Raw genomic sequence first — 41,087 nt, 5'->3', positions numbered from 1 at the left:
CCCCGCCCACCCACAGCCGACCCGCACGGACCGACGCGGTCGGACCGCCGTCACCCGTCCCCCCGCCCGAACAACGGCGCCAGCAGCAACTGAGCCGCCCCTTCCGCAACCCCGCCGGAGGCAACCCGCACCGGCACCGGCAGCGAACCCCGGGCGCGGGCGTCGAGAACGATGGCGACCCCTCGTACGAAGGCATCCGGCGTCGCGGTGATCGTACGACCGCCGAGCAGCACGAGGTCGATGTCCAGCAGCCCGACGAGGTTCGCGACGCCCTCGCCCAGTACCCGCGCCGCCTCCCCGATCTCGCCGCGGGCCACCGCGCCCAGGCACAGAGTCTCGATGCAGCCCCGGTTCCCGCATTCGCAGCGCGGCCCGTCCAGCTGGATGACCTGGTGTCCGAACTCCCCCGCGCCGGTCCGCGTGCCCCGGTGCACGACCCCGCCGATCACGAGTCCGGCGCCGAGCCCCGTACTGAGGTGGAGATAAGCGAAGGATCCGCCCCCGCCGCCCTGTCCCGCCACGGCCAGTCCGAGCGCCGCCGCGTTGGTGTCCTTGTCGACGACGACGGGCACCCCGAGCCGCCGCATCAGCGTGGACCGCAGTGGGAAACCGTCCCACTCGGGGAACCCGGTGACCCGGTGCAGCATGCCCCGGGCGTGGTCGAGGGGACCGGGGAGAGCGACGCCGATGCCGAGGAGGGAGGCGACCTGGGCGAGCGCCACGCCAGAGGGTTCGAGTCCCTCGGCCACCAAGCCGTCCGCCTCCCGTGACACCGCCCCCACCAGGGCCTCCGCACCCGCGCCCAGGTCCAGCGGGGCCCGGCGTTCGCCGACCACGGTCCCGTTCAGGTCGACAAGGACCGCGCGCAACTCGTCCCGGTCCAGATGGATCCCGATCGCGTGTCCGGCCCCCGGTACCAGCCGCAGGACCGTGCGCGGCTTGCCGCCCGTAGAGGCACGCTGCCCGGCCTCCGTCGCCAGCCCCTCCTCCCGGATCCGGGCGGTGATCTTGCTGACGGCCTGGGGGGTCAGGCCGGTCCGCTCGGCGAGTTCGAGGCGGCTGATGCCGTCCGGGCCCGCGGTGCGCAGCAGGTCGAGCACCAGCGCGGTGTTGTGGCTGCGCAGCGCGAGCAGATTCGCGCCCCCGGGCCCGCTGCCGTACGCCCTGCCGTTCGTCCTGTTCACACCCCCATTCTTCCCCGCGCTTGCACTTTGGCAACAGCGTTGTGAAAGTGGAGGCCATGACTGGACGCAAGACTCCTGGTACCCCTCTCCGCGTGGGCCTCGTCGGCTACGGCCTCGCCGGTTCCGTCTTCCACGCCCCGCTGATCGCCGCGACCGAGGGCCTCGCCCTGGACACGGTCGTCACCTCGAACCCCGAGCGGCAGGAGCAGGCCCGCGCCGAGTTCCCGGACGTGCGTCCGGTCGCCTCGCCGGACGAGCTGTTCGACCGGGCCGACGAGCTGGACCTGGTCGTCCTCGCGTCCCCGAACAAGACGCACGTCCCGCTCGCCACCACCGCCCTGAAGGCCGGCCTGCCCGTCGTCGTGGACAAGCCCGTCGCGGGCACGGCCGCCGAGGCACGCGAGCTGGCGGCCCTCGCCGAGGAGCGCGGCCTGCTCCTGTCCGTCTTCCAGAACCGCCGCTGGGACAACGACTTCCTGACCCTGCGGAAGCTCCTGGCGGACGGCGAGCTGGGCGACGTGTACCGCTTCGAGTCCCGCTTCGAGCGCTGGCGGCCCCAACTGAAGGGCGGCTGGCGCGAGTCCGGCGACCCGGCAGAGATCGGAGGTCTGCTCTACGACCTCGGCAGCCACCTCGTCGACCAGGCGCTGGTCCTCTTTGGTCCGGCCGCCTCCGTGTACGCCGAGTCGGACGTCCGCCGCCCGGGCGCGGAGACGGACGACGACACGTTCATCGCGATCACGCACACCAGCGGGGTCCGCACCCACCTGTACGCCTCCGCGACCACCGCCCAACTCGGCCCCCGCTTCCGGGTGCTGGGCTCGAAGGCGGGCTATGTGAAGTACGGCCTCGACCCGCAGGAGGCGGACCTGCGCGAGGGCAGGCGCCCCGGCCGGACCGCCGACTGGGGCTGGGAGCCCGAGTCGCTGTGGGGCCTGGTCGGGGCCGGAGAGTCCCCGCTGACCGGCGGCGGCCGCGCCGAACCGACCCTTCCCGGCGACTACCCGGCCTACTATGCGGCCGTGGCCAGGGCCCTCGCCGACGGCGGTCCCAACCCGGTGACCGCGCTGGAGGCGGCCGCCGCCCTCGACGTACTGGAGGCGGCGCGCCGTTCGGCCCGTGACGGAGTGGCGGTGTCGCTGTGACGCAGAACCAGTCGCACAATCAGTCGCGCAACCAGACGCACAACCAGGAGATCACCCCGAAGTTCCACCCGGAGCTCACCCCGCCCCTGGAGGAGCTGGAGGCGCAGGAACGCCGTCTGGTCTTCCGCCAGTTCACGTACGACGACGCATGGGCGCTGGGCTCCCTCATCGTCGACCTGGCCCGCGAACGCCAGGCCCCCGTCACCATCGACATCCACCGCGCCGGCCAGCAGCTGTTCCACGCGGCACTGCCCGGCTCCGCCCCCGACAACGACGCCTGGATCACCCGCAAGCGCCGGGTCGTGGAGCGCTACAACTCCGCCTCCTACCTGGTGGGCGCCCGCTGCCGCGCCAAGGGCACGACGTTCGAGGAGTCCTCCCGCCTGGACCCGGACGAGTTCGCGGCCCACGGCGGCTCCTTCCCGATCACCGTGGAGGGCGTCGGCGTGATCGGCGCGGTCACGGTCTCGGGGCTGCCGCAGTTGCAGGACCACCGGTTCGTCGTGGAGGCACTGGAGCAGTTCCTGGGCCTGTGAGCGGCCAACCAGTGACTGGTCAGACCGTTCAACCAGTAACCGGTCAGACCGTCAAAGCAGTGACCCGTCACTGAGGGGATGATCTCGGGGCACCCTCCGGTTGGCACCGCTGTACAGCACACCGACCGGAGGGAACGGCCCATGAGTGACGCCCTGAAGGAATCCATCGGACGGTACGGCGTCTGGAGCGTCGGTCTGCGCTCGGAGGACCCCGCCCGGCGCGGCGAACTCGCCGAGGCCGCGGCCGAATTGGAAGACCTGGGGTACGGCGCCGTCTGGCTGGGCGGCAACAGCTCCGCCGCCAACGCCGCACCGCTGGTCGAGGCGACCTCGACGCTCACGGTCGGCACCAGCATCCAGAGCATCTGGCAGCACGAGGCCGCCGACAGCGCCGCGCGCTTCGCCGAGTTGGAGGCCGCCCACCCCGGCCGCTTCGTCCTGGGCCTCGGCGTCAGCCACGCCAAGGTCGCGGAACAGTACCGACGCCCCTACTCGGCCCTGGTCGCCCACCTCGACGCGCTGGACGCGGCGGGCGTTCCGGCGGACCGCAGGCTCCTGGCGGCCCTCGGTCCGAAGACGCTGGAACTGTCCCGCGACCGGTCCGCCGGCTCGATCCCGTACCTGGTGACCCCCGAGCACACCGCGTACGCCCGCAAGATCCTCGGCGACGCCCCGCTCCTGGCCCCCGAACTGGCGGTCGTCCTGGAGACGGACCCGACCCGCGCCCGCACGCTGGCCCGCGAGTTCCTCGCCCCGTACCTCGGCCTCCCGAACTACACGAACAACTTCCTGCGCCACGGCTTCACCGAGGACGACCTCGCGAACGGCGGCAGCGACCGTCTGGTCGACGCGCTGTTCGCATGGGGCGACGAGACGGCGGTCCGCGCCCGCATCGACGCGTTCTACGAAGCGGGCGCGGACCATGTGGCGTTGCAGCTGGTGGACGACGAGCCGAGGAACGCGCTGCCGAGGGCAGCTTGGCGTCGGCTCGGAGACCTGCTGGCCTGAAGGGGCGCGGGGAACTGCGCGACCAGCCACCGGCAACGCGCAGCCGACAACGCACCCGCAGTTCCCCGGCGCCCCCGCGGAGCGCTAGGCGTCCTTGAACTCCTGCCGCTGCCGGCCGAGCCCTTCGATCTCCAGCTCCACCACATCACCGGCCCGAAGGAACGGCTTCGGCTCGGGTGCCCCGAGCGCCACGCCCGCCGGCGTCCCGGTATTGATCACGTCACCGGGATACAGGGTCATGAACTGGCTGACGTACCGCACCACTTCCCCGACGGGGAAGATCTGCTCGGCCGTCGTGCCGTCCTGCTTCAGCTCGCCGTTGACCCACAGCTTCAGCGACAGATCCTGCGGATCGGCCACCTCGTCCGCCGTCACGAGCCACGGTCCCAGCGGGTTGAACGTCTCGCAGTTCTTCCCCTTGTCCCAGGTCCCGCCCCGCTCGATCTGGAACTCCCGCTCGGACACGTCGTGCGCCACGGCGTACCCGGCGACGCATCCCAGCGCCTCCTCCGTGGACTGCGCGTACCGAGCCGTACGCCCGATGACGACCGCCAGCTCGACCTCCCAGTCGGTCTTCACGGACCCGCGAGGGACCAGCACCGTGTCGTAGGGCCCGACCACCGTGTCCGCGGCCTTGAAGAAGATCACGGGCTCGGCGGGCGGCTCGGCCCCGGTCTCCCGCGCGTGGTCGTGGTAGTTCAGCCCGATGCACACGATCTTGCCGATCCGTGCGAGCGGCGGTCCGACCCGCAGCCCGGTGGCGTCCAGCACGGGCAGCGAACCCGCCTCGGCGGCGGCGCGGATCCGGCCGAGCGCGTCCTCGTCGGCGAGCAGCGGTCCGTCGATGTCCGGCACGACGCCGGACAGATCCCGCAGGGTCCCGTCGGCGTCGAGCAGCGCGGGCCGCTCCGATCCCGCCGTACCGACTCGCAGCAGCTTCATGGTCACCATCTCCCTCGATCGCGGGCACGTCGACCGACGGGTGCAGCCATCGGATGACTGGTAGATCGTCCAAGGTCGGCGTCCAGTCCGCAATACCCGGTTCACGGACTGGACCGGGACCCGGGCCCGGGCGCTGGGGGACTCAGCGGTACAGCGCCGCCCGCTCCACCGCACTCCACGTCGTGCTCGTCACCACGTACAGCGCGGCCGCCAGCGGCACCACCGCCACGGTGAACAGCGTGAAGAAGGACATGAACGGCATGACCTTGGTCATCGCACCCATCCCGGGCACCGGCCCCGCGCCTTGCGCCGGCACCGCCACATTCGCGGCCATCATCCGCTTCGTACGGCGGAAGTTGAACACGGCCACCACGGCGACGAACGCGAACAGCCCGACGTACACCAGCCCGGCGGCCCCGAACGCCCCGCCGTCGCCGAGCGCGTCCGTCCAGCGGTCGCCGAGGGGCGCGGCGAGCAGCTGGTGCGAGAGGAGTTCGTTGGCCTGTCCGCCGATCCGCGTGTTGGAGAACAGGTGGTAGAGGAGGAAGAACGCGGGCAGCTGGAACAGGCTCGGCATGCAGCCCGACAGCGGCGACACCTTCTCCTCGGCGTGCAGCTCCATCACGGCCTTCTGGAGCTTCGCTGGATCCTTCTCGTGCTTCTTCCTGAGCTCCGCCACCTTCGGCTGGAGCGCGGCCCGGGCCTTCTGTCCCCGCGCGGCGGCCCGGGACAGGGGATGCACGAGGAGTCGTACGAACGCGGTGAACAGGACGATCGCGGCGGCTGCCGCGGTCGCGCCGAACAGCGGCTGGAGCAGGTCGGCGAGGTGCCGGACCAGATCGGCGAAAACGGACATGGGTGAGCCCTCCGGGGGTCTCGTCGTGCCGGGTGATGAACGACGGCATGACGACCCGCGCGGGGCGGCGGTGGAGTGCGGCTGATGCCCTACGCGACGGTCGTCGGGAGGGCGTGCCCCGGCGCTCGGGGCCGGGTGCGTCCCCTCGCGTCGGGGTCGCGTTGCGGCAGGAACGCCGTACGGCGGGCGCGGTCGCGGATGGCCGTACGCACCCGGGTGGGCGGCACGGCGAGCGCGGAGCGGGAGGCGAGGAGCGAGCAGGCGGCGAACGCGGAACCGGCCGCGGCGGTCGCGGCGAGCGCGACGGTGGCGGAGAGGCTGCCGGCGTCGAGCAGCACGACGTCCAGGAAGAGGATCAGCAGGAGGGCTGCGGGACGCAGATGCGCCAGGCTGCGGATCATGGGGCGGGCCCTCCTCTCGTGAGTCTGCTTGTACGTCTGCTTGTACGTCTGCTTGTCCTGCCCTTGGTTATACCTGATCGGGCTCGGCGTGGGGTGGCCTGTCCGGGCCGCACGGAGACGAGCGGATCGCAGACCGCCGACAGCAGGCTGCCGGCCGGAGCCCCGCGTTCGGTACCTCGCACACCTTCCTCCACAGGTTGAGAAAAGGGCTGTCACAACCCTCGACAACCCCACACACCACACCCGATGCTTCGTCGAGGCACGAACGGGGACAGGCCACGACTCCGGTTCAGGGACCGGTCGTCGATGAATCGGAGATGCCATGATCCGACGTAGAACACTGCTCACAGCCGCGGGCGGGACGCTCCTCGGCAGCGCCCTGGCGACCGGCACCGCACGCGCGGACGCCACCATCGCCGTCAACCCCGGCACCTCGTACGGAACGTGGGAGGGCTGGGGTACCTCCCTCGCCTGGTGGGCCAACGTGTTCGGCGCGCGGGACGACTTCGCCGACGCCTTCTTCACCACCAAGTCGGTGTCGTACAACGGGACGACGCTCCCCGGCCTCGGCATGAACATCGCCCGCTACAACCTGGGCGCGTGCAGCTGGAACAGCGTCGGCGGCGAGACGATGGTGGAGTCGCCCAACATCCCCGCCTTCAAGCAGATCGAGGGCTTCTGGCAGGACTGGAACAACGAGGACCCGGCGTCCTCGGCGTGGAACTGGTCGGCGGACGCGAACCAGCGGGCGATGCTGGTGAAGGCGACGCAGCGAGGCGCCGTGTCCGAGCTCTTCGCGAACTCCCCGATGTGGTGGATGTGCTCCAACCACAACCCGTCGGGCGCGTCGGGCGGCGGCAACAACCTCCAGACCTGGAACTACCGCCAGCACGCCTCCCACCTGGCGGCCGTGGCCCAGCGCGCGAAGTCGAACTGGGGCGTGAACTTCGCGACCGTGGACCCCTTCAACGAGCCGGCCGCGTCCTGGTGGACCGCCACCGGCACCCAGGAGGGCTGCCACATGGACCCCGCGGTCCAGGCCGCCGTACTCCCCTACATGCGCAGCGAACTCGACAAGCGCGGCCTCAACGGCATGCGCATCACCGCGTCCGACGAGACGAACTACGACACCGCCCGCTCCACCTGGGCCGCCTTCAACTCCTCCACCAAGGCCCTGGTCAGCCAGGTCAACGTGCACGGCTACCAGGGCTCGGGCGGCCGCCGGGACCTGCTGTACACGGACGTGGTCACGACGTCCGGCAAGAAGCTGTGGAACTCGGAAACGGGCGACAGCGACGGCACGGGCCTCACCATGGCGTCGAACCTCTGCCTCGACTTCCGCTGGCTGCACCCGACGGCGTGGGTCTACTGGCAGGTGATGGACCCGACGGCGGGCTGGGCGATGATCGCGTACGACCAGAACACGCTCCAGCCGACGACGGTCCAGACGAAGTACTACGTCATGGCGCAGTTCAGCCGCCACATCCGTCCCGGGATGCGGATCATCGACACGGGCGTGGGTTACGCGGCGGCCGCCTACGACGCGGCCGCGAAGCGCCTGGTGATCGTGGCGGTGAACACCTCCACCTCCGCCCAGACCCTCACCTTCGACCTCTCCCGCTTCACCACGGTGACGGGCGGCTCGGGCGGCCTGGTCCCGCGCTGGAACACGGTCACGACGGGCGGCGACAAGTACCGGGCGTACTCGGACACGCGGCTGAGCGGGAAGTCGGTGGCGGTGCCGTTCGCGGCGAAGGCGGTGCAGACGCTGCAGATCGACGGCGTGACGATCTAGAGGGGACGTTCACACCTCCGGGGCTCCGGGACCACGGAGCCCCGGAGCCCCGGGAGGGAACGTGCGAGACGTAGCCGGTACGAGCCGGTACGAGCGGGACGTGCCGTTACGTGCCGGACGTGCCGGAACCCACTCCGCCGATCCACGAGCCGCCGATCCGCCTGCTGGCCTGGGGATACCTCTCCCTTTGCCAGGGCCCGGCAGTACGGTGTCATGCATGCGCCCCGACACGCCTGCCGAGAACGTCGACCACACCGCTGAAGCGGCCCGCCTGGAGCGGACCGCCGGCCTGTATCCCGAGGACGCCGAGGCCCTGCTGCTGCAGGCAGCGGCCCACCTGGAACTCGCCGGCGACCGCCCCGCCGCCAGCACCCTCTACGACCGCCTGCTGTCGTCACCGGAGGGCTTGGAGGACCCCTTTCTCGTACGAGCCCTGAAAGCCTCGAACCTCTGGGAGTACGGCCACGAGGCCGAGGCCAGGGCGATCATCGAGGGCGTCCGGGCGGCGTTCCCGCGCGAGGCCGCCCCATGGGTGATCGTGGCGGAGGCACTGGAAGCGCACGACGAGCTGGAGGCGGCGCACGAGACGTTCACGGAGGCGGTGGAGCTGCTCCTCACGGAGGACGCGCAGCCCCCGTACTCGACGCATCCCCTCCTGTTCGGCCGCCACCGGGTCCGCCGCATGCTGGGCGTCGGCCACGACGACTGGGACGTCCTGGCGGACACCCTCCACACCTCCCCCGTCTCCCTGGACGAACTCCACGACCCCAAGCGCGTCTGGTCCCTGGGCTCGGACAACCCGGCGGAGCTGGCCGCGGAGATCTCCAGGCTGCGAGCAGAACTCGGCACCCACCGCGAGGCCCTGTCCCGCCCCTTCCCGGTGGCGGTACTGCACTGGCCGGCGGGCGAACTGGCAGAACTGGTGTCGGCGTACCCGTCCCTGGCAACGGAGTACCCCTCCCACGAGGAACACCTCGCGACCATAGAGGCGTCCCTGCGTGAACTCGCCTCTTCGGGGACCCCGAACCTGGGCATCGTGACGGGGACCGTCCCGTCGTACGAGGCGTTCGCGGCCTCGGAGGGCGCGTCCCCGGAAGACGCGGCGCTGCTACCCCAGTACGCGACGACGCTGGCGGCGCGGGGGCGGGCTGTGGTTTGGCCGCCGCAGCGGGGGGCGGCTTGTTGGTGTGGTTCGGGGCGGAGCTATGGGGAGTGCCACGCAGTCGGTGCGTAGCCGCGTTTGGTTCCAGGGTCGTCGACTGGGGAGGGTGCGATGTCCCAGCCTTGGCTGACGTTCGCCCTTCTCTTCGCGACCGGGTGGCTCGCCTATGGGATCCGTGTCGTCCGGCGCGGCCTCCGCGAGCGGAGGGGCGTACGGCTCCTCGGCGTCCGAGGTACGCGCACGAAGGGAGAGGTCGTCCGCGGACCGCGCCGCGAGGGAGCCACATTCCATCCCGCCCAGATCCGGTACCAGGCCGGCCCAACGAGTCAGACGTATCGCCGGTCCCCGCTCAACGCGGATCAGCACTCTCTGTGGGTGGGCTTCGAGGTGGTGGCGCTTTACGACCCGGACGATCCTCGGCGGGTCGTGGTGCTGCGCACTCAGAAGACGTTCAATCCGGGGACCTACGTGGTGAACGGTGTGGCGCTGTGTTTGTTCGGGGTGGCGCTGGCTGTGTGGGCGTTCCTGTGATCTGGCGAGCGCCTCTTCCCGCGGCTTCCCACCGAGGCCACCGCAACGGCATCGAAGCTGGCCGATTCAAGGGGCGGGTTGATGGAGAGTGCCACGCGGCGTGACATCCCCACCTCCATTCCCGGCCGCAAGCCGCTGAGCCGACCCGGCGTGCTGGCGAGGCGCGACCGCGCTCCTTCTCGCCGGGCGAACCGGACACCAACGTCAGGGCACTCCACCTGCGGGCCCCGTCCTTCCGGGCCGCCCGCTCGCTTCAAACCCGTGCTGGAGCGGCCCGGGTCAAGGGTGGCCCGAAGGGCCATCGCCGCAGGCGACGCAAAGCGCCCTTGAAGCGGGCCCTGGAAGCACGACACTGCAAGGAAGCGGGCGGCCCAACGGCACCTTGACGGCATGCGATGCTCATTCGCCGCACTGGTCAGGGCACCTTCGTGACGGGCAACCGCCCGAAAAACGATCACCTTTCGGTACAGACCCTTCGAATGTCAGTGGCTGCTGTTAAAACAGATCCACATCCGCACGAGTCGGCGCGAGTGCCCGTGCGCAAGAACCAAGAGGGATCAGGGGAGCAGCCGTGGCAGAAGCAGAGGGCCGGTCGAAGCCGATTGCGGGTGTCTACGAGAAGCTGATCACCCACGACGTACACGCCGAGCTCGAGCGCTTCGAAGCCGCCGGATGGAAGTCCATCGACGCCGAGGTCAGCGCCGAGTCCTCCCCTCATGTCCTGGCGCGCCACATCGGCGAAGCCGTCGGACGCAGGCTGAGTCAGCTACCACATGGCAAGCAGGTCGCGGCCGCCAACCACATCCTGCAGTCCCTGGCCGCCGCAACGCCTGATGAGCACGATGGCGAGGCGACAAGCACCATCATTGATGGCCCTCGGCAGCTCCTTGCCCTCGCTGAGCAGGAGGCGCCCGGTGTCTATGCGATACGCCCGCTCACTCCTCTTTCCGAGACCTCGCTGATCACGAACTCTCCGGAAGATCCCAGCCTGGGCGCCGAATTGCGGGCCGAGCTGGCCACTGCCGACCGCATCGATCTACTTTGCGCCTTCGTGAAGTGGTACGGCATCCGGGTCTTGGAGGATTCCCTACGCGCCGCAAAGGAGCGGGGCGTACCGATCCGCGTCATCACGACGACGTATATCGGTGCCACGGATCGCCATGCTCTCGACCGGCTCGTCCGCGATTTCGGCGCCGAGGTCAAGGTCAACTACGAGCTGCGCTCGACGCGTCTGCATGCGAAGGCGTGGCTGTTTCGCCGGAAGAGCGGCTTCGACACGGCGTACGTCGGCAGCTCTAACTTGTCGAAGGCGGCGCTACTCGATGGCCTGGAGTGGAACGTACGTCTGTCGTCGATCGCCACACCCGCAGTGCTCAATAAGTTCGAGGCGACCTTCGACGCGTACTGGAACGACATCGCCTTCGAGTCGTACGACCCCGACCACCACGGCGAACGCCTCGATCAGGCCCTGGCACAGGCAAGCGGCAGCACCTCCCCAACTGACCTGAAGATCAATCTCTCCGGCCTCGAAGTTCGCCCCTTCCCGCACCAGCGGGACATGCTCGAGCGCCTCCGCGTCGAGCGAGAGATCCGCGACCGAAACCGCAACCTCCTCGTCGCCGCCACCGGTACTGGCAAGACCGTAATGGCGGCCTTGGACTATCGGAGCCTCTCGAAGAAGCACGACACCGAGAACCCGCGATTGCTATTCGTGGCCCACCGCAAGGAGATTCTCCAGCAGTCACTCCGTATGTACCGGGAGGTCCTCGACAACGCCTCCTTCGGAGAACCGCTCCACAGCGGCCAAGAACCGCAGGCTTGGGATCACGTCTTCGCAAGCGTCCAGTCCCTCAACGTCCGGCACTTGGAACGACTGGCCCCTGATCACTTCGACATCATCGTCATCGACGAGTTTCATCACGCCACCGCGGCCACGTACCGCCGGGTCATCGACCACTTCAAACCGAAGCAGTTGCTGGGCCTCACCGCCACACCCGAGCGGATGGACGGGCTCAACGTCCAAGACGAGTTCTTCGACGGTCGCATTGCCGCTGAGATGCGTCTGTGGGAAGCCCTCGAGAACGATCTCCTGTGTCCCTTCCACTACTTCGGTATCCCAGACGGCACAGACCTGACGAACCTTGGTTGGAGCAAGGGAACCTACGCCGAGACCGACCTCGGGAACCTCTACACGGGCAACCATGCCCGCGCCCGCATCGTGGTCAAGCAGATCCGGGACAAGGTTTCCAACCCTGGAGCCATGCGAGCCCTGGGCTTCTGCGTGACTAAGTCCCATGCTCACTTCATGGCCGGCTTCTTCCGTGAAGTCGGCTTCCAAGCGGTGGCCCTGGACAGCGACTCGCCGGCCGGCGTGCGCGCCCAGGCACTTGCCGACCTGCGCGACGGCAAGCTCCAAGTCATCTTTTCCGTCGACCTGTTCAACGAGGGCCTCGACATCCCTGACGTCGACACGCTGCTACTCCTGCGTCCCACCAACAGCGCGACCGTCTTCCTCCAGCAGCTTGGCCGTGGACTGCGCCGCACCGAGTCCAAGCCAGTGCTCACCGTCCTTGACTTCATCGGCCAGCACAGGGCGGAGTTCCGCTTCGAGGAGCAGTTCCGGGCCCTGACGAACTTGTCTCGCAACCGGCTCGTCGATCACATCAAGCATGACTTCCCGCAGCTTCCCTCCGGATGCCAGATCATCCTGGAAGGCAAGTCCAAGGACCTCGTACTCGACAACATCCGCGCCCAACTTGGTGCCACGGTCAAGACGTTGGTCAACGAGGTGAAGGCGTACGACACGCAGCAGCTGGCTGACTATCTCCGCGAGAGTCGGCGTGAGATCAAGGAGCTGTACAAGAGCGACAACTCGTGGACGACCGTGCTTCGGAGGGCGGGCTCCGTCAAGGACCCCGCGCCTTCCGGAGAAGCCGCTCTCCTCAAGCGCGTCCACGCCTTCCTCCATATTGACGACCCGGATCGGGCCGAGGCATATCTCAGCCTCCTCGCCGACGACGCTCCGTCCTACGAAACGCTGAGCCCGACCGGTCAGGTATACGCCCGCATGCTCTTCTTCAATCTGTGGGACAACGCGGGCGGCTTCACGAGCTACGGGCAAGGCCTCGAGTCGCTACGCGACCAACGGGTGTTCCGCGACGAACTCCGCCAGGTGCTGTCGCACGTCATGGAACAGGCCGAGCACTTCCCTATCACCCTGCCGGATAGCCACCGCCGCATCCCGCTGAAGGTCCACAGCTCCTACAACCGCTCAGAGATCCTGGCCGCTCTCGGCGTAGCGCGCTTCGGCGGTCAGATGCCGCGCTCCTTCGCGCAGGGCGTCCAGTGGGTTGAGGAGATCAAGACCGATGCCCTCCTCATCACCTTGGAGAAGAACGAGAGGGACTTCTCCCCCACGGTTCGCTACAAGGACTACGCCCTGAGTCCCACGCTCTTCCACTGGGAATCCCAGAACGCGACCGCAGAAAACTCTCGGACGGGGCTGCGCTACCAGCAGCACGCAGAGCAGGGCAGCCACGTCCTCCTGTTCATGCGCCGCTTTAAGAACACCGACATCGGCAAGTCTCAGCCGTGGATGCTCCTGGGACCCGCGACCTACAAGGAGCACAAGGGCAGCAAGCCGATGGGGATCACGTGGCAACTGGAGCACGAACTGCCGGCCGATGTATGGACGTATGCGACGATCACAGCAAGTTAGCCAACTCCTAGAACTTGATTGATTGGAGGACTTGGGCCAGCGAAGCCAGGTGCGACCAGGCATTTCCCTGACTTCCGATGGCCCAAATCCACCAATTCCAATCACTTAATGATGCATACTTCGACTTCCGAGGCCTCTGCCTCGAAGTGGGTCTGCGCACGATCGAGAGCCTCGTCGGCGTCGCATCCATGAGCTCTCAGCCAGTGAAGGACGTCGGCGATGACGTCGATCGCCCTTTCCTCCGCCACCGCCACGCTCAGCGGGCCAACTGCTTGTAGCCGCGGTTGCGCCCGCTCACGCCCGTACAGGCTCAGTAGAGCCTCGACTCGATTCACGCGAAGCCCTCCAGAGTGACCGTCAGCTGAACGTAGCCCCGTCTCCAGCTCGCACCACGTCACTTTTTGATCGGCCTGGAGCTGGACGCCCCAACGGCTAGTGACAGCACTAACCAACGCCATCCCCCTACCGGACTCGGCCTCCAGCGCACCGTCAACGAGGGTCGGCAGGGCGCGGGTGTCTGGATCGTGGACCTCGATCCGTACTCGCGTTCCCCTCATCGAGACGGCAAGAGTAGTGGGGGTGCCGGCGCCTACATGATTGATGACATTGGACACGAGCTCGCTGACGCAGAGTTGAGCGGTGTCGACGACGTGATGCAGTCCCCACAGTCCCAAGTGAAGCCTCATGATGCGCCGCAGCGCTGCCACCTCTTCCGGTGCTGCCGCGAAGGGGAGGCTCCAAGGCTTCCTTGAGATGCCCGCGATGCAGTCCATCCCTCAACTCCTCTACCGGTGTCCTGAGTTGCGATCTGCGGTCACCCGCACACATAGGGTTGCATTGGAACTCTCAAAATGGAACTCTCATATCGCGCCTCTGGTGGTGCGACTACACCACGAGCGCCCCCGGCGCGCGCCACCTTGCCGTCTCCCCGGGGCAACCAGGACGATCTGCTGGATCGACACGAAGGGTTGCAGTAATGGCAGTTGGACCCACAACGCGAAGGCGCCAACTAGGCGCCGACCTTCGCCGTCTCCGCGAACGTAAGGGATTGACCCTGGAGGAGGCAGGCTCACGCGTCGGCATCTCGAAGGCGACCCTTAGCCGCTATGAGACCAAGGAGGGCACAGTCAAGTGGCCGGCTGTCGACGCCCTTTGCCGCGAGTACAGCGCTTCTGAGGACGAGCGCCTCGCCCTCGTAGAGCTCGCAAAGGCCGCCAGGATCCAGGGCTGGTGGCGATCACTCGCCGACCCCATCCCCGAGTCGATGAACCTCATGCTCACGCTTGAGGACGAGGTCGTTCGCGAAGACCACTACGCATGCATGTACATCCCTGGCCTCCTCCAGACCCGCGCCTACGCTGAGGCCATTCACCGAGCCTCCGAGGTGCACTGCCCGGAGCGGGAAGTACAGCACATGGTCGACATCCGCATGAAGCGGCAGGAACTCCTCGATCGAGATGAGCCGCCGCACATCTGGTGCGTGATCGACGAGGCGGCGCTCCGACGCCGAGTCGGGGGCAGCGAGGTGATGCGTGAGCAGCTCCGCCACCTACTTGCCCTCGCGCAGCGCCCGCACGTGACTGTACAAGTGCTTCCCTTCTCGACGGGAGCGCATGCGGCGGCAGTTGGCAGCTTCGTCATGCTCCGAGGGCCGGTTTCGGATCTAGACGTCGTATACGTCGACCTGCTCAGCGGCGGCCTCTTCATGGAGAAGCAGCCAGAACTGGAGCGTTATAGATTGGCGTTCGAGTACCTCAGCGCGCAGGCACTCGATCTCGAGAGCTCAGCGGAGATTGTCGACCGTATAAGCAAGGAGTCCTGATGACGTCGCCCTCGACACACCTGTGGTTCAAGTCCTCCTACAGCGGGGGCAGCGGAACAGAGTGTGTCGAGTGTGCACGGACGAGGAACGGAACTCTCATACGCGACTCGAAGATCGTCAGTGGTCCCGTGATCCTTGTTCGGGAGCAGGCCTGGCATGCCTTCACGCATGCCTTGCAGATCGGGCGAACGTCGGATTTCGAGACCGAAACTCAGAGTTGAAGCCGCCCCTGACCCGGCAACTCACACCGAGAGTTTCTGTGACATCCAACGCACCGACGGTAACGTTGGATATCACACCCTCGCGAATCTCCGAACTCGCTACTTACTATCCATCTGGATATCGAGATCCCGAAATCCATCTAGAACCACATTGACTATTTTTAGCTCATTTTGCGGATCGGGCTTAACCTGCATCTTTGCTCCCTTATGAGCAGCATCACCTCGAGCCGTCGCCCAAGTCTCAGTCGCACTGAGCCATCCCGAGTCGATATCTGCCTCCCGCAGACCAATCGGTAGGAGCAGTCGGAGAAGGTTCTTCTCTTTTATGCCGTGGTTTTGTTTTCTGGCGTAGCGATGCATATCGGCTCGGGCAGCCTCTATCCGGGCCTCCAACGCAGGATATTTTGCCGGTCTGGCGGCGGCCTCACTTAGAGACTCAGGGATAGCTGGAGCCGATTCCCTGTACGCCACAACCGCCAGCAGGCTAATCGCTATCGACCCACTGAACTTCCAGCCGGCGACTGCCTGGTCTATAACCTCGATGACACGATCCTCTATAAAAGACTCGAACTCTGCGTGCGCCAGGACTCTGAAAGCGCGCGTCTGCTCGTAGACGAGATCTTCATAGTCCCCCGTAGGATCAAAGTCCTGCGGCAGGAAATTCTGCCGCAGTTCCCTGATCCGCTTCTCCAGTTCCTCAAATCGCGCGGAAGCCATCCGAACCCCTAGGGAACGAGACGGTTGTCGCGCAGTTCAGGTACACGCAGTTGCATGTCGATCGCTTCGCCAAGAGCCTCACCCCAAAGGGAAAGACGTCGATGGGTCGCGAGCGGAGTTTTCGTCGTAGTCTGGATCGACTCGACAAAACGTTGATTGGTATCGCAGAGCTCGCGGAAGGCCGATTCAACGACCAATGCGCGAGAGGAGGCCTTGGCTCGTACAGCCTCATCGGAGAAGTAGTAGGTCATTACATCGAACACGGCCCGATTGAAGCGCCCTTCATACTTCCCACCGGCCCAGCGATAGAACGCATTATCCCCGAAAACCTTGAACGTTGCCTCGATGGAATCGTTGCAGTTATCCCCAACCTGCTTGATCCGACCCTCTTCTTTTTCCCACTGAGCATTGAGAAGATTGACTGTATCGTCAAGGAATTTCTTGAGATTCCCTGTATAGTCATCCAGAGTGAAGTGGAACCCGAAGTATCGAAGCAGCACCTCCACATCACGCATTCGGAAGTCCGGCTTATCAATACGCAGAGCAGCTCGAAGCCACTCACTCTCAGACGCGCAATCGTCCAGGAAGTCGGTAAACGGGCCGGGGTGAAGAGCCTGTCGAAGCTCCTGAGGAGACAGCTTTACACTGCCTGTATTAAGTCGGAGGAAAATGAGGTTCAGAAAATCCTCGTTAGGCCAACGGCGGACAACCACAGTTCGAATAGTCTCATTAAGGAGGGAGTTTAGATCGTCGACATAACTGTCATCCTCCTCCATCTTTCGAAGTGTAGCAAGCCGCAGATCTTCACGAACCTCAAGACCCGTGAGTGAAAATCCCTTGAAGTCCTCTTCTTCTGCCGATGCCGCAAAAGACGAGCCCGCCGCGAACTGCCGGAGAGCTAGCAGTCGCTGCTTTCCATCCAGCACGATGAATTTTCCGCGCCGATTTTTATCTTCAGCTAGGACGATCTGGGGGATTGGCAGGCCAAGGACAAGAGACTCGATGAAACGACTCTTCCTAGGCTTGTTCCAGGCATCTCGACGCTGGAAACGTGGATTGAGTTGAATGTTTCCTCGACGCAACTGACTGAGAATCGTTTCGGCGGTCCAGTCCGTGTCCGTAACAACGGCCCGCGTGACCTCTTCAGATGTCACTGATGCGGTCGTGTCCTCTTCTTCGCCGTCTACGTCATCCCACTCGGGCATGTCATCATTCGCCACGCTACTCCGCACCTCTCACATGGTGGTCCAAGGGCCTAACGAGCCTCGCCAACTACCCTAGTTTCGCAGACTAGTTCGTTCCCTGGTACGGCTCCCTTGATCTGTACTCGGTCTAAGCAAACTGTAGTTGGCAAGGGTGAAGCCAATGCCAAGGAACCTCCCGCGAGGTCTTCGATGTGAAGGGACCTGAGCCATGACTGCTTGCTCGCAATCCCAGCTGACCTCACAGAAGGCGCAATCCGCTGCAATCCTGAGACACAGGCCGGTCCCGGACCCGCATCCTGGACGTCCAGCGGGCACACACGGAGGGCTACATGACTCTCAGGTTCATCGGTACCACCAGCGACGACGGTGACTGCCCCACGCTGTACGACATCGAAGGAACGGACGAGATCCTCGTCCAGGGCGAACGGGAGACGGACCCGGAGCATCTCGTGCAGCTGCGGGACGTCAAGGAGTCCGAGACCTTCGTCCGGGTGCCGCGGAGCCTGTTGACCCGCTACGCGCCCAGGAGCGATGCGCCCGAGCTTCAGCCGTTCTCTTCGATCGCCCCTCTCTTCCGCGACTTCAAGCACACCGCCTGGCGCCTTGAGTCCCGCCGCGAATACGCCTCTGATCGCAACAGCCCAAAGTGGTCCCGATTCCTCGCGGGCCAGGACATCGCTCGAGACCCGGACAACGCCTGGCGTGAGAACGTCCGTGCTCAGACGGCGCAAGGCAAGCGGTTCGAGCGCGTGCGCCTGGTCGACGAACCGCTGACCCAGGGACAGAAGTTCCTCCTTGCGAGCGCGCCAAGCAACGTTGCCGCGGGAGAGGACATCCGCAACCTGAGCCGCGCCCAGGCGCAGGGATTGCGACTGCCGGACTATGACTTCTGGCTCTTCGACTCCGAAATCCTCGCCCGCTTCGCCTTCGATGACGACGACACCACGATGGGCGTGTACGTCACTGAGGACCCCGCCGAAGTCCTCGCCGCATGCCAGGCGCGGGACGCAGCCTGGCACCATTCCGTCCGTACCGAAGAGTTTGCCAGGCGGGTACGTTCCACCGTGTGAGCACGGACTACCAGACCGCCAGAGAAGCCCTCGGCGCGCGGCTGCGCGAGCTGCGCACCGAGTCCGGCCTGGAAGGCAAAGATCTCGCCGCCAAGCTCGGTTGCCAGCCCTCGAAGGTCTCCCGGCTTCAGAACGGCAAGCAGACTCCGGCCTCTGCTGACCTGACCGCGTGGGCGCAGGCCTGCGGCCGACCCGACTGTGAAGCTGAGCTCCAAGGGCTGCGGGCCGGGCTGGAGATGAAGCAGCGCCACCGCTCTTGGCGGCGTCAGCTGGCCGGCGGACACCGCGGTCGCCAGGAGATCGCCGTCCGTCAGACCGATGCCACGAAGGCGATCCGAGGGCTTGAGGTATCGCGTGTTCCAGGGCTGTTCCAGACCCCGGAGTACGCCCGCTTCATCTTCGACGCCAATGCCGAGTTCCGGGGCATCCCCGCGACCACCGAGGCCGCCGTCGAGGCCCGGATGCGTCGCCAGGAGTCGCTGTACGACCCTGCGAAGACGTTCCGTTTCCTGGTGTGCGAGGCGGCCCTGTACCACCGCTCATGCCCTGCGGACGTGATGGCGGAGCAGCTGGACCGGCTGTACAACCTGGTGGGCCAGCGCCGAATTGAGCTCGGCATCCTCCCGTTCGGCGCACAACTGCGCCGTACGGCTCCGCATGCTTTCTGGATCTACGACCGCAGGCTAGTCATCATCGAGACGATCAGCGAAGAGCTGTGGCTCACTGGCGAGGACGACATACAGCTGTACGAGCGTGCGTGGGACTGGCTCGCTGATTCCGCCGAGTACGGGGCGCCCGCACGCCGTCTGATCGGCCGGGCGAGGGCGTCTCTGGACCTGCCGTAGACAATCAACAGCAAGCGCCGGACCCGAATGCGCAATCGCGCGCAATCGCGACACAGGCGCGCAATCGTGCCATCTAACGTCCTTGCCATGGTCACGAAGCCCACCCAGTCAACCTGGCAGGCAGGCCAGGACTGGCTCCTGTCCTGCACTCGAAATCCCACTGCCGCGCGCCGCGCGTGGGATGCCCATGGATTCGCTCTCATCCCGAGTGGCGAGCATTGGCGCGTAGCCGAGGGCCCTTTGCTCAGGTCTGTCAGGGCAATGAAAGACGTGAGCAGCCAGCGACTCGGCCCCGTCCTGGTGGACGTTGCGACTGACCAGGCCTGGTGGCTCCTGTCCCCAAGCCTCGGCGGCGAACTGGACAACGTCCGACAGCTGACAGTGCACCCGACCGGCTGGATCCTCGCTTGCCCGCCGGTTCTGCACACAATCGACGAGCGCGCATGGCTGGAACGCCCGAGCGGATCAGGCCGCCTCACCGACCCCACAGCGCTCGGCGCCGCATTCGGTTTGGGCGGACGAGTTCTTGCGGAGACGCTCTGATGACGACTACCTCCGCCTGGTCAGGCGCAGAGGCCGACGAACCCGATGCCCCGACGCTCGGTGAGCTCCTCGTACAGTCAGCGACCGGCGTCCGCGACCGGAGCGCAGTACAGGCCCTCGTCGAAGAGGCGAAGCTCCTCAACCGCGACAACGTCCGTGCAGCGCTCGTGACCAAGCGGGGTGGCGTTATGACCTGCCGGTGGGAGGGCATGGCCGGACGCCTCTACACGCTGGGGCTTGACGACGAAGAGCGTGCGTTTCTCGGGCTTGTGCTGTCGATCGTGGGTGTGCGGCAGAGCCATCTCGCCGCTGTTGAGTACCTCGACGAGCGCCGCTTGAAGATCGTTTTGCAGGCGATGCTGCGGCTGGCCGGCAAAGACCGGATCGCGATCGGCACGCGGTTGTGAGCCGCTTGCGGTAGGCCCTCCTCCTCTCCGCCTGCGAGGAATACCCGGCCACTCCAACGCTCCGACCAGGTGGCAGTTGGCCAGTCGTCGAATGTTTCCCGCTGCGTACGGGACTGCGTCACGTTGCGCGGCGGTGTGTAAGCCCTCTCCCTAAGCACGCGGCAGGCCTGCGGCACTCAGGAGAGGTCCACCACCCGAGGGTTCTCCAAAGACGAGGTGAATCTGTGTTGCAAACAACGCCGTCAGGGCCCGAGATGCCTCCTGGGCCAACCCCACCCAGGAGCAGCGCGAGTGCGAGGGGGGCCACGCAGTGACCACTGCCGCCGTCACCGGAGTCCGCACCGGCCGATCCCTCGTCACAGACGCCGAGTTCGACATGCTCGCCGCGTTCTGCGCCGAGGAGTACGGCCTGGAGCGCTGCGTCGCCGACCGAGTCGTCGACCAGGCGCTCGCCATGGTCTTCGTCATGGGCTCGTCCGGTGAAGGCGCGGCCATGGCGCCGTCCCAGCAGGTCGATCCGGGCTGGCACACGCTCATCCTGCACACCGGTTGGTACGCCGACTGGTGCGAGAGGAGCTTCGGCTACTTCCTGCATCACCAGCCAAACTCGAAGGTCCGCACGCGAGGGCTGATGGTCGACGTCGTGGACAGGATCCGTTCCGCCGGATTCGAGGTCGACGAACGGCTGTGGGGCACGGCCGCGGACTGCAACCCGCCTGCCTGCTGCGGCGACGGCCCCTGCTGCTGACCCCCTCCCACGGAATGGGCGGGCCGGCCTCCCCGGTCAGTCCGCCCTCCCCTGTGCCAGAACGGACCCCGTCCCCTTGTCCCTCACCGAGCTGACCGCGACCAGCCGCGTGACCGTCTTCCCGCTCGAAGGTCTCCGCGTCGCCTACACCACCCAGTCCAGCGACGAGCGTGGCCTCGGTGACATCGGACTCGTCACCGTCGTCGACGCGGGCGGCGATGGTGAAGAACTGTGGCGCCTTGCCTGCGATCTCGGCGGCCATCAGCAACGCCATGCCCAGGCCCAGTGGATTCTCACGCAGGCGAGCCGCGCGCGAACGGTCAATGCGTACACCGATCTGTTGGGCGCGAGCTGGACGGCGTACATCTGTCGGAGGTTCGTACTCGACTCGCTCTTCGCCAACCACGATGTGTTGATGACCGGTCGGATGGTGCTGCCGGGGCTCCAAGCGTGAGCCAGGAACCGTACTCACTTAGTAACGGCGCACCGAGCGCCTTCGCGTCTGGCGCACTGACGAGAGGTTCCTCAGCGGCCCCTTCCGCCGTAGGACACTCCTCTTGGGACAGCAGACAGCAAGGAGCTGACGATCGTGAGCGCACAGTACGTGGAGACGCCCGGGCCTGCGACGCTGTCGTTGAAGACCATCGGTGACATTCGAGCTGCTCTTCGGTCCGGGCATGGCTTTCCGGGTGACCGGGAGTCCTTTGAAGCAGATCTTCAGCGTGCGTTGGAGGCATCGTCCGACACGGATCTCAACGCTGTTGCCACGGTGATCGTCGACTACGGGGGCAGGATCCGCCTCTACCAGGATCCCGACTTTGACACTGCCGTGCAGGAGGGCATTGACCTCACGGCTCGGTCGAAGCAGGAGGAACAGGGCCGGTGAGCGGCGTGATCGCGGCCGTAACAGCTCGGGTGGCCGATCGGGCGAAGGCTCTCGGAGCCGAGCAGGCACTGGAGACGCTCCGGCAGGAGCTGAAGAATTTCGCGGCCCCAGCGCACCGGCGCGTTCCACGCCTTCAGCAGCGCTGCCTCCTACGGAGACGCCGCCCGGGATCTGATCGCCAAGGCTCTCGCCTACTGCCTCAAAGGCGTTGCCTTCCCCAGTGTCGAACCCGGCACCGCCCACACACGGGTCGCCGTCGCCTGGCGCAAGAAACGACCCGAACCCTCTGTGCACCAACCTTCTGGCGGCCGTGAGACGAGATTCGCCGGACAGGCGCCACTAAACCAGCCGCACCCTCGGCTCAGACCGGCCTAGGCAAACCCGCCCACCGACGCGGCCAGGCTGTTGCTGATCAGAGCCCTGCTCGACCAGGTCGAACTTCAGGCATCTCCGGCGAGGTCCCGCTCAGTGCACGGAAAACCCCCCATCCACAAAGATCGACTGCCCCGTGACATACCCCGACCCCCGCCCCGCCAGGAACACCGCCGCCCCCGCGAAGTCCTCGGCCAGGCCGTTGCGGCCGATCATCGTGCGGGCGGCCAGCGCCGCCACCTTTTCCGGGTCGGAGGAGAGGCGGGTGTTGAGGGGGGTCATGACGAAGCCCGGGACCAGTGTGTTGGCGGTGACGCCGTGGGGGGACCAGGCCTCGGCCTGGGAGCGGGCCAGGGATTCCAGTGCGCCCTTGGAGACTCCGTAGGCGCCGCTGTGGACGAAGGCGCGGTGGGCCTGCTGGGAGGTGATGTGGATGATCCGTCCGAAGCCCCGTTCGGCCATGCCGGGCCCGAAGCGCCGGCCCAGCAGGAAGGGTGCCTCCAGGTTCACGGCCATCGTGGTGTCCCAGACCTCGTCACCCAGTTCGTCCATCGGCGGCCGCAGGTTGATCCCGGCGCTGTTGACGAGGATGTCGGGCTCGCCGAACACGTCGGCTGCCTGGTCCGCCGCCACGCGCACCCCGTCGCGGGTGCTCAGGTCGGCGCTCACCCAGGCCGCCCGGCAGCCGGCCGCGGTCATCTCGTCGACCGTGGCGGCCAGTTCCGGCTCCCTGCGCGCCACGATCACCACGCTCGCCCCGGCCCGTGCGAGGGCGCCGGCGATGGCGCGGCCGATACCGGAGCTGCCGCCTGTCACCACGGCGACCCGGCCGTCCAGTGAGAACAGTTCGGAGAGGTAGGTCTGCGAGGTCGTCATCTCCGCACCCTAGACGGCGCCTGCACGACGACCGGTGCCCGGTGCGCGGTGCCCGGTCCACCGAGCGGTTACGGCAGTTGGAACGCGACGGGCTCGTCGTGCGCACGTACCACCCCGAGGTTCCGCCGCGGGTGGAGTACGAGATCAGCGAACTGGGACGGAGCCTGGGACCGATGTTCGCCGCACTCTCCGACTGGTCGGTCAACCTGGACACGGTCGAGGAGGCCCGGCGGGAGTACGACACCAGGGACCGGCCCCATAGCCGTCGAAGCTGATTCGAAGGCTCACCGACAACCGGCGCCGCGAGGCCCGTCGGGCGTGGGCCGGCTGGCGAGCCGGTAACGGTGGGCGGCGGGAGAACAGCGCGAAGCGCCCGTCCCACCCGATGGTGCCGGGGGAACGGGCGCTTGCGTAGAGGGCGTAGAGGGCTCAGCCCTGGAGCTTCATGCCCTCGGGTGAGGTGAGGCCCTTGTCGGGGTGGGCGCGGAACGTCGCCGTCCAGGTGGTGGGCGGGCAGGACGTGCCGTTGGGGTGCTGCTCCGTCAGTTTGGCCCGGGTGCTGTCCTCGACGACCGTGTCACCGCTCTTCACGGACGTCACGGTGAGCCGTACCGGCACGGTGGACGCACCGATGTCGTCGGGGAGTCGGACCGACAGCGAGGCGAACGGGTCGTCCGGGCTGCCCGATGTCCGCTCCTCGCAGGTGTCGTCCACGCACAGCCGGACCTTCGCCTCGTTCGGGCCGCCGCCGAAGTCGGCGGGCTTCCAAACAGCGGAGACCTGCGAGTCCGCGTCGGCTTCGGTGCACGGTGTGCCCTGGCCGAGGAGCGAGCATCCGGTCAGGGATACCGCCAACAACGGTGTGAGGAGTACGCGGCGCATGTCAGTACCTCGCTACCGTGCCGGGGAAGGCGCTGTTGGCCAACCCGATGTCGGTGAAGAATAGCCAGCACGGGTCGAACAGCCCGCCGCTGTTGTCGCCTCCGCCGCCACCGCCGCCGGAGATGATGCCCTTCGCGAAGGCGCGTCCGCTGCTGTCGACGGTGTACACCGGACCGCCGGAGTCGCCGTTGACCGTGCAGGATCCGGACGTCTTCTTCGCGACGACCATGTTCTTGGCCCTCGTACCGCCGGAGTAGGTGAAGCTCACCTGGGTGTCGGTCACCTTCCAGCCGCACCTCTCGCCGGTCATCATGCCGCCCGTGCAGACCTTGTCGCCCTCTTGCGCCCAGCGCCGCCAGTAGTCGTGGACGGGCCGGGACGAGCTGGACGTCTTGCCGCCCTTGTAGATCCGGGCCGACGCGGAGCTGTCGCTGTTGATCCGGTACAACGCGAGGTCACCGGAGTAGTAGCTCTGCCCGGCGAGTCTCACCGAGCCGTACCCGTTCTTCCAGTTGTCCCGGACGACGGGGCCGATGTAGTCGCTCTGGCTGGGATTCAGGATGGCCCCGTTGCCGGTGGTGCAGTGGCCCGCGGTCACCATGTACCACTTGCCGCTGTACTTCCAGGGGAATCCCGCCGTGCACCACGTCGCCGAGTTGGTGGTCAGTTGCGAGTAGATGCGCGCCCCGCCGTAGTAGGGCGAGGTGTCGTTGTAGCGGGTCGCCTGGGGTCCCAGCGCGTCGACCCCGGGCATGACCTGCACGGCCACGGTGTCGGTGCCGTACCGCTCGCCCAGGGCCGTGACCAGCGCCGGGGCGGCGGTCTCGGTCGCGACGACGACACGGTTCCCCGCGGCGTCCACGGACGCGACGCGCAGTCCGCTCGCGCCGGGCAGTTCCGCGTCCGACAGCTGGAGGGCCTCGTCGCGTACGGACTCCAGCGCGGTGACGCTGTGCTCCACCACTTCGGTGCGCGGGGCGACCTGCTCGGTGACGGTCGGCCCGGCAGGCGCGGGAGTGGTCTCTGTGGTGTCCTCGGGCATCGCGAACGACTCCTCGCCGGTGGTGTCCGCGGACCCGTCGGCGGGCGGCGCCGGAGTCTCCGCCTCGTTGGGCTCGGTGTCGGGCTTGGTGCCGTCCTCCGTGTCCTCGGCGGGCAGTCCGCTGCCCTCGTCGGCCGGCGCCTGAGTCACCTGGATCGGGGCGGACGCCTCGTCGGCCGAGGCCGACTCCACGACCGGCGCGACCAGTTCACCCGTTGCCGGGTCGACATAGGGCGGGGCGTAGGCGTCGGGGTTCTCGGCCGCGCGGGCCTCGGCCTGCTCCAGGGCGTAGGCCTGGGCGGGTTCCGACTCCTGCATGTCGTCGCCCGAGCCGCCCTCGATGACCTCGACACGGTCGATGATCGCCGAGACGGGTTCGGCCTCCGGCGGGGCGTACGACCCACCGAAGCGGGCACCGATCTGGCGGCCGCCGCTGCCGGACAACGACGAGGTGTCCCACAGCAGCTTCGGCGCCGTGCCGCCGCTGAACGGCACCGGCCAGGTGACGGCGGAGCCGTCGGTGGCGCGGGTCACCTGAGAGGCCGGGACGACCTGCCACGGGTCGGCGGACGAGGCCCGCTGGAGGAAGGTGACGTCCGTCAGTGAGGCCGGGGCGCTGACCGCGAGGTCGACCGAGCCGACGAGCACCTCGCCGTTGGCGGGCGCGGTCACGGCCGCCCGTCCGACGTGGAAGGCGCGCTGGATCTCGGCCGAGACGTTGCCGGCCCGGTCGGTGGCGGTGACGACGAGCTGGTGGCTGCCCTCGGCGGCCGGGGTGATCGGCAGCTCCACCGGGCCGCCGGTGGTGGTGAGGGTCTGGGCGGTGCCGCCGTCGACCGAGTACGTCAGGCCGCGGGTGTCGGTGCCGTCGGGCGTCAGCGTGAACGTCCCGGTCACCTGCGCGCCGCCGGCCCAGGCGTCCGACGGGTAGGCCGCGGAGGTCACGGCCGGGGCGCCGGGCGCGGTGGTGTCGACGGTGAAGCGGTAATGGGAGGTCGCCCCGCCCGTGCCGTTGCCATCGATGCCGCGCACGTGCAGGTACCAGGTGCCCTCGGTGCGGGTCGTCGTGTACGAGGTGCCGGTCGTCTCGGCCGTGCTGTCGGGCACCGTGTCGGTGGTGCCGTCGACGACGATGCTGTACCCGGCGGAGGCGCCGGAGGGAGCGGTCCAGGTCGCGCTGAGGGAACCGCTCTTGTACGCGCCCGTCTGGTCCGGGTGCGTGGACGAGCTGATCACCGGGCTCGGCGGCAGCGTCATGTCGACCCGGAACGGCAGATGCGCGGCGGCGGACGACCAGTTGCCCGCCTGGTCCTTGGCCCGCACGTGCAGGTACCAGGTGCCGTCCGCGTCGACGGTGGTGGTGAACTTCGTCGACGTCTGCACGGTGCCGGTGGTGGCCGGCAGGGTGTCCGCGACGCGGTCCACGGTGGCCACGTAACCGGCGGCGCCGGACAGGTCGGTGGGCGCCGACCAGCTGAAGGACGCGGTGCGGTTGGCGTACGCGCTGGTCGTCACGGGGTGTGTGGAGGAGACCAGACCGCCGGGCGCGCCTGGGGCGGTGGTGTCGACGTTGAAGCCGCGGTGCTGGGTCGGGGACCACAGCCCCGCCTTGTCCTTGGCGGCCGCGTGCACCCACCAGGTGCCGTCGGTACGCCCGGACCAGCTCACGCCGGCCGTCGTCTGCGTGACGGTCGTCCCGGCGGCGGTCGTCGGGCTCTGGTCGAGCTTGACGGCGTATCCGGTCACGCCGGAGGCGTCCGTCGCGGCGAGCGTGCCGGTGAAGGTGGTGGCGTTGTACCAGGCCGACGCGGAGGGGTGGCTGGTGGAGCTGATGGCGGGGGCGGACGGGGCGGTGGTGTCGACGGTGAACGTCTGCCACGTCGACCAGGCCCCGGTGTCGGTGCCGTCGGACGCCCTGGCCCGCCACTTGTAGTCGCCCGGCGCCAGAGTGACGGCCGTGTGGGTCGCCACCGCCCCGGAGGCCACGGAGGCGGATGTGCCGGACTGCAGGGCCGCGGTGCCGTTCGCCGCCCAGACCTCGAAGGCCAGCGTGAGCTGCTGGGCGTCGGCGTCGGTGGCCTTGGCGGACAGGGTGGGCGTGGTGTCCGGGGTGTAGGTGCTGGACAGCGGGGATACGGCCGTCGCGGTACCGGGCTTGGAGTTGTAGGTGACCGTCAGGGAGGGCTCGTAGGCGGCGTTGTGGGAGCCGTCCGTCTGGTTCGCCGAGTGGTAGCGGCGCCAGGTCAGCGGGTCGGTCTCGTCGACGGCCGCGATCCGCACGCCGTGGTTGGTCTGGCCGTCGGCCCAGGCCTGGACGATCCCGTCGATGTCCCAGGAGACGTGCCCTGCCGGGCAGTTGGAGTTGTAGCCCTTGGCCGCGGTGGAGGTCACGGCGCCGGTCGAGGTGGTCGTCGGCTGCTCGGCCCAGGTGATGGCCGACGGGTCCCAGGCCGAGGTGATACGGCGAACCTGGTTGCCGGAGTTGGTGGTGCTGCACGTGGACGAGTAGTACGAGTACAGGCGCAGGTCGGTGTCGAGGACGTGCTTGCCGGCGTACTTCGCCACGTCGAACTTCAGGTACGAGCGGGCCTTCTCGGTGCCGTTGTAGGTACCGGCCTTCAGCTCGGTCGAGCCGCGCTGCGAGGTGAGGTAGTCGTCGTACTGGATCCAGGTGTCGGTCACCGGGCCGAGCAGGGAGTCTGTCGGGTCGATGGTGACCGGGTACTCCAGGTCGGGGTCGGCGAGGAACTCCTCGTCGGGCCTCAGGACCAGGACCTGGTCGCCGCTGTCCGCGTCCCGCTCGATCGTGACGTCGATGGCCGCGAGGTCCTCGGGCTCACCGGAGGCGCGCTGTTCGCCCGAGCCCCACATCACGGGCAGCGGCGCGGTGGCCACCGTACGGCCCTTGCTGTCGCTCCAGCGCAGCCGTTCGTCGGCGGTCTCGTGCAGGGTGAGGCCGTCGGCGGAGACGGGCAGCCGGTAGCTGACCGGGCCGTCCGGGCGCTCGTGCAGGACGACGGAGTGGGAGAAGCCCTCCTTGAGGGCGGTCACCTCGAGGTCGCCGCCCTCGACGGCGCCGGGGTAGACGGCGGTCGGGCCGTCCAGGCGCGGCTCGGGCAGCTTGCCGGGCCAGTCGAGGCCGAGGGTACGGCCGCCCCGGGAGACCTCGGCCAGCGGGTCGCCCGAACCGCCGCCGGAGAAGCTGATGTCGGCGGCCGCGTTCTTCGGCCGCACTACGCCGTCCTCGCTCACGAGCGTGGTGTCGACGGGCCGCCAGCTGCCGTCGGGCTGCTTGACCCGGATCGGGCCGGTGTACGTCTCGACGGTGGTCGTGCCGTCGGCGTTGGCCCAGGTGGTGGTCGAGTCGGTGCGCTCGGAGACTATCTCGGTCCGGGCACTGGTCGCCTGCTGCACCGCTGGGGTACCGGCGGCCGGATCGGCGTCGTCGGCGAACGCGGTCTCGTTGAGCAGGGGCAGCGGGGCGCACACGAGAGCGGCCAGCAGGGCCGCCGCCAGGGCTCGTTGTCTGCGGCGGGATCTTCGCCCGCCCGGGGCCGGGGCGACCGGCGCGGAGTGGTGCACAGGGAGTCCTTTCGGTCATCTTGGCTGAAGATCGATGATCATAAGGCCTGCGCATGGCACACCCAAGGGGAAAAGATCACTCCGCTTCTGACGGCCGTAGTTGACCGAACGTTGCCGAAGTGTCCAGGGATCAACTCACGGCCCGAACATAGGAGTTCGACCCGACGCCGTCCTGCGGTCCACCCCGGCACCGGGGCTCAAGCGCCGCCCAGAACGTAGCCCGACTCATCCGGATCTTGGGCATCGCTACCGCAGCAACAAGAGGCGCTCGACCGTCCGGCAGCGGAGGAGAACCTGCTGGTGTACCGGGCCTGACGTTCAGAGGCCGGTGCCGAGAGCAGCGGTGAGGCTTCGCCTCCTCGCCCGCCCCGCGGCTTCGGTACGCAGCAGAAAGCGCTTCAACTGTGTCAGTGGCCTCTGTTAACTTCATGCGGCTCGTGCGGTTCACGAGCGTCAATGACGAACAGGGGTGGGGCAGTTGACGGCAGGACAACGGGCTGGGACACGATCGGCCGGAAGACGGAGAACCGCGTCCGCGCAGCTCGCGGTGATGTGCTGCGCGGCGGCGGTCGTGGTGGCGGGGACCGGCATGTCCGGCACGGCGTACGCGGCGGAGAACCTGCCGCCGAAGCAGCCGCTCGTGCAGGACCTGCAGACGGAGACCAAGGCGTGCGCGACCGGTGACAACCGGGCGTACGTCGGGGCGCCGCCGACGCTCGGCGCCGTCCTGTACGACCCGGAGGAGGACAACCAGCCCGCCGAGGCCAACCTGGTCAGGGCCGAGTTCGAGGCGTGGTGGACCGACGCGGCCGGAGTCGAGCAGCGCCGTACGTACACGTCCTACGAGACGTTGTCGGGATCGCGGCTGCCGTGGCGGATGCCGGAGGACATCCCGGCGGACACGGTGATCTCCTGGCACGTCCGCGCCGACGACGGCAAGGCGACCTCCGCCTGGAGTTCGCAGGGCGACGGGTCCGTCTGCGAGTTCGTGTACGACGACGCCAGCCCGGAGAAGGCGGTCGTCACCTCGCCCGACTTCCCGGAGGAACAGATCGGGGGCGGCGTCGGCGTCTACGGCGGCTTCACCGTGGACTCCCCGTCACCGGACGTCGTCGAGTACCGCTACAACTTCATCGGCGGCCCGTACGGGACCGTCCGGCCGGACGAGATGGGCGGGCCCGCCACCATCCGGTTCCTGCCGCTCCAGGCCCGCCCGGACTACCTGAGCGTCCGCGCGATCGACCGCTCGGGGCGCAGCAGCGGAACCACCACGTACTTCTTCCGGGTCCCGAGCGGGCGCGCACCCGTCGCCCACTGGAAGCTCGACGACGCGGCGGGAGCCACCAGCGCCGCCGCCGAAACGGGCACCGCCGCCCGCGCCGGACGCGGCGTGACCTTCGGCGGTCCGGCACCCCGGGGCACCGGCGCCACCGCCACCGTCGCCCTCGACGGCAGCCGTCACGGTTTCCTCACGCCGGACGCCCCGGCCGTCGACACCGGCAGGACCTTCGCCGTCAGCGCCTGGGTGCGGCCCGCGCAGACCGACCGGACGATGACCGTCGCCGGCCAGGACGCGGGCGACACGGCCGGCTTCCGCCTCGGACTGAGCAGCCCGGACTCCGGACCCGCCTGGACGTTCGGCATCGGGGGCGCACGGGTGTCGGGCGGTGCTCCGGAGACCGGTGAGTGGGCCCACCTGCTGGGGCTCTACGACCAGGAGACCGGGAAGGCGCAGTTGTACGTCAACGGCCACCCGGTCGGCACCGCCGTCGAGGCCACACCCGCCGGGCCGAACGACGCGTTCCAGATCGGCCGGGCCCGCAGCGGGTCCGGCTACCACGCGCGGTGGCACGGTGACATCGGTGACGTACGGGCGTACGACAGGGTCGTGGTGCCGGTCGAGCTGGCCGAACTGAGCCGCCGCACACCGAAGCTGCTCGGCCACTGGTCACTGGAGACCGCGACGGACGGCGCGAGCCCGGAGCAGAAGGGCGGAGCGCCGCTCAGGCTCGGTACGGGAGCGACGATCTACCAGAGCTCCGACAGCTCCTGCATCCCGGACCTGGACCCCGACTGCACCTACACGCCGCCCGCCCTGGTCGGCGACGGACATCTGCGGCTGGACGGCGAGAGCGGGCACGCCGTCGCCGAGGGCCCGGTGGTGGACACCGGGGACAGCTTCACCCTGGGCGTGGTGGTACGGCTGGCTGACTCCGAACCGGCCCACCCGATGACCGTGCTGTCCCAGGCGGGCGAGCACACCGACGCCTTCAAGGTGCGGTACGAACCGTCCGAGCACGCCTGGCAGCTGGTCATGCCGGAGAAGGACGAGGTCGGCGCCGCCGAGACGGTGGTGTCGCAGATCGCGATGGCGGACGGCGGCGAGGGCCAGGGCCACCGCCTTGCCGTGGTCTATGACGACGCCACCGACACGGTCAAGCTCTTCCTGGATGGTGAGACCAACTCCCAGGCGACCGGAACCCTTCCGAACGGCTGGCGCAGCTCCGGGGCGCTCCAGATCGGCCGGGCACAGGTCGGCGACGGTTGGGGCGAGTACCTGCACGGCGACGTCGACGAGGTGCAGGCGTACGCCGGCGCGCTGAAGGACACCAGGATCAGCGGTCTGGGCTGGGGAACGGACCCCTGCGTCGACTGCTAGTCGCTGACCACTGAGGGCTGAGCGTCGGCAGGTCCGACGCTCAGCCCTCAGTCACTCAGTGCTTAATCCTTAGTCCTTGGTCCGCCGGTCCCTCAGTCGCTCCGCCCCGGGGTCCAGGGATCCGCCTTGCGCGCGAGCGTACGGACCGGTCCGCGTACGTCCTTCGGGAGGCGCCGCAGGACCGTGCGGGCGGCGCGGCGGACGGTCGGGGTCGCCGTGGCGTGCAGGAGTACGCGGTGGGGGACGGAGAGGTGGCCAGGCTGGCCCACGGAGAGGCGGAGCTGGCCGTCGGGGCCGCCCCAGGCGGGGTGGACCAGGCGGGACGGGGTGCCGGTCGTGAACGCGCCGGGGCAGGTGGGGGTGCCGGTGAGGCGGATCCGGCGGCCGACGCCGAGGAGTTGCGCGTACGCCCACACCAGGTGCGTGCCGGCGGGCATCTCGGTGCCGCCGGCCAGGGTCAGGGGGTCGATGGTGGTCTCGCCGGTGATGATCACGCGGTGGCGGCCGTTGCCGAGCGGCTGGGTGCGCGGGGCGAGGCCGGTCTCCGGGTACCACCACAGGTTCCGGGTGGCGTCGTGGACGAGGAACTCGCCGCGGGCTTCACCGAGGGGGTGCGGGACCTCCCAGTCCTCGGCGCCCTTGATGTCCGCCAGCAGTTCGGGGTCCAGGAGGAGACGGCCGTAGCGTTCGACGAGGGTGAGGGGTTCGCCGTCGGGGCGGAGCATGCCGATCGTCGTCCTGATGACGAGTTTGTCGTTCCGCCTGCGGATGTGGTCGACCGTGAGCTCGGGCTTGATCTTCTGGGTGCGGTGCGCGAGTTCGATCAGGGAGTCCAGGTTGCCGTCCTCCAGGAGGCGGCCTCTGAGCCTGGTGATCGCGGGGAGTCCGTCCCGTACGCCCGGTGGGTAGCAGTCGAGGGCCATGCGGCGTACGACGTCGAAGTACCGTTCGAGGCTGCTGCCCGTGCGTTGGAGGACGCGGGGTTCGACGACCGGGCGGAGGAGTTCGACGCGGTAGGAGCGGCGCAGCAGGTGGTCCTGGAGGGGGCCCGGTTCGGTGCCCTCCTTGATGGCCTCCACGACCGTGCGCAGGTGGCCGTAGTAGGTCTCGGGGGTGGTGGCGCGTCCGCTGGTGTTGCCTCCGTCCTCGCGGCGGTTCCATACGTAGCAGGGGTGGTCGCCGAGGATGGAGACCCGCTTCGCGCGCACGTACGCGCGGGCCATGAAGAGCTGGTCCTCCAGGCGTACCGGCCCCTCGGGGAAGGTGATCCCCTCGTCGAGGAGGAAGGCCCGGCGGAACATCTTGTGGGGCGTCAGGCTGTCCATGAGAGGCGCGTCCTCGACCGTGCAGTGTTCGACGGTGCGCCGGAAGAGGCTGCTGGGGCCCTGCATGGTGCCCACGATCTTGCCCAGGACGATGTCGGAGGCATTGCGGCTGCCGAGGTCGTACAGGCGTTCCAAAGCCTCCGGGGTCAGGTCGTCGTCCTGGTCGACGAACTGGACGTACTCGCCGCGGGCCGTCCGGACACCCACGTTGCGGGGTTTGCCCGGCCAGCCGGAGTTCTCCTGGCGGACCACGCGTACGTGGGGATGCCGGGCGGCCAGCTGGTCGAGACGGTACGCGGAGTCGTCGGTCGAGCCGTCGTCGACGTAGACGATCTCGTACGCGTCCCGGCCGATGCTCTGATGGAGGAGCGAGGGGGCGCAGCGGTCGATGTACTCGCCCGCGTTGTAGACCGGCACCACAATGCTGACCTTGAGCATTTACTCCCCCAGACATGGTCGGACCAGGTTATTTCGTACCTGATCTCACCGTAGTCGGAGCCTTCGATCGCGTCCGGCCAGGCGCGCTGGGAGTGTCGGGAAGTGTCGGCCGATGGCGGGACGTATCGGGAACCATCGGAGGGACTTCGGGATCGTCACGTCCCTCCGTCATGTCCCTCCCCGCCGGGCCTCGGCCTTGCCGAGGCCCGGCGGGGAGGCTGACGACCGCCGGCCCGCCCAGGCCTCTCGTTCAGGCCGCCGGTGCGAGTTCCGCCCGGCCGAACAACAGGGCGTATCCGGGTGGGAGTTGGGCCAGGACGCGGTCCACCAGGTCGTCGCCGACCAGACCCGGCAGGACACTCAGGACCGAGCTGACGTCCCAGCGGGCCGTGGCCGGGGTGGCCCCCTGGATCCGGGCGGCGACCGCGTCCACGAACTCCGCCGCCGTCAGCGGACGGGTCGCCGGGATCTGGGAGGCGACCACGCGGGCCGCTTCCTCGGGGAGGGCGCGGGCCAGGTCGACGCGTTCGTCGCCGGTGACGTGACCGCCGAGGGCGGAGAGGACGACGCGGGTGACGCGTTCGGCCTCCGCCGCGCTCGGGTACTGGCCGGACTCCCGTACGGCGTCGATCAGTTCGGTCCAGCTGGCCGTGCTCAGTACTGTCATAGGGGCTCCCTTCTTCGGTCCTCCGGGTCGTGTGCTGGTCAGCTGCTCAGCCGTTCAGTCGATCGACGGTTCGACTGTTCAGTCGATCGACGGTTCGGCTGTTCAGTCGATCGACGGTTCGGCTGTTCGACGGTTCGGCTGTTCAGTCGATCGACGGTTCGGCTGTTCGACGGTTCGGCTGTTCAGCCGCTCAGCTGCCTGCGGCCGCTGTCGCCGCCCGTGATCTGGATGCGGCGCGGCTTGGCCTGTTCCGCCACCGGGATGCGCAGGGTCAGGACACCGGCGTCGTACGAGGCGTCGACGCGTTCCGTGTCGAGGGTGTCGCCGAGGAAGAGCTGGCGGGTGAAGCTGCCCGTGGGGCGCTCGGCCACGATCAGTTCCGCGTCCTCGGGGGCCGGGGAACGGCGTTCTGCGCGGACGTTCAGGACGTTGCGTTCGACGTCGATCTCGATCGTCTCGGGGTCGATGCCGGGGAGGTCGAAGTGGACGACGAACTCGTCCCCGGACCGGTAGGCGTCCATCGTCATCGCGGTGGGGCGGGCGGCGGTGGAGCCGAGGACCTGCTGCGCGAGGCGGTCGAATTCACGGAAGGGGTCCGTACGCATGAGCATCACAGTTCACTCCTTTCCTCAGGTTCGCTGTGCGATGCCCTACGGGTTCTTATATAGCTCGGAGGAGGAAACTTGACAAGCCCCGACTCAGTTAGACGGCGTTGTCCGAGGTGAGCGTTAGCCTCGGGGGCGCATCGCACCGCACGGGACAGCACAGGAGGCAGACATGGCGAGGGTTCCCAGCGCAGTCGTCGCGGCGAGCGGTCTCGTCGGCGGGTACGGCGTGGCCCGCTGGACCAGGAAGCGGCAGCTGGGTGGCGTCGTACTGGCCGCCGCCGGGGCCGCGGCCGCGCAGCAGTGGCGCCGGCAGGCGGGCGGGAAGGCCGCGGGGGCACTGACCGTCGCGTACGCCGCCGCCTTCGCCGGGTCGCACCCGCTCGCCAAGAAGGTGGGCGCCTGGCCGGCCGTCTTCGGCGTGGCCGGAGCGGTGGCCCTGGCTTCGTGGGCGGTGGCGGACCGGAACGCCGGCTAGTCCGTCAGCCCGCGCGGTCGGTCCGCTACACCCGGTCGGCCCTCCGCGCCCGGCGGCCCGCTACACCCGGTCGGTCCGCTACATGCGGTCGGTCCTCCGCGCCCGGCGGCCCGCTACACCCGGTCGGTCCGCTACATGCGGTCGGTCCTCCGCGCCCGGTCGGTCCGCTACACCCGGTCGGTCCGCTACATGCGGTCGGTCCTCCGCGCCCGGCGGCCCGCTACGCACGGTGCCCCAGCACGTTCACCACCCGCCCGTTCGGATCCCGTACGAAGAACCGTCGTACGCCCCACTCCTCGTCCCGCAGCTCCCGTACGATCTCCGCGCCCGACGCCGCCACCCGCGCGTACACGGCGTCGACGTCCTCGACCTCCACGCTCATGTCGGGGACGACGGGTGCGGTGCGTTCCTCGGTGAGGAACATGATCTGGGCGGTGGGGTTGGACGGGGAGGCGAGTGTGGTCACCCAGCCCAGGTTCATGACCTCCTCGAGGCCGAGCAGGCCATAGAAGTCGCGGTTCGTTCGCATCGCTTCCTCGGACCGGACGTGGATGTCCGGGACGACTCTGCGGACTGTCATCGGCGTCTCTCCTCGCGCTCGTGCGGTTTTCGTTATCCGCTGCCCTTCCCGTTCGTCTCCTCACCGTCCCCACAGGCACGCGATTCGACCCCGAGGAACGAAACACGTGACACGAGAGATCAGCCGCCGGAGCATGCTCAAGGCCGCAGGCGTCACCGCCGGAGCCGTCGGTATCGGTACCGCCCTCGGCACGGGCACACCGGCCGCCGCGGCAGGCACCGCCGCCCACGCGCATCCCGGCCTCCTGCACACCCGGGCCGACCTGGACCGCATGGCCGCCAAGGTGAAGGCGGGCGCCGCCCCCTATACGGCCGGTTTCGCCAGGCTGACAGCCAACCGCCATGCGGCGAGCGGCTGGACGGCCAACCCGCAGGCCACCGTGTACCGGGGTGCGGGCTCCCCGCAGAACTACGCGATCCTCTACAACGACGTCCACGCCGCCTACCAGAACGCCCTGCGCGGTCACGTCAGCGGCGACAGCGCGCACCTCGACACCGCCGTGGCGATCCTCAACGCCTGGTCGGCCAAGCTGACCAGCCTCGAAGGCAGCGCCGACCGGTTCCTCGCCGCCGGGCTCTACGGCTACCAGTTCGCGAACGCCGCCGAACTCGTCCGTGACCACGGCGACTTCGAGCTCGGCCGGTTCCAGCAGATGCTCAGCGACGTCTTCGCGCCGCTGAGCGACAGCTTCCTCGCCGAGCACAACGGCGCCGTCGTCACCAACTACTGGACCAACTGGGACCTGGCCGCCATGGCCTGCGTCCTGGCCACCGGCATCTTCTGCGACGACAAGGCCCAGGTCGCCCGCGCGGTCGACTACTTCAAGGACGGCGACGGCCTGGGCTCCGTCCGGCACGCCATCCCCGTCGTGCACGACGACGGACTCGCCGAGTGGGTCGAGGCCGGCCGCGACCAGGGGCACGCGCTGCTCGGCGTCGGTCTGATGGGCACCGTCTGCGAGATGGCCTGGAACCAGGGCATCGACCTGTACGGCTACGACGACAGCCGCTTCCTCAAGGGCGCCCAGTACGTGGCGAAGTGGAGCATGGGCGGCAACGTGCCGTACACCGCCAACACCCGCGCGAAGGGTGCGATCAATGGCTGGTCCGGGCAGGAGACCGCCTCCGACGCCGCCGCCGTGGACCCGGCCATGCAGCGCCCGATCTGGGCGATGATCGCCAACCACTACACCAAGCGGCGTGGCCTGTCCGCCACCTACCTCACCCAGATCGCCGCCAAGGCCGCGCCCGAGGGCGGTGGCGGGGACTACGGCCCCAACAGCGGCGGCTACGACCAACTCGGCTTCGGCACGCTGGCGTTCTCGCGGGACCGGGCGGCGGACACGGCGGCTTCCCCGAGCCCGAGCCCGGCGGCCGGTGGGTCCGTCGCCTCCTCGGGCGGTGGTTCGGACGCCGCCCGCCCGCGGGCCGGGGCGACCGCCGGCGCGTCCCCGTCCGCGTCGGTCGCCGGTGGCCTCGCCGCCACCGGTTCCGACGACATCGTCGGCTGGGCCGCCGCCGCGGGCGTCACCGCCGTTGCCGGCGGGCTGCTCTTCCTGCGGCGGCGGGACCGGGTTCGGCGCGACGGCGCTCAGTAGAGACCGCGAGTGCGGTGGTTCCTCGCCCCCGCCGCCCCTTCCCTTCCCGTCCCGTCCCGTCCTTCTGGGGCTCCGCCCCAGACCCCCGCTCCTCAAACGCCGGAGGGGCTGATTTCAGCCCGTCCGGCGTTTGAGGACGAGGCCGTTCAGGCCGAAGCGGGGGTCTGGGGGCGCAGCCCCCAGGGACGGGAAGGGAAAGGGCGGCGGGGGCGGAATCATCGAGCGTCGGCCGCCGCCGTCAGTGGCGTCGCGATGTCCTCCAGGGAGCGGCGTTCCGCGCGTACCGCGAGGAACGCGGCGACCAGGCCGGCCGCGCACATCAGGGCCGCGCCGATCTGGAAGGCGAGGACCGTGTCGCCGACCTTGCCCGTACCGGTGAGGTCGGCGAAGAGGATGGGGCCGCTGATGCCGCCGGCGGCGGTGCCGATGGCGTAGAAGAAGGCGATGGACATGGCGCGGGTCTCCATCGGGAAGACCTCGGAGACCGTCAGGTACGCGCTAGACGCGCCCGCGGAGGCGAAGAACAGCACCGCGCACCAGCAGGCGGTCAGCGTGCCCGCGCTCAGGGAGCCGCGGTCGAAGAGCCAGGCCGTGCCGAAGAGCAGCAGGCCCGAGAGCACGTAGGTCGACGAGATCATCACCTTGCGGCCGACCGTGTCGAACAGCTTGCCTAGCAGCAGCGGGCCGAAGAAGTTGCCGACGGCGATGACGGCGAAGTAGTAGCCGGTGTCGCCGGTCGGGACGTCGTAGAACGTCGTCAGGATCGCGCCGAAGCCGAAGGTGATCGCGTTGTAGAGGAAGGCCTGGCCGATGAAGAGGGAGAAGCCGAGGATCGCCCGCCTGCGGTAGTCGGAGAAGACCGTGCGGCCGATCTCCAGGAAGGTGACGCTGCGGCGCTGGTGGATGGTGAGTTCGCCCTCTGCCGGCGGCAGCGGTTCGTCCCGCTCGGCCTCGACGCGCTGTTCGATGGAGGAGACGATCCGTTCCGCCTCCTCGTCCCTGCCGTGGATCAGCAGCCAGCGTGGGCTCTCGGGGACGTGGCGTCGTACGAGGAGGATCACCAGGGCGAGGACGGCGCCGAGGGCGAAGGTCAGCCGCCAGCCGACGTTCGCCGGGAAGATGTCGGTGTCCAGTGCGACGATCGACAGCAGCGAGCCGCCGACCGCGCCCAGCCAGAAGCTGCCGTTGATCATCAGGTCGACGCGGCCCCGGTACTCCTTGGGGATCAGTTCGTCGATCGCGGAGTTGATGGCCGCGTACTCGCCGCCGATGCCGAAGCCGGTCAGGAAGCGGAAGGCGAAGAACCACCAGGTGTCGAAGGCGATGGCGGTGAGCGCGGTCGCCGCGAGATAGACCGCCAAGGTGATCATGAACAGTTTTTTGCGGCCCCAGACGTCGGTCAGACGGCCCCAGAACAGGGCGCCTAAGCAGGCGCCGGCCACGTAGAGCGCGGCGGCGATGCCGGTGACCTGGCCGGAGGTGATCGGCAGTCCGCTGCCGGGCTCGGAGAGGCGGCCCGCGATGTTGCCGACGACGGTGACTTCGAGGCCGTCGAGGATCCACACGGTGCCGAGACCGATGACGATCGTCCAGTGCCACCGCGACCACGGAAGGCGGTCGAGGCGGGCAGGGATGTCGGTCGTCACGGTTCGGCCTGTCTCGGCCTGCGCGGTGGTCATGGGCCCCCTCCTCATCTGAGCGAGAACCCGGATCGAGTGCCCTCGACCAGTGGGGTTACGCCCCCAGTGCCCGCGACACCGTGTAGATCAACAAGCCCACCAGCGAACCGACCACCGTGCCGTTGATCCGGATGAACTGGAGGTCACGGCCGATGTTCGCCTCGATCTTCTTCGTCGTGTGCTCGGCGTCCCAGCCCGCCACTGTGTCGGTGATCAGGGAGGTGATCTCCTTGCGGTAGGTGGTCACGACGTACACCGCCGCGCCCTCCAGCCAGCCGTCGACCTTGGCCTGCACCTTCGGGTCGACGGCCATCCGGGCGCCCAGGGACAGCAGGGAGGCGCGCACCCGCAGCCGCAGCTCGCTGCGCTCGTCCTCGGCCGCCGAGACGATCATGGATCGTACGGCGCTCCAGGCGGAGTCGATCAGGTCCTTGACCTCGCCGCGGCCCAACACTTCGCCCTTGAGCCGCTCGACACGCGTGCGCGTGTCGGTGTCGGACTGGAGGTCGGAGGCGAAGTCGGAGAGGAAGCGGTCGAGGGCGCCGCGGGCCGGGTGGGAGGGCATGTCCCGCATCTCCGCGCAGAAGCGCAGCAGTTCCTTGTAGACGCGTTCGCCGACCTTCTTGTCGACGAACCTCGGGGTCCAGCCGGGCGCCCCGCCCTGTACGGCGTCCATCACGGAGTCGCTGTGCAGCACCAGCCAGTCGTGCGCGCGGGACACGATCAGGTCGACGGCACGACGGTGGCCGCCGTCCGCGACGACCTTCTCCAGCATCTTGCCTATGCCGGGCGCGATCTCCTGCGCGTCGGCCCTGCGCGTGATGGCCTCGCCGACCACCGCCTGGACGTCGGAGTCGCGCAGCACGGTCAGGGCGCCCCGGAGCGCGGCCGACAACTCGGCCGTCACCCGGTCGGCATGCTCGGGGTCCGCGAGCCAGGTGCCGAGCCGGCTGCCGATGCCGACGGCCCGCAGCCGCTGCCGTACGACGTCCTCGGAGAGGAAGTTCTCCCCGACGAACTCGCCCAGCGACACCCCCAACTGGTCCTTCTTGGTGGGGATGATCGCGGTGTGCGGGATGGGCAGGCCCAGCGGGTGCCGGAACAGGGCGGTGACCGCGAACCAGTCGGCCATCGCACCGACCATGCCCGCCTCGGCGGCCGCGGCGACATAGCCCGCCCAGGCGCCGGCGCCCTCGTGGGAGGCCCACTTGGCGAGGACGTAGACGAGCGCCACGAACAGCAGCATGCCGGTGGCGGTGAGCTTCATCCGGCGGACGCCGCGCTGTTTCTCCTCGTCGGCCTCGCTGAACGTGTTCATGGCGCGGTTCGTGAAGGTGCCGGGCCGGGCATGCTGCCCTTCGGCTCCGGTTGATCCCGTTTCCGTACGTTCCATCCGCTCCACCCGTTCGGTGATCCCTCACACATTGTCCCTTCCTGACCGACTCCTGGAACGGAACAAGAGTTCCCAGCGTCTGTCCGGTCGGGGGAACGCGGCGGGGTCCTGTCAGTTTTCCCCGGCCCATGGCTCATCATGGGTTCATCAGATCGGAGCCTTGGGCTCCCATCGCCCGAGGAGAACAACACAGCATGACCCGGCGTCATGGTTACGCCCTGCTCGCCGCGATCCTCTCAGTGATCGTGGCCCTGTCCGCCGCCATCTACGTCGGAGTGGCAACCGACGACGGTACGAACGAACGCACCACGCTGGCCGGCGGGCCCGCCCCCCACAACTCCGCCGCCCCGGTCTCCACCGGCGTCTGGGTCGGCTCCTGGTCCGCCTCCCCGGTCGGCGGCGAACCCGGAACCGAGACCGACGGCCTGGCGGGCCGCTCGGTACGCAACGTCGTCCACGCGAGCGCCGGTGGTACGAGTGCCCGCGTCACACTGTCCAATCTCTACGGCCAGTCGCCGCTGACCATCACCCACGCCTCGCTCGCCCTCGCGGCCGGCACCGGCACCGCCGAGGCGGCCGCACAGACCATGCGGCGCCTGACCTTCGGCGGCAACACCGCCGTCGTCGTCCCCGCCGGACAGCAGGTGCTCAGCGACGCCGTCGTCCTGCGCATCCCGGCGGGCAGCGACGTCCTGGTCACCACCTACTCCCCCACCCCGTCCGGCCCGGTCACCTACCACCCGCGCGCCCGCCAGACCTCGTACGCCGCCGCCGGCGACCGCACCGAGGACCCGACGGCGACCGCGTACACCGAGCAGGCCGAGTACTGGCGCTACCTGACCGCCCTGGACGTGCTCAGCGACGAGGCCGAGGGCACCGTCGTCGCCTTCGGCGACTCGCTCACCGACGGCGTCGGCTCCACCGCGAACGCCAACCACCGCTGGACCGACCTCCTGTTCCAGCGGCTGCGCGCCGCGCTCGACTCGGGCCGGGACGTGCCCCGCTACAGCGTCGTCAACCAGGGAATCGGCGGAAACCAGATCCTCGCCGACGGCCTCGGCCGGCCCGCCGAGAACCAGGCCGGCGTCGACCGCTTCGCCCGCGACGTCCTCGGCCGCACGAACGTCAAGGTCGTCGTCGTCGACCTCGGCATCAACGACATCCTGCGCA

General features: G+C 68.6%; 36 protein-coding genes and 1 pseudogene (1 of these 37 cut by a window edge). 21 read left to right on the top strand and 16 right to left on the bottom strand.

From position 1 onward, the window contains the following. Positions 1–50 precede the first annotated feature (50 nt). On the bottom strand, positions 51–1,184 hold the full coding sequence (locus KUM49_RS22835) for an ROK family transcriptional regulator (protein ID WP_217238759.1): 1,134 nt from the start codon (positions 1,182–1,184) through the stop codon (positions 51–53). Between the two features lie 56 nt (positions 1,185–1,240). Here KUM49_RS22835 and KUM49_RS22830 point away from each other — a divergent pair, with 56 nt between their 5' ends. The 3 genes from KUM49_RS22830 to KUM49_RS22820 all read left to right on the top strand — a co-directional run bounded on the left by KUM49_RS22830 (position 1,241) and on the right by KUM49_RS22820 (position 3,873). Continuing rightward, complete coding sequence (locus KUM49_RS22830; RefSeq protein WP_217238758.1) at positions 1,241–2,329, top strand: Gfo/Idh/MocA family oxidoreductase; 1,089 nt, start codon at positions 1,241–1,243, stop codon at positions 2,327–2,329. Beyond that, positions 2,326–2,865, top strand: a complete 540-nt coding sequence (locus KUM49_RS22825) for a heme-degrading domain-containing protein (protein WP_374200191.1) — start codon at positions 2,326–2,328, stop codon at positions 2,863–2,865. The genes KUM49_RS22830 and KUM49_RS22825 overlap by 4 nt, the downstream gene beginning before the upstream one ends. Before the next feature lie 141 nt (positions 2,866–3,006). Then, the gene (locus tag KUM49_RS22820) at positions 3,007–3,873 is read left to right on the top strand and encodes an LLM class F420-dependent oxidoreductase (RefSeq protein WP_217238757.1); all 867 of its coding nucleotides are present in this window, start codon (positions 3,007–3,009) and stop codon (positions 3,871–3,873) included. Between the two features lie 84 nt (positions 3,874–3,957). Here KUM49_RS22820 and KUM49_RS22815 read toward each other — a convergent pair whose 3' ends face one another. From KUM49_RS22815 to KUM49_RS22805, 3 genes are all read right to left on the bottom strand, one after another. Then, complete coding sequence (locus KUM49_RS22815) at positions 3,958–4,815, bottom strand: fumarylacetoacetate hydrolase family protein (protein WP_217238756.1); 858 nt, start codon at positions 4,813–4,815, stop codon at positions 3,958–3,960. Positions 4,816–4,957: 142 nt separating this feature from the next. Then, positions 4,958–5,671 carry a YidC/Oxa1 family membrane protein insertase gene (locus KUM49_RS22810; protein WP_217238755.1) on the bottom strand — a complete coding sequence of 238 codons (714 nt, stop codon included), beginning with the start codon at positions 5,669–5,671 and terminating at the stop codon, positions 4,958–4,960. A gap of 89 nt (positions 5,672–5,760) precedes the next feature. Next, entirely contained in the window at positions 5,761–6,072 is a 312-nt protein-coding gene (locus KUM49_RS22805) for a DUF6412 domain-containing protein (RefSeq protein WP_217238754.1), read from the bottom strand. A gap of 322 nt (positions 6,073–6,394) precedes the next feature. Between KUM49_RS22805 and KUM49_RS22800 the strand changes: the two genes are divergently transcribed. The 4 genes from KUM49_RS22800 (at position 6,395) to KUM49_RS22785 (ending at position 13,278) form a co-directional block, all read left to right on the top strand. Beyond that, positions 6,395–7,867, top strand: a complete 1,473-nt coding sequence (locus tag KUM49_RS22800) for a glycoside hydrolase (RefSeq protein WP_217238753.1) — start codon at positions 6,395–6,397, stop codon at positions 7,865–7,867. Between the two features lie 217 nt (positions 7,868–8,084). Continuing rightward, on the top strand, positions 8,085–9,101 hold the full coding sequence (locus KUM49_RS22795; RefSeq protein ID WP_217238752.1) for an SEC-C metal-binding domain-containing protein: 1,017 nt from the start codon (positions 8,085–8,087) through the stop codon (positions 9,099–9,101). A 39-nt stretch (positions 9,102–9,140) separates the two neighbouring features. Then, positions 9,141–9,560, top strand: coding sequence for a DUF3592 domain-containing protein (locus tag KUM49_RS50750; protein WP_374200190.1), 420 nt, complete (start codon positions 9,141–9,143; stop codon positions 9,558–9,560). A gap of 571 nt (positions 9,561–10,131) precedes the next feature. Then, on the top strand, positions 10,132–13,278 hold the full coding sequence (locus tag KUM49_RS22785; RefSeq protein WP_217238750.1) for a DUF3427 domain-containing protein: 3,147 nt from the start codon (positions 10,132–10,134) through the stop codon (positions 13,276–13,278). Positions 13,279–13,379: 101 nt separating this feature from the next. Here the strand turns inward: KUM49_RS22785 and KUM49_RS22780 are convergent, their stop codons facing one another. Beyond that, a complete protein-coding gene (locus KUM49_RS22780; protein WP_217238749.1) occupies positions 13,380–14,051 on the bottom strand; it encodes an ATP-binding protein in 672 nt (223 codons plus the stop codon). Positions 14,052–14,254: 203 nt separating this feature from the next. Here KUM49_RS22780 and KUM49_RS22775 point away from each other — a divergent pair, with 203 nt between their 5' ends. Next, positions 14,255–15,100, top strand: a complete 846-nt coding sequence (locus tag KUM49_RS22775; RefSeq protein WP_217238748.1) for a helix-turn-helix transcriptional regulator — start codon at positions 14,255–14,257, stop codon at positions 15,098–15,100. Then, positions 15,100–15,321, top strand: coding sequence for a DUF397 domain-containing protein (locus KUM49_RS22770; RefSeq protein WP_217238747.1), 222 nt, complete (start codon positions 15,100–15,102; stop codon positions 15,319–15,321). The genes KUM49_RS22775 and KUM49_RS22770 overlap by 1 nt, the downstream gene beginning before the upstream one ends. 99 nt (positions 15,322–15,420) lie before the next feature. Here the strand turns inward: KUM49_RS22770 and KUM49_RS22765 are convergent, their stop codons facing one another. Beyond that, positions 15,421–16,038: a hypothetical protein gene (locus KUM49_RS22765; protein ID WP_217238746.1), complete on the bottom strand. Its 618-nt coding sequence runs from the start codon at positions 16,036–16,038 to the stop codon at positions 15,421–15,423. 8 nt (positions 16,039–16,046) lie between these two features. Beyond that, a complete protein-coding gene (locus tag KUM49_RS22760; RefSeq protein WP_217238745.1) occupies positions 16,047–17,258 on the bottom strand; it encodes a DUF262 domain-containing protein in 1,212 nt (403 codons plus the stop codon). 314 nt (positions 17,259–17,572) lie between these two features. Here KUM49_RS22760 and KUM49_RS22755 point away from each other — a divergent pair, with 314 nt between their 5' ends. The 7 genes from KUM49_RS22755 (at position 17,573) to KUM49_RS22725 (ending at position 21,742) form a co-directional block, all read left to right on the top strand. Next, complete coding sequence (locus tag KUM49_RS22755) at positions 17,573–18,313, top strand: DUF6879 family protein (RefSeq protein ID WP_217238744.1); 741 nt, start codon at positions 17,573–17,575, stop codon at positions 18,311–18,313. Then, a complete protein-coding gene (locus tag KUM49_RS22750; RefSeq protein WP_217238743.1) occupies positions 18,310–19,158 on the top strand; it encodes a helix-turn-helix transcriptional regulator in 849 nt (282 codons plus the stop codon). The genes KUM49_RS22755 and KUM49_RS22750 overlap by 4 nt, the downstream gene beginning before the upstream one ends. Before the next feature lie 87 nt (positions 19,159–19,245). After that, the gene (locus KUM49_RS22745; protein WP_217238742.1) at positions 19,246–19,701 is read left to right on the top strand and encodes a hypothetical protein; all 456 of its coding nucleotides are present in this window, start codon (positions 19,246–19,248) and stop codon (positions 19,699–19,701) included. Then, positions 19,701–20,108 carry a hypothetical protein gene (locus tag KUM49_RS22740; protein ID WP_217238741.1) on the top strand — a complete coding sequence of 136 codons (408 nt, stop codon included), beginning with the start codon at positions 19,701–19,703 and terminating at the stop codon, positions 20,106–20,108. Before KUM49_RS22745 ends, KUM49_RS22740 begins: the two co-directional genes overlap by 1 nt. A gap of 376 nt (positions 20,109–20,484) precedes the next feature. Beyond that, positions 20,485–20,856: a hypothetical protein gene (locus KUM49_RS22735; RefSeq protein ID WP_254401648.1), complete on the top strand. Its 372-nt coding sequence runs from the start codon at positions 20,485–20,487 to the stop codon at positions 20,854–20,856. Between the two features lie 76 nt (positions 20,857–20,932). Beyond that, positions 20,933–21,310 (top strand): hypothetical protein, encoded by a 378-nt coding sequence (locus KUM49_RS22730; protein WP_217238739.1) that lies wholly within the window; start codon positions 20,933–20,935, stop codon positions 21,308–21,310. 135 nt (positions 21,311–21,445) lie between these two features. Continuing rightward, a complete protein-coding gene (locus KUM49_RS22725; RefSeq protein ID WP_308406703.1) occupies positions 21,446–21,742 on the top strand; it encodes a hypothetical protein in 297 nt (98 codons plus the stop codon). Between the two features lie 465 nt (positions 21,743–22,207). Here KUM49_RS22725 and KUM49_RS22720 read toward each other — a convergent pair whose 3' ends face one another. Continuing rightward, complete coding sequence (locus tag KUM49_RS22720; protein ID WP_217238738.1) at positions 22,208–22,990, bottom strand: SDR family NAD(P)-dependent oxidoreductase; 783 nt, start codon at positions 22,988–22,990, stop codon at positions 22,208–22,210. A gap of 59 nt (positions 22,991–23,049) precedes the next feature. Here KUM49_RS22720 and KUM49_RS22715 point away from each other — a divergent pair. Further along, positions 23,050–23,265: pseudogene (locus KUM49_RS22715) on the top strand (winged helix-turn-helix transcriptional regulator); the annotation flags it as partial. Positions 23,266–23,419: 154 nt separating this feature from the next. Here KUM49_RS22715 and KUM49_RS22710 read toward each other — a convergent pair. Beyond that, the gene (locus tag KUM49_RS22710) at positions 23,420–23,872 is read right to left on the bottom strand and encodes a hypothetical protein (protein ID WP_217238736.1); all 453 of its coding nucleotides are present in this window, start codon (positions 23,870–23,872) and stop codon (positions 23,420–23,422) included. A 1-nt stretch (position 23,873) separates the two neighbouring features. Beyond that, positions 23,874–28,496, bottom strand: a complete 4,623-nt coding sequence (locus KUM49_RS48525; RefSeq protein ID WP_308406702.1) for a DNRLRE domain-containing protein — start codon at positions 28,494–28,496, stop codon at positions 23,874–23,876. Positions 28,497–29,085: 589 nt separating this feature from the next. On the opposite strand from KUM49_RS48525, the gene KUM49_RS22700 reads away from it, so the two are divergent. Beyond that, positions 29,086–31,155 (top strand): LamG domain-containing protein, encoded by a 2,070-nt coding sequence (locus KUM49_RS22700; protein ID WP_254401626.1) that lies wholly within the window; start codon positions 29,086–29,088, stop codon positions 31,153–31,155. 92 nt (positions 31,156–31,247) lie between these two features. On the opposite strand, the gene KUM49_RS22695 is transcribed toward KUM49_RS22700, so the two are convergent. The 3 genes from KUM49_RS22695 to KUM49_RS22685 form a co-directional block, all read right to left on the bottom strand. Further along, positions 31,248–32,918, bottom strand: a complete 1,671-nt coding sequence (locus KUM49_RS22695) for a glycosyltransferase (protein WP_217238734.1) — start codon at positions 32,916–32,918, stop codon at positions 31,248–31,250. Positions 32,919–33,168: 250 nt separating this feature from the next. Continuing rightward, complete coding sequence (locus tag KUM49_RS22690; protein ID WP_217238733.1) at positions 33,169–33,585, bottom strand: DUF2267 domain-containing protein; 417 nt, start codon at positions 33,583–33,585, stop codon at positions 33,169–33,171. A 182-nt stretch (positions 33,586–33,767) separates the two neighbouring features. After that, positions 33,768–34,196, bottom strand: a complete 429-nt coding sequence (locus KUM49_RS22685; RefSeq protein WP_217238732.1) for an Hsp20/alpha crystallin family protein — start codon at positions 34,194–34,196, stop codon at positions 33,768–33,770. A 166-nt stretch (positions 34,197–34,362) separates the two neighbouring features. Here KUM49_RS22685 and KUM49_RS22680 point away from each other — a divergent pair, with 166 nt between their 5' ends. Beyond that, on the top strand, positions 34,363–34,668 hold the full coding sequence (locus KUM49_RS22680; protein WP_217238731.1) for a hypothetical protein: 306 nt from the start codon (positions 34,363–34,365) through the stop codon (positions 34,666–34,668). Positions 34,669–34,888: 220 nt separating this feature from the next. Here the strand turns inward: KUM49_RS22680 and KUM49_RS22675 are convergent, their stop codons facing one another. Then, positions 34,889–35,248 carry a VOC family protein gene (locus KUM49_RS22675; protein ID WP_217238730.1) on the bottom strand — a complete coding sequence of 120 codons (360 nt, stop codon included), beginning with the start codon at positions 35,246–35,248 and terminating at the stop codon, positions 34,889–34,891. 133 nt (positions 35,249–35,381) lie between these two features. On the opposite strand from KUM49_RS22675, the gene KUM49_RS22670 reads away from it, so the two are divergent. After that, positions 35,382–36,845 (top strand): alginate lyase family protein, encoded by a 1,464-nt coding sequence (locus KUM49_RS22670; protein ID WP_217238770.1) that lies wholly within the window; start codon positions 35,382–35,384, stop codon positions 36,843–36,845. Positions 36,846–37,060: 215 nt separating this feature from the next. Here the strand turns inward: KUM49_RS22670 and KUM49_RS22665 are convergent, their stop codons facing one another. Beyond that, a complete protein-coding gene (locus tag KUM49_RS22665) occupies positions 37,061–38,524 on the bottom strand; it encodes an MFS transporter (protein WP_217238729.1) in 1,464 nt (487 codons plus the stop codon). Between the two features lie 55 nt (positions 38,525–38,579). After that, positions 38,580–39,917 (bottom strand): DUF445 domain-containing protein, encoded by a 1,338-nt coding sequence (locus KUM49_RS22660; RefSeq protein WP_217238728.1) that lies wholly within the window; start codon positions 39,915–39,917, stop codon positions 38,580–38,582. 194 nt (positions 39,918–40,111) lie between these two features. On the opposite strand from KUM49_RS22660, the gene KUM49_RS22655 reads away from it, so the two are divergent. Beyond that, positions 40,112–41,087, top strand: the 5' portion of a protein-coding gene (locus KUM49_RS22655; protein ID WP_217238727.1) for an SGNH/GDSL hydrolase family protein. The gene runs 359 nt beyond the window's last position; only the first 976 of its 1,335 coding nucleotides appear in the window; its start codon is at positions 40,112–40,114; its stop codon lies off the right edge, out of view.

It is taken from the genome of Streptomyces sp. AC555_RSS877 (genome assembly GCF_019049245.1).
Classification (GTDB): domain Bacteria; phylum Actinomycetota; class Actinomycetes; order Streptomycetales; family Streptomycetaceae; genus Streptomyces.
This window is presented reverse-complemented; position numbering and strand designations above follow the sequence as displayed.

Excerpts from the sequence above, each read along its gene's own strand:
- KUM49_RS22830 (WP_217238758.1), top strand. The coding sequence starts at position 1,241 with ATGACTGGACGCAAGACTCCTGGTACCCCTCTCCGCGTGGGCCTCGTC.
- KUM49_RS22820 (WP_217238757.1), top strand. The coding sequence starts at position 3,007 with ATGAGTGACGCCCTGAAGGAATCCATCGGACGGTACGGCGTCTGGAGC.
- KUM49_RS22815 (WP_217238756.1), bottom strand. The coding sequence starts at position 4,815 with ATGAAGCTGCTGCGAGTCGGTACGGCGGGATCGGAGCGGCCCGCGCTG.
- KUM49_RS22810 (WP_217238755.1), bottom strand. The coding sequence starts at position 5,671 with ATGTCCGTTTTCGCCGATCTGGTCCGGCACCTCGCCGACCTGCTCCAG.
- KUM49_RS22805 (WP_217238754.1), bottom strand. The coding sequence starts at position 6,072 with ATGATCCGCAGCCTGGCGCATCTGCGTCCCGCAGCCCTCCTGCTGATC.
- KUM49_RS22800 (WP_217238753.1), top strand. The coding sequence starts at position 6,395 with ATGATCCGACGTAGAACACTGCTCACAGCCGCGGGCGGGACGCTCCTC.
- KUM49_RS22795 (WP_217238752.1), top strand. The coding sequence starts at position 8,085 with ATGCGCCCCGACACGCCTGCCGAGAACGTCGACCACACCGCTGAAGCG.
- KUM49_RS50750 (WP_374200190.1), top strand. The coding sequence starts at position 9,141 with ATGTCCCAGCCTTGGCTGACGTTCGCCCTTCTCTTCGCGACCGGGTGG.
- KUM49_RS22780 (WP_217238749.1), bottom strand. The coding sequence starts at position 14,051 with ATGGACTGCATCGCGGGCATCTCAAGGAAGCCTTGGAGCCTCCCCTTC.
- KUM49_RS22775 (WP_217238748.1), top strand. The coding sequence starts at position 14,255 with ATGGCAGTTGGACCCACAACGCGAAGGCGCCAACTAGGCGCCGACCTT.
- KUM49_RS22770 (WP_217238747.1), top strand. The coding sequence starts at position 15,100 with ATGACGTCGCCCTCGACACACCTGTGGTTCAAGTCCTCCTACAGCGGG.
- KUM49_RS22765 (WP_217238746.1), bottom strand. The coding sequence starts at position 16,038 with ATGGCTTCCGCGCGATTTGAGGAACTGGAGAAGCGGATCAGGGAACTG.
- KUM49_RS22755 (WP_217238744.1), top strand. The coding sequence starts at position 17,573 with ATGACTCTCAGGTTCATCGGTACCACCAGCGACGACGGTGACTGCCCC.
- KUM49_RS22745 (WP_217238742.1), top strand. The coding sequence starts at position 19,246 with ATGGTCACGAAGCCCACCCAGTCAACCTGGCAGGCAGGCCAGGACTGG.
- KUM49_RS22740 (WP_217238741.1), top strand. The coding sequence starts at position 19,701 with ATGACGACTACCTCCGCCTGGTCAGGCGCAGAGGCCGACGAACCCGAT.
- KUM49_RS22735 (WP_254401648.1), top strand. The coding sequence starts at position 20,485 with ATGCTCGCCGCGTTCTGCGCCGAGGAGTACGGCCTGGAGCGCTGCGTC.
- KUM49_RS22720 (WP_217238738.1), bottom strand. The coding sequence starts at position 22,990 with ATGACGACCTCGCAGACCTACCTCTCCGAACTGTTCTCACTGGACGGC.
- KUM49_RS22710 (WP_217238736.1), bottom strand. The coding sequence starts at position 23,872 with ATGCGCCGCGTACTCCTCACACCGTTGTTGGCGGTATCCCTGACCGGA.
- KUM49_RS22700 (WP_254401626.1), top strand. The coding sequence starts at position 29,086 with ATGTCCGGCACGGCGTACGCGGCGGAGAACCTGCCGCCGAAGCAGCCG.
- KUM49_RS22695 (WP_217238734.1), bottom strand. The coding sequence starts at position 32,918 with ATGCTCAAGGTCAGCATTGTGGTGCCGGTCTACAACGCGGGCGAGTAC.
- KUM49_RS22690 (WP_217238733.1), bottom strand. The coding sequence starts at position 33,585 with ATGACAGTACTGAGCACGGCCAGCTGGACCGAACTGATCGACGCCGTA.
- KUM49_RS22685 (WP_217238732.1), bottom strand. The coding sequence starts at position 34,196 with ATGCTCATGCGTACGGACCCCTTCCGTGAATTCGACCGCCTCGCGCAG.
- KUM49_RS22680 (WP_217238731.1), top strand. The coding sequence starts at position 34,363 with ATGGCGAGGGTTCCCAGCGCAGTCGTCGCGGCGAGCGGTCTCGTCGGC.
- KUM49_RS22675 (WP_217238730.1), bottom strand. The coding sequence starts at position 35,248 with ATGACAGTCCGCAGAGTCGTCCCGGACATCCACGTCCGGTCCGAGGAA.
- KUM49_RS22670 (WP_217238770.1), top strand. The coding sequence starts at position 35,382 with ATGCTCAAGGCCGCAGGCGTCACCGCCGGAGCCGTCGGTATCGGTACC.
- KUM49_RS22665 (WP_217238729.1), bottom strand. The coding sequence starts at position 38,524 with ATGACCACCGCGCAGGCCGAGACAGGCCGAACCGTGACGACCGACATC.
- KUM49_RS22660 (WP_217238728.1), bottom strand. The coding sequence starts at position 39,917 with ATGGAACGTACGGAAACGGGATCAACCGGAGCCGAAGGGCAGCATGCC.